The 41,483-nt window shown below is 37.2% G+C and carries 37 protein-coding genes, 1 tRNA gene and 2 pseudogenes; 27 read left to right on the forward strand and 13 right to left on the reverse strand.

Annotated features, from left to right (window positions below; genetic code table 11):
• Together EIY84_RS12005 and metG are read left to right on the forward strand one after the other, a co-directional pair.
• Positions 1 to 119 (forward strand): annotated as a pseudogene (locus EIY84_RS12005) (IS30 family transposase); the annotation flags it as partial.
• A gap of 672 nt (positions 120 to 791) precedes the next feature.
• Positions 792 to 2,825 (forward strand): methionine--tRNA ligase, encoded by a 2,034-nt coding sequence (gene metG / locus EIY84_RS09075; RefSeq protein ID WP_124642412.1) that lies wholly within the window; start codon positions 792 to 794, stop codon positions 2,823 to 2,825.
• A gap of 522 nt (positions 2,826 to 3,347) precedes the next feature.
• On the opposite strand, the gene EIY84_RS09080 is transcribed toward metG, so the two are convergent.
• A complete protein-coding gene (locus EIY84_RS09080) occupies positions 3,348 to 4,523 on the reverse strand; it encodes a pseudouridine synthase (protein ID WP_410369589.1) in 1,176 nt (391 codons plus the stop codon).
• Between the two features lie 148 nt (positions 4,524 to 4,671).
• On the opposite strand from EIY84_RS09080, the gene aroB reads away from it, so the two are divergent.
• The 3 genes from aroB (at position 4,672) to EIY84_RS11860 (ending at position 7,409) form a co-directional block, all read left to right on the forward strand.
• Positions 4,672 to 5,712, forward strand: a complete 1,041-nt coding sequence (gene aroB, locus EIY84_RS09085; RefSeq protein WP_124642416.1) for a 3-dehydroquinate synthase — start codon at positions 4,672 to 4,674, stop codon at positions 5,710 to 5,712.
• Positions 5,713 to 5,900: 188 nt separating this feature from the next.
• Positions 5,901 to 6,809 carry a peroxidase family protein gene (locus EIY84_RS11855; protein ID WP_206428200.1) on the forward strand — a complete coding sequence of 303 codons (909 nt, stop codon included), beginning with the start codon at positions 5,901 to 5,903 and terminating at the stop codon, positions 6,807 to 6,809.
• 27 nt (positions 6,810 to 6,836) lie between these two features.
• Entirely contained in the window at positions 6,837 to 7,409 is a 573-nt protein-coding gene (locus EIY84_RS11860) for a peroxidase family protein (RefSeq protein WP_206428201.1), read from the forward strand.
• A gap of 70 nt (positions 7,410 to 7,479) precedes the next feature.
• Here the strand turns inward: EIY84_RS11860 and carB are convergent, their stop codons facing one another.
• The 3 genes from carB to EIY84_RS09105 all read right to left on the reverse strand — a co-directional run bounded on the left by carB (position 7,480) and on the right by EIY84_RS09105 (position 12,760).
• Positions 7,480 to 10,659 (reverse strand): carbamoyl-phosphate synthase large subunit, encoded by a 3,180-nt coding sequence (carB, locus tag EIY84_RS09095; protein ID WP_124642418.1) that lies wholly within the window; start codon positions 10,657 to 10,659, stop codon positions 7,480 to 7,482.
• Between the two features lie 51 nt (positions 10,660 to 10,710).
• Complete coding sequence (locus tag EIY84_RS09100; protein ID WP_124642420.1) at positions 10,711 to 11,793, reverse strand: glutamine-hydrolyzing carbamoyl-phosphate synthase small subunit; 1,083 nt, start codon at positions 11,791 to 11,793, stop codon at positions 10,711 to 10,713.
• Positions 11,794 to 11,860: 67 nt separating this feature from the next.
• Positions 11,861 to 12,760, reverse strand: a complete 900-nt coding sequence (locus tag EIY84_RS09105; protein WP_124642422.1) for an aspartate carbamoyltransferase catalytic subunit — start codon at positions 12,758 to 12,760, stop codon at positions 11,861 to 11,863.
• 243 nt (positions 12,761 to 13,003) lie between these two features.
• On the opposite strand from EIY84_RS09105, the pseudogene EIY84_RS12010 reads away from it, so the two are divergent.
• The 14 genes and pseudogenes from EIY84_RS12010 to EIY84_RS09170 all read left to right on the forward strand — a co-directional run.
• A pseudogene (locus EIY84_RS12010) lies at positions 13,004 to 13,096 on the forward strand (transposase-like zinc-binding domain-containing protein); the annotation flags it as partial.
• Positions 13,097 to 13,114: 18 nt separating this feature from the next.
• Entirely contained in the window at positions 13,115 to 13,417 is a 303-nt protein-coding gene (locus tag EIY84_RS09110) for a helix-turn-helix domain-containing protein (protein ID WP_164472032.1), read from the forward strand.
• A 103-nt stretch (positions 13,418 to 13,520) separates the two neighbouring features.
• The gene (locus EIY84_RS09115; protein WP_124642425.1) at positions 13,521 to 14,756 is read left to right on the forward strand and encodes a hypothetical protein; all 1,236 of its coding nucleotides are present in this window, start codon (positions 13,521 to 13,523) and stop codon (positions 14,754 to 14,756) included.
• Between the two features lie 113 nt (positions 14,757 to 14,869).
• Entirely contained in the window at positions 14,870 to 16,462 is a 1,593-nt protein-coding gene (locus tag EIY84_RS09120; protein WP_124642427.1) for an MFS transporter, read from the forward strand.
• 65 nt (positions 16,463 to 16,527) lie between these two features.
• Entirely contained in the window at positions 16,528 to 16,755 is a 228-nt protein-coding gene (locus EIY84_RS09125) for a DUF6814 family protein (protein ID WP_124642429.1), read from the forward strand.
• Between the two features lie 199 nt (positions 16,756 to 16,954).
• Positions 16,955 to 17,149 (forward strand): hypothetical protein, encoded by a 195-nt coding sequence (locus EIY84_RS09130; protein ID WP_124642431.1) that lies wholly within the window; start codon positions 16,955 to 16,957, stop codon positions 17,147 to 17,149.
• The gene (locus EIY84_RS09135; protein WP_164472033.1) at positions 17,142 to 19,790 is read left to right on the forward strand and encodes an ATP-binding protein; all 2,649 of its coding nucleotides are present in this window, start codon (positions 17,142 to 17,144) and stop codon (positions 19,788 to 19,790) included. The genes EIY84_RS09130 and EIY84_RS09135 overlap by 8 nt, the downstream gene beginning before the upstream one ends.
• Positions 19,791 to 19,802: 12 nt before the next feature.
• On the forward strand, positions 19,803 to 20,168 hold the full coding sequence (locus EIY84_RS09140) for a response regulator transcription factor (RefSeq protein WP_124642435.1): 366 nt from the start codon (positions 19,803 to 19,805) through the stop codon (positions 20,166 to 20,168).
• 37 nt (positions 20,169 to 20,205) lie between these two features.
• Entirely contained in the window at positions 20,206 to 20,415 is a 210-nt protein-coding gene (locus EIY84_RS09145) for an acetyl-coenzyme A synthetase N-terminal domain-containing protein (RefSeq protein ID WP_124642437.1), read from the forward strand.
• Between the two features lie 20 nt (positions 20,416 to 20,435).
• Complete coding sequence (gene acs / locus EIY84_RS09150; RefSeq protein ID WP_124642439.1) at positions 20,436 to 22,343, forward strand: acetate--CoA ligase; 1,908 nt, start codon at positions 20,436 to 20,438, stop codon at positions 22,341 to 22,343.
• A 123-nt stretch (positions 22,344 to 22,466) separates the two neighbouring features.
• Positions 22,467 to 22,823, forward strand: coding sequence for a hypothetical protein (locus EIY84_RS09155; protein ID WP_124642441.1), 357 nt, complete (start codon positions 22,467 to 22,469; stop codon positions 22,821 to 22,823).
• 111 nt (positions 22,824 to 22,934) lie between these two features.
• A complete protein-coding gene (locus EIY84_RS09160) occupies positions 22,935 to 23,402 on the forward strand; it encodes a pyrophosphohydrolase domain-containing protein (protein WP_124642443.1) in 468 nt (155 codons plus the stop codon).
• A gap of 44 nt (positions 23,403 to 23,446) precedes the next feature.
• Positions 23,447 to 24,022, forward strand: coding sequence for a thioredoxin family protein (locus tag EIY84_RS09165; protein WP_124642445.1), 576 nt, complete (start codon positions 23,447 to 23,449; stop codon positions 24,020 to 24,022).
• Entirely contained in the window at positions 24,009 to 24,623 is a 615-nt protein-coding gene (locus tag EIY84_RS09170) for a DUF4230 domain-containing protein (protein ID WP_316248109.1), read from the forward strand. The genes EIY84_RS09165 and EIY84_RS09170 overlap by 14 nt, the downstream gene beginning before the upstream one ends.
• 59 nt (positions 24,624 to 24,682) lie before the next feature.
• Here the strand turns inward: EIY84_RS09170 and EIY84_RS09175 are convergent.
• Positions 24,683 to 24,756 (reverse strand) — tRNA-Arg (locus EIY84_RS09175).
• Positions 24,757 to 24,803: 47 nt separating this feature from the next.
• On the opposite strand from EIY84_RS09175, the gene EIY84_RS09180 reads away from it, so the two are divergent.
• The gene (locus EIY84_RS09180) at positions 24,804 to 25,850 is read left to right on the forward strand and encodes an ABC transporter substrate-binding protein (RefSeq protein WP_124642447.1); all 1,047 of its coding nucleotides are present in this window, start codon (positions 24,804 to 24,806) and stop codon (positions 25,848 to 25,850) included.
• Positions 25,851 to 25,944: 94 nt separating this feature from the next.
• A complete protein-coding gene (gene mtgA, locus EIY84_RS09185; RefSeq protein WP_124642449.1) occupies positions 25,945 to 26,589 on the forward strand; it encodes a monofunctional biosynthetic peptidoglycan transglycosylase in 645 nt (214 codons plus the stop codon).
• A 5-nt stretch (positions 26,590 to 26,594) separates the two neighbouring features.
• Here mtgA and EIY84_RS09190 read toward each other — a convergent pair whose 3' ends face one another.
• Positions 26,595 to 26,885 (reverse strand): DUF721 domain-containing protein, encoded by a 291-nt coding sequence (locus EIY84_RS09190; RefSeq protein ID WP_124642451.1) that lies wholly within the window; start codon positions 26,883 to 26,885, stop codon positions 26,595 to 26,597.
• A 343-nt stretch (positions 26,886 to 27,228) separates the two neighbouring features.
• Between EIY84_RS09190 and EIY84_RS09195 the strand changes: the two genes are divergently transcribed.
• A complete protein-coding gene (locus tag EIY84_RS09195; protein ID WP_124642452.1) occupies positions 27,229 to 29,361 on the forward strand; it encodes a S9 family peptidase in 2,133 nt (710 codons plus the stop codon).
• A 311-nt stretch (positions 29,362 to 29,672) separates the two neighbouring features.
• On the opposite strand, the gene EIY84_RS09200 is transcribed toward EIY84_RS09195, so the two are convergent.
• On the reverse strand, positions 29,673 to 30,659 hold the full coding sequence (locus tag EIY84_RS09200) for a hypothetical protein (protein ID WP_124642454.1): 987 nt from the start codon (positions 30,657 to 30,659) through the stop codon (positions 29,673 to 29,675).
• A 64-nt stretch (positions 30,660 to 30,723) separates the two neighbouring features.
• Between EIY84_RS09200 and EIY84_RS09205 the strand changes: the two genes are divergently transcribed.
• The gene (locus EIY84_RS09205) at positions 30,724 to 31,989 is read left to right on the forward strand and encodes a glycosyltransferase (RefSeq protein ID WP_241154769.1); all 1,266 of its coding nucleotides are present in this window, start codon (positions 30,724 to 30,726) and stop codon (positions 31,987 to 31,989) included.
• 31 nt (positions 31,990 to 32,020) lie between these two features.
• Here the strand turns inward: EIY84_RS09205 and prmA are convergent, their stop codons facing one another.
• A complete protein-coding gene (gene prmA, locus EIY84_RS09210) occupies positions 32,021 to 32,848 on the reverse strand; it encodes a 50S ribosomal protein L11 methyltransferase (RefSeq protein WP_124642456.1) in 828 nt (275 codons plus the stop codon).
• 119 nt (positions 32,849 to 32,967) lie between these two features.
• Here prmA and hpt point away from each other — a divergent pair, with 119 nt between their 5' ends.
• The 4 genes from hpt (at position 32,968) to EIY84_RS09230 (ending at position 35,814) form a co-directional block, all read left to right on the forward strand.
• Positions 32,968 to 33,522 carry a hypoxanthine phosphoribosyltransferase gene (gene hpt, locus EIY84_RS09215; protein ID WP_124642458.1) on the forward strand — a complete coding sequence of 185 codons (555 nt, stop codon included), beginning with the start codon at positions 32,968 to 32,970 and terminating at the stop codon, positions 33,520 to 33,522.
• Between the two features lie 72 nt (positions 33,523 to 33,594).
• Positions 33,595 to 34,173: an adenylate kinase gene (locus EIY84_RS09220; RefSeq protein WP_124642475.1), complete on the forward strand. Its 579-nt coding sequence runs from the start codon at positions 33,595 to 33,597 to the stop codon at positions 34,171 to 34,173.
• Between the two features lie 62 nt (positions 34,174 to 34,235).
• Entirely contained in the window at positions 34,236 to 35,219 is a 984-nt protein-coding gene (obgE, locus tag EIY84_RS09225; protein ID WP_124642460.1) for a GTPase ObgE, read from the forward strand.
• Between the two features lie 130 nt (positions 35,220 to 35,349).
• Positions 35,350 to 35,814, forward strand: a complete 465-nt coding sequence (locus tag EIY84_RS09230; RefSeq protein WP_124642462.1) for an Mpo1 family 2-hydroxy fatty acid dioxygenase — start codon at positions 35,350 to 35,352, stop codon at positions 35,812 to 35,814.
• An 8-nt stretch (positions 35,815 to 35,822) separates the two neighbouring features.
• Here EIY84_RS09230 and EIY84_RS09235 read toward each other — a convergent pair whose 3' ends face one another.
• The 5 genes from EIY84_RS09235 to EIY84_RS09255 form a co-directional block, all read right to left on the reverse strand.
• A complete protein-coding gene (locus tag EIY84_RS09235; protein WP_124642464.1) occupies positions 35,823 to 37,586 on the reverse strand; it encodes a BatD family protein in 1,764 nt (587 codons plus the stop codon).
• Complete coding sequence (locus tag EIY84_RS09240; RefSeq protein ID WP_241154770.1) at positions 37,586 to 38,368, reverse strand: tetratricopeptide repeat protein; 783 nt, start codon at positions 38,366 to 38,368, stop codon at positions 37,586 to 37,588. The genes EIY84_RS09235 and EIY84_RS09240 overlap by 1 nt, the downstream gene beginning before the upstream one ends.
• A gap of 77 nt (positions 38,369 to 38,445) precedes the next feature.
• Entirely contained in the window at positions 38,446 to 39,456 is a 1,011-nt protein-coding gene (locus EIY84_RS09245) for a vWA domain-containing protein (protein WP_124642465.1), read from the reverse strand.
• Entirely contained in the window at positions 39,456 to 40,457 is a 1,002-nt protein-coding gene (locus EIY84_RS09250; protein ID WP_124642467.1) for a vWA domain-containing protein, read from the reverse strand. The genes EIY84_RS09245 and EIY84_RS09250 overlap by 1 nt, the downstream gene beginning before the upstream one ends.
• Positions 40,450 to 41,349 carry a BatD family protein gene (locus EIY84_RS09255; RefSeq protein ID WP_124642469.1) on the reverse strand — a complete coding sequence of 300 codons (900 nt, stop codon included), beginning with the start codon at positions 41,347 to 41,349 and terminating at the stop codon, positions 40,450 to 40,452. Before EIY84_RS09255 ends, EIY84_RS09250 begins: the two co-directional genes overlap by 8 nt.
• Positions 41,350 to 41,483 lie beyond the last annotated feature (134 nt).

Raw genomic sequence — 41,483 nt, forward strand, 5'->3', positions numbered from 1 at the left:
TTGAAAGGGTAATAAATATTTTAAACAACAGACCACGAAAAAGATTTGGTTTTAAAACGCCCAATGAAATTTTCGCTCAAAAATTGAATGAAAACTGTGATGTTGCATTTATAACTTGAATCCACCAGGTAATAATTTCTCTTTTTTCTCTTTTTTTAACTAAGTATAAAAATTAAGACACACGCTAAGATTAAATAATAGCAAGTATCAAATTAAATTCTGCATCTAAAACAGAGACAGCAGATAACAAGCAGTTTGGCGCAATGCGGGAAGAAGTTCCAATAAAAAAAATTTATACATTTATTTGCCATTGCTTTTTTATTTCACTATTTTTCTTAATTCAGTTGTTTAGTGAGAGAAAATAGAAAAAGTATAATCATTGTTCTTGACAAATAGTCCAACCCGTACCTGAAGATGCTTACAGTTCTGCTTCCGTGTTTTTTAATTTTGATCGGTTTAATGCTGCTATCAATGTAATTCCCAATCTTATAACACCAAACAAATGCTATAATTACCAAAAGAATTAGTCTTTCAAATCTATCTAAATGAGTGACATAAGTATCTTCTAAATTAAAACCGCTTGATTTCAATCCTCGGAAAAGTGTTTCAATTTGTTCATGTTTTTTATTGTTTTTTCAGAGGTATTTACGAATACTTTGCATTTGCCATCTTTTTTGATATGTTTTTAATGAACAGACTCTAAAAAAAGTACCGTTTACAATGGATTTTAATTAGAAATTGGAAAGAATATTCTTTCGTTTTGAAGTATATTTGCAAAAATTATTTAGAAAATGTCGAAGAAAAAACTGATTACAGCGGCACTTCCTTATGCCAATGGGCCGGTACATATTGGGCATCTTGCAGGAGTGTACATTCCGGCAGATGTTTTTGCCCGTTTCCAAAGAAGATTGGGAAATGATGTTGCTTTTATCTGTGGAAGTGACGAGCACGGTATTCCGATTACCATTCGTGCAAAGAAAGAAGGCGTAACCCCACAGGATATTGTTGATAAATACCATGAAATCATCAAAAAATCGTTCTCGGATTTGGGAATTTCTTTTGATGAATACTCCAGAACGACCTCTAAAAACCACCACGAAGTAAGTCAGGATTTCTTCAAAACATTATACGAAAAAGGAAAATTCACCGAAGAAGTTTCTGAACAATATTATGACGAACAAGCCGGAGAATTTTTGGCAGACCGTTACATTGTTGGGACTTGCCCAAGTTGTGGAAACGATGGTGCCTACGGAGACCAATGCGAAAAATGCGGTTCTACCCTATCCCCAACCGAACTCATCAATCCAAAATCTGCTTTGAGCGGAAATATTCCTGTCCTGAAAGAAACCAAAAACTGGTATCTTCCACTGGATCAATATGAAAATTTCTTGAACGAATGGATCATTGAAGGCCATAAAGACGATTGGAAAACCAATGTTTATGGTCAGGTAAAATCCTGGTTAAATGATGGTTTGAAACCAAGAGCCATGACCAGAGACCTAAACTGGGGAGTTCCTGTCCCACTTCCAAATGCCGAGGGCAAGGTAATGTATGTTTGGTTTGATGCTCCCATCGGCTACATTTCTTTCACCAAAGAATGGGCTGAGAAAAACGGTAAAAATTGGAAAGACTATTGGCAAAGCGAAAGCTCGGACTTGGTGCATTTTATTGGAAAAGACAACATCGTATTCCATTGCATCATTTTCCCGGCAATGATGAAGGCTCATGGCGATTATATTATGCCTGCCAATGTCCCTGCATTTGAGTTTTTGAACCTTGAAAACGATAAAATTTCCACTTCCAGAAACTGGGCAGTTTGGGCACACGAATATGTAGAAGATTTCCCTGGGCAGCAAGATGTTCTGAGGTATGCACTTCTTTCATCGGCACCAGAAACCAAAGACAATAATTTTACTTGGAAAGATTTCCAGACCAAGAACAATTCAGAATTGGTGGGTATTTTCGGTAACTTCATCAACAGAGTTGCTGTATTGATGCACAAATACTACAACGGTGTTATTCCGCAAGAAACGGCTACCCATGAAGAGCTTTCGGAAATTACCAAAGCCGCCAAAGAAATTCATGAATATTTGGAAAAATACGAATTCCGAAATGCTCTAAGTGCTTTGATGAATTTGGCGAGACACGGCAACCAATACCTGCAAACGGAAGAGCCTTGGAAAACCATTAAAGATCAGCCTGAAAAAGCGGCGCATGCATTATTTGTATCGGCGCAAATCGCTGTAGCTTTGGGACAACTTTGCGAACCGTTTATGCCGTTCAGTTCCGATAAACTGCTAAAAATGTTCAACATAGATCGTCAAGATTGGAAAAACTTGGAAGAACCCAATATCCTGATCGAACCGGGACATCAAATAAATGAAGCTTCGCTGTTGTTCGGTAAAATTGAAGATGATGTGATTGATGCTCAGATCCAAAAATTAGAAAATACCAAAGCCAATAATAAAAAAACCAACCCTAACGCCAACCCTATGAAAGACGAAATTCAGTTTGATGATTTTACAAAAATAGACCTAAGAACAGCCACCATTTTGGAAGCTGAAAAAGTTGAAAAAGCAGACAAACTATTAAAATTAAAAGTAGATACTGGTGTCGATGTAAGAACTGTGGTTTCTGGCATTGCCGAAAGTTTTACCCCGGAAGAGGTTGTTGGCAAACAAGTGATGATCTTATTGAACTTGGCACCGAGAAAGATCCGAGGTATTGAATCTCAAGGAATGTTGCTATTGACAACAAAATCCGACGGAAAATTATCTTTCGTTACTCCTGATGAAAAAGTAGAAAACGGTATTGAAATAGGGTAAAATTTACTTAAAACTTAACCTTATATTCTTAGAGCCTTTTTAAAATTTTACCGAAATAATAATTCGACTATTTCTAATCTTTCTTATCTGCTTTTTTGTATTCTATTTAGCGTATTTTGCATTTTAAATTTTTGTTTTAGCTCGCTAAAACTTCAATTTTAAAACCCAAAATCCATCTAAATATCGATACAAAAAATCTAGATATAAAATTTAAACAGGCTCTTAACATAAACAAAAAAAGATTTCGAAAAGTGATTCGAAATCTTTTTTTGTTGGATCAAATTTCTGAATATAACGGATCAAGATCAAAAGTTGGGGGACTAAGCAAAAATTTGGGCTAGTCTGAATAGAAAAAAGGCTTTATCAGTCACCACTCTTAAATACACTGAATATCAGTTATATATAATAATCCACCTGTCTTTTTTTACTTAATTTTAGGAATAATTAACATTAAAAAGTTCAAGGTATAAAAAAGGAGCTCCACGAACGAAGCTCCTAAAATTTCATTTTTAAATCCTAAAATTATAACATTCTTAGGTTGTTGACTTCTAGCTCATCTAGAATTCTCCAATGTCCTCTTTTGATGTTCTTTTTGGTTAGTCCAGCAAACATCACTCGGTCTAGAGCTTCTACTTCGTAACCCAATCTTTGGAAGATACGACGAATAACGCGGTTCCATCCGATATGGATTTCTACACCAACCTCATTTTTAGGTTTTCCTTCGATGAAGGAGATTTTATCTACCGTTGCCACACCTTCTTCCAAACGGATGCCGTCGATGATCGCTTGCATATCGTCTGAAGATAATTTTTTATCCAAAGTTACATGGTAAATTTTCTTCATTTCGAATGAAGGATGGGTTAATTTTTTAGTCAAATGCCCATCGTTGGTCAACAAAATTACCCCTGTTGTAGAGCGGTCCAATCGACCCACCGGGAACAAACGATACGGCGATGCATTGGCGACCAAATCCATTACGGTTTTTCTGGCTTTGTCGTCTTTGGTTGTAGAAATGTAGCCTTTCGGTTTGTTAAGAAGGACATAAACCGATTTTTCCGGGCTGATGTTTTGTCCATCGAAAACGACTTTATCGTTCTTTTGAACTTGATGTCCCATTTCGGTAATCACTTCACCGTTTACCAAAACCAAACCTTGTTTGATGAGTTCATCAGCCTCTCTTCTGCTGCAAATACCGGCATTTGCCAAATATTTGTTTAGGCGGATGGTATCTTTATGGATGTCTTTTTCAATTTTTTGGAGTTTTCTTTTTTGGACAAAATTTTTGGTTCTGTCCTCGTCATTTCCAAATTTATTGTACGGTTTTTTATTTCCGTATTTTAGATCTCCTTTTTCGTATTTGTCTCGGCTATCAAAGGATCTTCCACCTCCTCTAGAATTGCCGAAACCACCTGGTTTTTTGTAGGAATTGTTACCATCAAAGGATCTTTCACCTCCTCTGGTATTTCCAAAACTTGGTTTTTTGTAAGAGCTACTATCAGAATTTCTGTCGCTTCTGTCGTAACCCTCACGGCCTTCAAAAGATCTACCGCCACCTCTGGAGTTTCCAAAGTTGCTTGATTTGTTGTACGAACCTCTTTCGGAGTCGCCTCCTCTTTTGTCGTAACTTTTTGGTCCATCAAAGGAACGACCTGTTTTTTTGGAAGGAAACGAGTTTCCAGATCCTGAATTGGACTGTATTCTCGGTCTTTTTGGTCTACCTGATGAATTTCTGTCTTCGCTCATTAGTATGAAAAATTTTTGCAAAGATAGTTATTTTAATTGCCATTTAAAGAATGGAAGTTTCATTGTTTTTTCGAATAAATCCTACATTTGCAAAAAATGTTCTATGATTTCAGTTTTGGATAGCGATTTCACTTCGCTCAACGAATTTATTTCTGCAGTTTCTTTTTCAAAAGTTTTCATTCTTTGTGATGAAAATACACACGAATATTGCTTGCCAACCCTTTTGGGAAATTTAGAAATCGATATTCCTTTTGAGATCATTGAAATAGAACCGGGTGAAGACCTAAAAACCATAGAAACGGCCGTACAACTTTGGGAAATCCTTACCGAATTTCAAGCGGATAAAAAGGCATTGCTCATCAATTTGGGTGGCGGCGTTATTACCGATTTGGGTGGTTTTGTGGCTTCAACCTATAAAAGAGGCATTTCGTTTGTCAATATTCCAACCTCATTGTTGGGAATGTGTGATGCCGCCATTGGCGGGAAAACGGGTATTGATCATGGTTTTCTAAAGAATATTGTAGGTACTTTTTGTCAACCCGAAAAAATATTTCTTTACAGTCCTTTTCTGAAATCCTTACCCATTGATGAACTGAAAAGTGGTTTTGCAGAGATGTTGAAACACGGCTTAATCGCTGATAAAATCCATTGGGAAGCATTGATCCATACGGACATCAACAGTATTGAAAACCTTTATCCATTGGTGTTGGAATCCATGAAAATAAAAGAATCGGTTGTAAACCAAGATTTTAAAGAACAAAATGTTCGAAAAAATCTGAATTTCGGACACACGGTAGGACATGCTGTAGAAAGTTTATTTTTACATCAACAAAATCCCATAAAACACGGTGAAGCTGTTGTTATTGGGATGATTGTGGAAACCAGGCTTTCTTTTCTTGAAGGTTTGATCGATGAGGAATGTTCTGAAAAGATCATCCTGAATTTACAAAAACTGTATCCGTATATTTCAATTAATGATTTTGATAATAAAACGCTCATTTCCTTGATGATGAACGATAAAAAAAATGAAAATTCCAAAATTAATTTTTCTTTGATTGAGGAGATTGGTAAAGGAAAGTACAATGTACAATGCCGCTTGAACTCTATTGAAGAAGCACTCAATTATTATAAAAATCTAGAATAAAAATCTAGAATAAACATCTTTATTAAAAGTTAAAAATAAAGTTCATTTTAATTCTAACCATTAATTTTAATTTCGATTCAATACTGTTTTCATTAAAAAAATAAATTAATAATTGATTTTCATTTTATATTTTTTGTAATTTAGTTTTCGAAAAATAAATTTATTCTTAAACTAAAAAACTAAAAATTATGAGCAGACATGGAATGATGTATCAGGATATAGTTCCTTATACTTCTCGTTATTACGACAAAGGGAAATTTGGTCGAATGTTTTCCTCTTTACCACCTTTTGCACCGGACAACAAAAAAGTGAGAGATGCACTAAAAGACATGGGTAAAAAAGGGGGAATTATGGATGCCAAAGACGATCTGACCCAAGATCCAAAATTTCTAATTACCGATCCAAATTTGCAAATTAAAAATCCCAATTCGCCCATTATGGGAGCTGGGATGACATTCTTGGGACAATTTATCGACCACGACATCACTTTCGACCCTACTTCAAGCTTAGAAAGGCAATCGGATCCTGAATGTGTGGAAAATTTTAGAACACCAAGTTTGGCATTGGACAACATTTACGGTTCTGGACCTGGAGCCTCACCTCATTTGTACGATCAATCCGACGGACAAGGCATAAAAATGTTGCTAGAACCTTTGAATGTACAAGGTAAGGAAGGTATTGATAAATTTGATGTTCCAAGAAATTCACAATTAACAGCGTTGATAGGAGACCCGAGAAATGATGAAAACTTAATTGTCTCTCAATTGCAAGTATTGTTTCTAAGATTTCATAATATTTTGGTTGATGCTTTGCGTGTGAAATTCCCTTCTAAATCGCCCAGTGAAATATTTAATCAAGCTCAAGAATTGGTGAGATGGCATTATCAGTGGATTGTTTTACACGAATTTCTCCCATTGCTTTGCGGTGAAAATATGGTAAAAGATGTATTGGACAACGGTAGAAAATTCTACGGTTGGCACAACGAACCGTTTATCCCGGTTGAGTTTTCGGTGGCGGCATATCGTTTTGGTCATAGCCAAATTCGACCTTCGTATCGAGCCAATTTCGGAATCACCAATCAACCCTCTCCAACGTAATTTTTTGCAGATATTTTTGATTTTACCGTGAGTCCTACCCATCCGGATCCCAACGATCTTAGAGGAGGCAAAAGAGCTGCAAGAAGATTTATCGATTGGCACACCTTTTTCAATTTGGGCGATGGCAGCATGAAAGCCAATAAATTAATCGATTCCAAACTCTCTACACCACTCTTTAATTTACCAGGATTCACAGACATCGATTCCTTGGCAAGTCGAAATCTGGTGAGAGGTCTAGCATTCAGTTTGCCTTCAGGTCAAAGGGTTGCTCATGCCATGCGAATAGAGCCTCTTGGAGCCGAACATTTTGATGAATTGAAACACTATAAACTCAATTTTGAAAACAGTACTCCATTGTGGTATTATATTTTGAAAGAAGCAGAAATACAACAGATGGGTGTACATCTCGGTGAAGTTGGTGGTAGAATTGTTACCGAAGTACTTATAGGTTTGATGGAGGGAGACAATACTTCATTTTTATCCCAAAATCCGTTCTGGAAACCGACTTTACCATGTTGGGAAGCCTATAGAACCGGCAAGCATTTTACCATGGCCGATTTGGTTAGAATTGCAGAACATAAAATTGCTGTTAGTTTTTAACATTCAATCCAAAATAAAAAAAACTTCAAACCGTCTGGTTTGAAGTTTTTTTATGAATTAAAGTCATCAATTACATGCACTCCATTTTGAAGGACATGCTTTCGATTACTTTCAGTGTTGCTTCTACAGTATCCATGGAGGTCAGACACGGCACACCGTTTTCAACCGAAGCTCTACGGATTTGGAAACCGTCTCTCTCAGCTTGTTTTCCTTTCGTAGTCGTGTTTACCACATATTGTACTTTACCTTTTTGGATTAAATCGATGAGGCTTAGGTCTTCTTCATTGATCTTGTATCCAATTTTTGTAGGGATACCTTTTTCGGTGAAATAGTTAGCGGTACCTTCAGTAGCCCAAATTCTGAAACCAATTTCATGGAATCTCTTGGCCAAAACTGAAGCTTCTTCTTTGTGTTTATCGGCTACGGTAAACAAGATGGCACCGTGAAGTGGCATTTTTCTACCTGCACCAATCATCCCTTTGTACAACGCTTTTTCTAGAGTCGAGTCTTTACCCATTACCTCTCCTGTCGATTTCATTTCCGGGCCTAAAGTGATGTCCACTTTTGTAAGTTTGGAGAAAGAGAAAACAGGAACTTTTACAAAAACACCTTCTTTGTTTGGAGCTAAACCATTTTTGTAGCCCAAGTCGGTTAGTTTTGCTCCCAAAATGGCTTTTGTTGCCAAGTTTGCCATTGGGATTTCCGTAATTTTTGAAAGGAAAGGTACCGTTCTAGACGCTCTAGGATTCACTTCGATTACATAAACCTGACCTTCAAAAAGTACATATTGTATGTTCATCAATCCAACGATATTCAATCCTTTTGCTAATTTTTGGGTATAATCGACTAAGGTTTCAATTTCGCTTGGACTGATGTGTTGAGGAGGATAAACCGCGATTGAGTCTCCGGAATGTACTCCTGCTCTTTCTATATGCTCCATGATACCCGGGATAATCACCGTTTCGCCATCACAAATGGCATCCACTTCTACTTCTTTCCCCACCATGTATTTGTCAATCAACACAGGATGCTCTGGACTTGCATCTACAGCATTTTCCATGTAATGTACCAGTTCGGCTTCGCTGTACACGATTTCCATAGCACGACCGCCCAATACATAAGAAGGTCTCACCAAAACAGGATAACCGATTTCTGCAGCGATTGGTGTGGCTTCTTCTTTGGAGAAACATGTTTTTCCAAGCGGCTGAGGAATGTCCAATTCTTGAAGTGCTTTTTCAAATTTCTCACGGTTCTCGGCTCTGTCTAGATCTTCCAAAGAAGTTCCTAAGATTTTCACTCCATGAGCTTCTAATTTATCGGCAAGGTTGATGGCGGTTTGACCTCCAAACTGAACGATAACACCTTTTGGTTTTTCCAGCTCGATGATGTTCATTACATCTTCTTCAGTAAGCGGTTCGAAGTAAAGTTTATCCGAAATCGAGAAGTCTGTAGATACGGTTTCTGGGTTGTTGTTGATGATGATGGCTTCGTACCCCATTTGTTTGATGGCCCAAACCGAGTGTACCGTTGCATAATCAAACTCTACCCCTTGTCCGATACGGATAGGTCCTGAACCTAGAACTACAATTTTTTCTTTTTCAGAAACAATGCTTTCGTTTTCGTCTTCGTAAGTTCCGTAGAAATACGGAGTTTCCGACTCGAATTCGGCTGCGCATGTGTCCACCATTTTATAGACCGGCATTACTTTGTTTTCTTTTCTGAAATCGAAAACTTCTCTGGCAGATATTTCCCAAAGATGAGCAATGTTAACATCTGAGAAACCTAACTTTTTAGCTTGAAGAAGGACTTCAGCATTCAATTTATTGTTCTTGATGGTGGTTTCAAAGTCCACCAATTTTTTCAATTTCCAGATGAAGAATTTATCAATTTGGCTCCATTCTACAATTTGTTCCCAATCATAGCCTCTTCTAAGAGCTTCACCAATGATGAACAATCTTTCGTCGTCACAAACTTTTATTCTTCTTTCGATATCAGCATCGGTTAGTGCTAAAGCTGCTTTAGATTTTAATCCCAAATGCTGTATGCCTACTTCTAAGGAACGAACGGCTTTCATCAAGGATTCTTCAAAGTTTCTACCGATGGCCATTACCTCTCCTGTTGCTTTCATTTGGGTTGAAAGTCGTCGGTCTGCCGTTTCGAATTTATCAAATGGGAATCTTGGAATTTTAGCAACCACATAGTCCAAAGCCGGTTCGAAACAAGCGTAAGTTCTACCGGTAACCGGGTTCATCATTTCGTCTAAGGTAAGACCAACAGCGATTTTTGCGGCTAATTTAGCAATTGGATATCCTGTTGCCTTACTTGCCAAAGCCGATGAACGGGAAACTCTTGGGTTCACCTCGATCACATAATAATTGAACGAGTGCGGATCTAAAGCCAGCTGAACATTACAGCCACCTTCAATTCCTAAAGCACGGATTATTTTTAGAGATGCATTTCTCAGCATTTGATACTCTCTATCCGAAAGCGTTTGCGATGGCGCCACCACGATAGAATCTCCGGTGTGTACCCCAACGGCATCTACATTTTCCATGTTACAAACCACAATGGCGTTGTCGTTGGCATCACGCATTACTTCGTATTCTATTTCTTTGTAACCTGCAATGGATTTCTCAATCAGACATTGAGTTACAGGACTGTATTTCAGTCCATTAGCTGCGATTTCTTTAAGTTCGGCTTCGGTGCTGGCAATACCACCACCAGTACCTCCCATGGTAAAAGCAGGTCTAACGATTACCGGATAACCGATGTTGTTTGCAAATTCTAAGGCACCTTCAACGGTATTTACGATGTCGCTTTCAGGAACAGGTTCTCCCAAATCGTTCATCAAAGTACGGAAAAGATCTCTGTCTTCGGCTTGGTTAATGGCTGAAAGCTTGGTACCCAAAACTTCTACTCCACATTCTTCTAAGATGCCCGAATTCTGCAATTCAACCGCCATGTTCAGGCCGGTTTGTCCTCCCAAAGTAGGCAACAAAGCATCGGGTCTTTCTTTGCGAATGATGTGACTTACGAAAGGAAGTGAGATGGGTTCAATATATACTTTATCCGCAATTTCGACATCCGTCATGATGGTTGCCGGATTGGAGTTGATAAGGATTACTCTGTAACCCTCTTCTTTAAGAGCCAAACAAGCTTGTGTCCCTGCGTAATCGAACTCTGCTGCTTGACCAATAATAATGGGGCCACTACCTATAACTAAAATGGTTTTTATATCGTTTCTTTTCATAATTTTATACAATATTGATGTTTAACAATGGTGAAGATTAGTCCTAAATAATTAGGCGTTTGCACTGTTATTTTGTTCCATTAATTCAATAAATTCATCAAACAAATAGTTGGCATCTTCAGGGCCTGGGCTGGCTTCCGGATGGTATTGTACGGAGAAACAAGGATGGATTTTATGTTTGATACCTTCGTTGGTTCTGTCGTTCAGAGCGATGTGGGTCTCAACAAGATCCGTGTTTTTCAACGAGTCTTGATCTACAGCGTAACTGTGATTTTGAGAAGTTAAAGCCACTTTACCGGTGTTGACATCCAAAACCGGATGGTTGCCTCCTCGGTGTCCGAATTTTAGTTTGTAGGTTTTTGCACCACAAGCCAAAGCAATCAATTGGTGGCCAAGACAGATTCCGAAAATAGGCACTTTCCCTAGAACACCTCGGATCATTTCGTGAGCATGAGGGACATCTTGTGGGTCACCAGGACCGTTGGAAAGCATGATTCCGTCTGGGTTCATCATTAATATTTCTTCGGCTGTTGTATTGTGAGAAACCACCACGATGTCGCAATTTCTTTGAGAAAGTTCTCTGATGATTCCGAGTTTTGATCCAAAATCTACCAAAACGACTTTATGACCTCTTCCCGGACATGCGTATGAAGTTTTTGTAGAAACAGAAGCCACTTGGTCGGTGGCAAAATTTGTTGCTTTCAGATCTTCGATCACTAGTTTGTCATCTTCAGAAGCATCTACAATTCTCCCTTTTACAGAGCCAAAATTTCTAATGATACGGGTAAGTTTTCGGGTATCAATTCCTGAGATTCCAGACATGTTTTTCTTTTGAAAGAATTCGTCCAGAGACATTTGGCTACGGAAATTGGATGGCAAGTCGCAAAGTTCTTTTACGATAAGTCCTTTAATTGCTGGTTCCATACATTCGTAATCGTCTCTATTGATGCCGTAATTTCCGATCAAAGGATAGGTCATGCAAACGATTTGTCCACAATAAGAAGGATCGGAAATGAGTTCCTGATATCCGGTCATCCCGGTATTGAAAACCACTTCACCTTCTGTTTGTACATGGGCACCGAAACCTTCACCGTGGAAAACTTCGCCTGTTTCTAATATGAGTTTCTTTTTCATTTTCTTTTTATATCTTATTCAGTATAACTGTCTTTTAATAATTTAATTGCTTTGTTGGAAGAGGTTCTTAATACTGGTTTTCAAATTCAAAACCTTTTTCTTCTAAAGCTTTTTTTAGAATGGCCATTCTCGCATACACTCCATTTTCCATTTGTTTGAAAATTCTGGATCTTGAGCATTCTACCAATTCTGTATCAATTTCTACTCCTCTGTTGATGGGTGCAGGATGCATGATGATGGCATTGGATTTCATTTTTTGTTCTCGTTCTTTGGTTAAGCCGTATTTTCTGTGATATTCTTCTTTACTGTAAGACATCTGACTGTCGTGTCTTTCGTGTTGTATTCTTAGAAGCATCACCACATCGACTTCTTTGATTAATTCATCCAAAGGTAAAAAAGTACCGTTGATGATTGCGCCTTCGTCAAACCACTGTTCAGGACCGGAAAAATAGACTTTAGCTCCTAATTTTCTCAGTGCTTCAGCATCGGAATTGGCTACTCTGCTGTGTTTTACATCACCGACAATGGCAATTTTCAATCCATCAAATTTACCAAATTCTTGATAAATAGTTAGCAAGTCCAACATGCATTGGCTTGGGTGGTTTCCTGTTCCATCGCCTCCATTTATGATTGCAGCTTTTACCGATTGTAAGTCTTTATAATATTCATTTTGTTTGTGACGGATCACCATAGCATGAACGCCAATGCTTTCTAAAGTTTTTACCGTATCGTATAGGGTTTCGCCTTTATTTACAGAACTGTGTTGCACATCGAAAGGTACCACTTCTAGTCCCAATTTTCTTTCGGCTACATCAAAGCTGGACTTGGTTCGGGTACTGTCTTCAAAAAACAAGTTGGCAGCAAAAACTTGACCTTTAACTTTGGCCGTTTTACCATCAGAAAATGAGATGGCATCGTTAAGGATATTTAGCAATTGTTCTCTGTTGTAGTCTGTTATTGTAATCATAGCTCAAAATAAAAAAAAACGAAGCCGCAATGACTTCGTTAAATAAAATAAATATCGTTATGGTCGGAAAATCCGCCTATTAAATGCTCAAGTGGAAAAGTGTTTTTCAATGTATTCATTGGGTGCAAAGATACAAATTATTTTTAAAATTGAAAGCAGTGCGCTTTATTTTATCATTTATGATTTCTTTCATATTGAATTAACGCTAAATTAATATATATTTGCTAAATAAATATACTTAATATGATAAAATGCCCTAAATGCTCACAGTCAAATGTTGTTAAAAGTGGTATAATAAAGGACAAACAAAGGTTTCTGTGCAAAGACTGTACCTATTACTTTACCGTAGATAAAATGGGAAAACAGATAGATGATTACTATGTTATCAAGGCTTTGCAACTGTATTTGGAAGGATTAAGCTATAGAGAAATTGAGAGGATTATCGGTGTCTCCCATGTTTCCATTTCATCTTGGGTGAAGAAATACAATCTTAAAAGACCTGAAATAACGAACAGCAAATCCAATTATAAAATACTGAAAAAAAGTGAATTAATAGAATATTTGCAGCAAGAAAACCAAATGAAAGGCGCAGGTTTCATCATCACAGAATTTGCGGATAAATTCATGATGATCAAATGGGAACGATTCAAAAAATAAAATTATATATAATATTAACAAAAATATACATCATTTTTTGTTGGTTAAATTTTTAGTTACAATTTTGATTTGTTAAAAAATTCATAACAAAACGATTTCATTTATGAAAAAACTAAAAATTACTTTAGCTGCTTTTTCATTATTGTTTTCCCTAAACCAATTAAAAGCTCAGGAAAAACAAAGTGATTATAAAGTAAGCGTTTACGGTTTTGCAAGAGCAGATTATATCTTTGACAGCAGACAAACACTTTTCGCAAGAGAACAACAAGTGGATCTTTATCCTTTGGATGTTAACTTGGATGCCAACGGCTCCGACATCAATGCAACGGGATCAAGCAACTTTCTTACCGTTGTTTCCAGAGTGGGCGTAAAGGCTACAGGGCCCAATGTTTGGGGGGCAAAAACTTCTGCCGTAATCGAAGGGGATTTCTACGGAAACACCAATACCAACACCGGATTGTTCAATATCCGCCAAGCCTATGCCAATTTAGAATGGGAAAAAACCTCCTTATTGTTGGGGCAAACTTGGTATCCGGCATATGTTACCGATGTTGCACCTGGAGTCGCCAATTTCAATACAGGAAGTTTATTCAATCCGTTTGGTCGAGCTCCACAGATTCGTTTAACTCAGAAATTATCCGATAATTTTTCCTTGGATGTTGCCGCTTATAAAATGAGTACACACTCTGCTCCATCGGTTACAGCAAATGCCAACGAAGCTTCTTACAATTCATTAACACCGAGTTTTCACGGTAAAATCCAGTACAAAGACGCTCATGTTACCGCCGGTGTAGGAGCAGAATATCAATCGCTAAAACCACAAATTGTATCTGCCGGATTGGTATCCGATCACAAAGTAGATTCCAACATGTTTATGGCGTATTTTAAATATTCAGATTCCAAATTAATTGCTAAAGCCTACGGTGTTACGGGGAGTAATCTTTATCAATTTGTTATGTTGGGCGGATTTGCGGGTTATACAGAGCCTAACGGACAAGAATCTTATAAAGCAACAAAGACATCCGCTTTCTGGGCAGATTTCGCAAGCAATAACGCCAAAATTGCACCCGGACTTTTCTTTGGTTATACCAAAAACAATGGTGTAGATGCTGGATATAACAAACTATACACGCGTGGTCTAGGTACTGCAAGATCTTTAGACGATGTTTGGAGAATCTCCGGAAGGGTTGAATTCAAACAAAATAAATTTAAAATTGCCCCAGAATTAGAATACACTTCTGCAACATGGGGAGACAGCGATACAAATGCCGTAGCTGGCAACAATAAGGCTACCGTAGCCAACTTCCGTGCACTGGTTTCTGCAGTGTATTCTTTCTAATCATCATTTTGTAAATAGTAGTTTGAGTTCAGGCTTATTTTTAATAAGCCTACTCATTCTATGCCTTACACCACCATACACACAAATCAAACAAACATTAACACTATATTATTATGAATGAAAACCAAAATGCTCAATCCTTGCACGATGCCAAGGTAGAGCAAAGAAAGAAAAACTCCACGCTTTGGAGTGTTATTACGGCCTCGTCATTGGGTACGATGATCGAGTGGTACGACTTTTACATTTTTGGAAGTTTGGCCATAGTATTGGCGGGAAAATTTTTCCCAGCCGATAATCCAACTGCTGCATTTTTATCAACATTGGCCACCTTTGCCGCTGGTTTTGTTGTTCGTCCTTTTGGAGCGTTATTTTTCGGCCGATTGGGAGATCTTATCGGTAGAAAATATACTTTCTTAGTCACACTCCTCATCATGGGATTCTCTACTTTTTTGATCGGATGTGTCCCATCCTACGAGACCATCGGCTTTATGGCTCCGGTTTTGGTATTGGTTCTTAGATTGTTGCAAGGGCTTGCTCTTGGTGGCGAATACGGAGGCGCTGCAACCTATGTTGCTGAATATGCCGAAGAAAACCGTCGTGGCTATTGGACTTCTTGGATTCAGACGACTGCTACCATCGGGCTTTTTGTCTCTCTAATTGTGATTTTATTGACCAAAACCTCACTTACGGCAGAAGAATTTGATGCTTGGGGTTGGAGAGTTCCGTTCTGGGTTTCTATTTTGATGGTTGGCGTTTCTTACATCATCAGAAAAAACATGAAGGAATCTCCTCTTTTCGCTAAAGCGAAGAAAGAAGGAAAAACTTCTACCAATCCTCTTAAAGAATCTTTTGGTAACAAATACAATTTCAAATATGTTCTTTTGGCATTGTTTGGAGCCGTTATGGGACAAGGGGTAATTTGGTACACCGGACAATTTTACGCCATGAGCTTTATGAAAACCGTTATGAATTTGGACTCCGCTCAGGTCGATTCTTTAATGGCAATTGCCTTGTTTGTGGCAACACCTTTGTTTATCTTTTTTGGATGGCTGTCCGATAAAGTGGGCAGAAAAGCCGTTATGATGCTTGGGATGTTCCTTGCAATACTGGCATATCGACCTATTTATGATGCCATGTACACTTCGGTAAACATCAAAGAAAAATCGTTGGCTACCAACGGATTAATCCAAAAAAGAACGGCAACAGAACATAAGAAAGTCGCTGGAGACAGCTTGATCACCTTTCATACCGAGAAAACTTTTACAGACGGTACTTTGCTGAAGAAAGATTCCGTAGTGCATTGGTCTCCAAAGGGTGAAGTTCTGAAAGCCGATGGCACACCTGAAGCTGCAAAAGTAACTACTGCCATAACGGTGGAAAGTAATACCCGTTGGTATTTGGCCTTCCTGGTTTTTGTACAGGTTCTTTTTGTAACCATGGTTTATGGACCTATCGCTGCATTTTTGGTTGAGATGTTCCCGATACGCATTCGTTATACCTCTATGTCGTTGCCGTATCATATTGGTAATGGTATTTTTGGAGGATTGTTGCCTGCAGTTTCCACTTATTTTGTGACGACGGCCAAGGAAGCCGGAAATCCTAAATTTTATTTGGAAGGATTGTGGTATCCTATTGTTGTAGCAGCGGTTTGTCTGGTTATCGGGATGATCTATCTGGACGGTAAAGACCGAAATGTGAAGGATTAATATTTTGAATATAAAAAGTGATCTTAATCATTAAAAAATTATATAAATTTAAACGATAAAAAATTATGGACTCTATAAAAAAAATATTAGGGATTGTATGGTTAGCTATGGCTTTGGCAGTACTTTACTACGGACTTACCGTTTTCGGATTTCCAAAATTAGCATCCGACCATCAGGAGGATTTGGTTTTCGGGATCATCATTGTATTCATCTTATTGCCTATTGTAGTGGGCGGATTGGGTGTTTTCGGGTGGTATTCTCTGAAAGGTGAATATTCTAAGGAAAATAAATAAGTGAAAATTTATCTTGGAGGCCGATTCTTTCGGATGAAGCCTCCTTGATTTTTGATAAAATAGGAATGTATCTCTACCCTGCAGCCAGACTTGAGTGGAGCTCTTTTTATTTTTTTGTATCCTGAGCGTAGTCGAAGGATACAAAAAAATAAAAAAGCGGGAACGGAAGGCTGAAATGCTGCCCAAATAAAAAAAAAACATGAAAATAAAGCATCAACAAAAATTGGCCATCCTGAGCGTTGTACTCTTTCTACTGTTCAATGCTCCTTTTCTACTCTTGTTCAATGATCATGAATTGAATTTGGGTATCCCTATTTTTTATATTTATATTTTCCTTATTTGGATGATTTCTATTGTTGTTTCGTATTCTATTTTTAAATTGTTTGATGAGTAGTCCAATTTTATTTTTATTGGTTGTCGTTTACCTGGCCGTATTGTTTGTCATTGCCCACAGTGCTGAGAAAAGAAGAACTGCATTTTGGGTGGACAATCCGTATGTCTATGCGCTGTCGTTGGCGGTGTATTGTACAGCCTGGACCTACTACGGCAGTATTGGCGTGGCAGCCACTTCGGGATTGGAATATCTGACCATCTATCTTGGACCTGTCATGGTAATACCGCTATGGATTTTCATCAATACAAAAATCATTAGAATTTCGAGGGTCAATAGGATCAGTTCCATCTCGGACTTTATTTCTTTAAGGTACGGAAACAGTAGATTTCTAGGAGCTTTGGTGACATTGGTTTGTATTTTTGCGATCATTCCGTACATTGGTTTGCAGATCAAAGCCATATCCGAAACTTTCCACTTACTGTCGGAAAGTCCACAATCCGACAATATTATTCAAGATTCTGCCACTTATGTTGTGGTGATTATCGCTTTGTTTTCTTCGTATTATGGCACTCGATATGTAGATGCTTCGGAGAAAAGATTGGGGATTGTATCTGCCGTTGCTGTGGAAAGTTTTTTGAAATTAATCTTTTTCATCATCCTTGGATTTTATGTGGTGTACGGCATTTTCAACGGCTTTGGCGATCTGTTTTCTCAAGCATCTAAATTGGAAGATTTTGCTAAGAAAAATACCATTAACGGGTTAGAAGGCGCCTTCAATTGGTTGTTTTTGCTCTTACTTTCGGCTTCGTCTATATTTTTACTACCCCGACAGTTTCATACCTCTATCATCGAAAACAGAAAAGAAAAACACATTAAAACCGCCATTTGGTTGTTCCCGTTGTACTTGTTGCTCATCAATGTATTTGTAGCGCCCATCGCTTGGGGCGGAAGGGTTTTGTTTGAAGGAATGCCCATCAATACAGAGTTTTTGTCGATTCTTATTCCTCAAAAAATGGGGAATACCATCGTTGCTACCATGGTGTTTTTTGGAGGGTTAAGTGCCAGCATCTCAATGATCATTATCTCCAGTATCGCCCTCTCGGTCATGCTTTCCAACAACATCATCATCCCCTACGGATGGTTGGATCGATTTGCAATAAAATCCGATTCGGCAAACAGCAAAAGCATTGTAAACATTCGTAAATTCAGTATTTTTTTATTGATTATTGCTGGATTTATGTTTTACAAATATTGGATTTCCAGTTCTACTCTTTTTTCTGTAGGCTTGGTATCTTTTGTATTAATTTCGCAATTGGCACCTGCATTTTTTGGAGCATTGTTTTGGAAAAGAGGCAATTATTACGGAGCCGTAGCGGGGATTGTTGCAGGAAGTATTTTTTGTTATGTCAATTTAATTTTACCCGAATACAACCCCAATATCCTGAACAGTTTTGGGGTTACCACTTTCAAAATCCCCTATCTATCGACCATTGCCAATACTTTTTTTTGGAGCATGATGATTAATTTTGGATTGTATGCCTCCATTTCCAGCAGCAGCAACGGAAATTATAGAGAGAGAAACTATGCCGAATTGTACACCGACATCAACGATTATATCCACAATCACGAAAATGCCTACATCTGGAGAGGTACCGCCAATAAGTCGGACATCATCAAAATTTTAACGAAATTTTTGGGTACTAAAAAGACAGAACAAGCCCTGAAAATTTTTAATTTGAAATACAACCTAACCGACGAAAACGATACTGCAGACAGCAGATTTATTAAGTTTTCAGAGAATTTACTCAGTGGTAGGATTGGTACGGCATCGGCAAAAATAATTATTGAAGGAGTAGCCAAAGAAGACAAAATCTCGCTCCCCGAAGTGTTGAAAATTTTAGAAGAAAGTAAGGAAAACATCAGCATTAACAAGCAACTTACCGAGCAGTCACAAGAACTTAGGACACTTTCTACAGAATTGCAAAATGCAAACGAAAATTTATTGATAAAAGACCAGCAAAAAGACGAATTTTTGGATACCATTGCCCACGAACTTCGTACGCCGGTAACTGCCATCCGAGCGACAAGCGAAGTCCTTTTGGACGATGACGAAATGCCTGCTGAGATACGAAAAGAATTTCTAAACAACATCATTTCCGAGAGTGATCGTTTGGCAGAAATCATCAACGACATTCTTTATCTGGACAAGTTGGAAGCCGGAATGATTGTCCTGAATAGGGAAGAAAAAAACATTGTGGACACCTATCACAAGGCACTGAAACCGCTTTCGCATTTATTTGAACAAAAGTTATTGCACCATTCCGAAGTCAACCTGACTAAAAATGCAGTGTTTTTGCATGATGAAGGAAAAATGATCCAAGTATTTCAAAATATTTTGGGCAATGCATTGAAGTTTGCTAACCATCAGGGTATGATACAAACCAAATTTCAGGAAACGGAAGAGTGCCTAAAAATTTCGATTTTCAATACCGGAAAAACCATTCCAGAGGAAGATTTGAACTATATTTTTGATAAATTTTATCAAAGTAAAAACCAGAACATTCTAAAACCTGTTGGCAGCGGATTGGGATTGGCCATTTGTAAAAAAATAATACAAGCCCATGAAGGCGAAATCTCAGTAAAAAATAAAGAAATAGGAGTGGTTTTTGAACTGCTTCTGCATAAAAAAAGTAAAAAGTAAAAAGTGATTGACATGAAAAAGATATTGATAGCAGATGACGAACACAAAATCATCATGACCCTAGAGTATGCCTTTCGTAAGGCAGGATACGAAATTTTTATTGCCAGAGACGGATCCGAAGTATTGGAAATTTTGGAAAAAGAAATCCCCGACCTGATGCTACTGGATATCATGATGCCCAAAGTAGACGGTTTTACCACGCTCTCCATCATCAAAGAACAAGAAAAATACAGCCAAATAAAAAGCATCTTTTTATCCGCAAAATCCAGCCAAGAAGATATCGAAAAAGGACTTTCTCTAGGAGCAGATGCCTATGTTACAAAACCATATTCCATCAAAAAATTATTGGAAATTGTAGACGATCTTTTATCAAAATAAACAACCATCAACACAACACCTAAGCATAATTATTAAAATGAAAAATGAAAAAGCAGATGCACTGTTCCATGAAAGCATCAAAAATAAAGAGCAATTTTGGCGACAGCAATCCGATGCCATTGCGTGGTATAAAAAACCAGAAACCATGCTGGACGGAAAAGAATTTCAAATCCCATCTACCATCGATGATGAAAAAATTATTACCAAAATCCAAGAATCTATAAATCAATACAATATAACCTATTAATACGAAAAATATTTATCAAAATGAGAAATTATCACATTCAAGATTTACCGGACTATTTCAAACAGTATAAGAAATCCATAAAAAATCCTAAGAAATTTTGGGATAAGGTGGCCGACGAAAACTTTGTCTGGTACCAAAGATGGTCTAAAGTTTTTGAATTTGACATGGAAGAAGCCAACATCAAATGGTTTAAAAATGCCAAACTAAACATTACCAAAAACTGTTTGGACAGACACCTGAACGAAAGAGGAGATAAAACAGCCATCATTTGGGAGCCCAACAGTCCGGATGAAGAAGCCCAACACATCACCTATCGCGATCTTTATGAAAGGGTGAATAAAATGGCCAATGTACTCACGGATTTGGGCATCAAAAAAGGAGACCGAGTGTGCATCTACCTACCCATGATTCCAGAGTTGGCCGTTACCATGCTTGCCTGTGCAAAAATGGGAGCCGTACATTCCGTAATTTTTGCCGGATTTTCAGCCTCGGCTGTAGAATCCAGAGTGAACGATTGTGAAGCAAAAATGATCATCACCTCCGATGGAAGTTACAGAGGAAACAAAGCCATAGATCTGAAAGGAATTATTGATGAAGCGGTAGTGAAATGTCCTACGGTAGAAAAAGTTCTTGTAGTTAAAAGAACAGGTGGTGAAGTGAAAATGAAAGAAGGAAGAGACATTTGGGTGGAGGATTTGTATGAAAAAGCATCTACCGATTTCGTAACAAAAATTATGGATGCCGAAGATCCTCTTTTCATCCTATACACTTCCGGATCAACAGGAAAACCCAAAGGAATGCTGCACACCACTGCAGGGTATATGGTCTATACAGCATACACCTTCAAAAATGTTTTTAGCTATAAAGAAAACGACATCTATTGGTGTACCGCAGATATTGGTTGGATTACGGGACATTCCTACATCCTTTACGGACCTTTGGCAAACGGTGCAACTACGGTCATTTTCGAAGGTGTACCTACCTATCCAGAACCCGATCGTTTCTGGGAGGTTATCGAGAAACATAAAGTAACACAATTCTACACGGCACCAACCGCCATTCGATCTTTGGCAAAAGAATCTGCCGAGTGGGTAGAAAAACACGATCTTTCCAGCCTAAGGGTAATTGGCTCGGTGGGCGAACCCATCAACGACGAAGCTTGGCATTGGTACAACGACCATGTTGGCAAGAAAAAATGTCCAATTGTCGATACTTGGTGGCAAACCGAAACCGGAGGAATTATGATATCGCCTCTTCCTTTTGTAACACCAACCAAACCCACTTATGCGACACTTCCGTTACCGGGCATTCAACCGGTTTTGATGGACGAAAAACGAAACGAAATTACGGGTAACCAAGTCGATGGCAATTTGTGCATCCGTTTTCCTTGGCCAGGAATTGCCAGAACCATTTGGGGCGATCATCAACGATACAAAGAAACCTATTTCACGGCTTTTCCGGGTAAATATTTTACAGGAGATGGAGCATTGAGAGACGAAACGGGATATTACAGAATAACGGGTCGTGTGGATGATGTGATCATTGTTTCTGGACACAATTTAGGTACAGCGCCTATAGAAGACAGTGTAAACCTGCACCCAGCAGTTGCCGAATCGGCCATTGTTGGATATCCTCACGATATCAAAGGAAATGCACTGTACGGCTATGTAATCCTAAAAGAAAGTGGTGAGACCCGAGACAAGGACAACCTTAGAAAAGAAATTAACATGCTGATTTCCGACTCCATTGGTCCTATAGCAAAGTTGGACAAAATACAATTTGTGACCGGATTACCAAAAACCAGATCTGGAAAAATCATGCGTAGGATTCTGAGAAAAATTGCCGAAGGCGATTTTAGTAATTTCGGAGACACCTCTACCCTGCTAAATCCAGAAATTGTTGATGAAATAAAAAACGAAAAAATATAGAAATTTTAAATAGTCTTACCTCCAGTAAGGCTATTTTTTTGTTAAATTTCATTAAATAGTGTTTTTTACTATTGAAAATAAAAAGGTTTATTCCTAAATTTGTTTACACTAAAAATCAAAAGCATGAAAAATCTAGTAGCAGGATGTTTTAATATAAGTCACGATTACAAACACCTTGAAAGTTCTTTGTTGGACTCAGGAATCTCTAACGAAGATTTTACCATTTATTTGAATAATGAAAACGAACATTATTTAGCAAGTGTCAAAGTTAATAACGAAGCCGAAAAATTAGCCATTCACGAAATATTTAACAGCCACAAAGTGGTCAACACTTATTATTTCGAAGATCTTCCGGAAGATTATTCTTATGAAAATTTAAAAGAACTTATTGGGCGAATTGCACATTCTAAAATTTCAGAAGCCCAAGAATTGATCATTAAAAAATCAACCGAAGGAATGAATGATGAAGTTGCTTTTTAAAAAATTGAAGAACTTATCACAAACTTTAAAAATTCATGAGAGAGATTAGCAATCGTACACCATTTTCTTTCTCATGAATTTATTATATTTGTCCGTATAATAATTATTAAAATGGACAAATTAGATAGCCTTAATCAAGTAGCAGAATTTCACAAAACCTTTAACGCACCTATACTACAACATCCACAAATCCCGTCAAAAGATCGATGCGATTTGAGAGTATCTCTCCTTCAAGAAGAACTGAATGAACTGAAACAAGCCATTGCCGATAACAATTTAGTGGAAATTGCCGATGCTCTATGCGATTTGCAATATGTATTGAGTGGTGCGGTTTTAGAATTTGGTTTGGGCGAAAAGTTTGCGACACTTTTCAACGAAGTACAAAGATCCAACATGTCCAAAGCTTGTGCTACAGAACAAGAAGCTCAAGATACTGTGGAACATTATTTGCACCTGGGACAAGAAGCTCATTATGAAAAATCTGGAGACAAATACAATGTACACCGCATCTCTGATAATAAAGTGCTGAAAAACAAATACTATTCTCCAGCAGATTTAGAAACCATTATCAATCAATAAAATATTTGTTTGAAATATTCGTTTCAACACAAAAAAATCATTATATGAAAAATAAATTTATCAAACTTTTATTTGCTACTGCGTTTTTAGGAACTTCCTATTTTGTAAATGCCCAAAAGGTAGTGGTAAACCGTGAGTTAGAAACCACACAAGATGGAAAAATGCTTGTCGGCATTCAGCTAAGAGAACAATTGCAAAAAGCTCCTTATTCCGACTGGTACACAACAGAATATCAAGAATATCAGACCGATAAAAAATCCATTTCCGAGCTCAAAAAACAAAAAATTGGAACTTATCACATCATCGCAGTACTGGGCACATGGTGCGACGATAGCCACAGAGAATTGCCTAGATTATTAAAAATATTGGATGAAGCCGGATATCCTGAAAACAAATTGCAACTTCTAGCCGTTAACAGAAAAAGAGAATCTCCTACGGGTGAAGAAGGATTGTACAACATCCAAAAAGTACCCACTTTTATTGTATTCAAATACGGAAAAGAGATCGGTAGGATTTTGGAAGCTCCAAAATCCGGTTGGATTGAAAGGGATTTATTAGAAATTTTAAAAAAAGACGACAAATCTTTTAAAGAGTTATTTAAAAAAGATGATCAGAAATAAAAAATATCTCATCGCATTTTGTATAGGAGCCATAACCATGTTGCTCCTATTTTTTGCGCTGAAAAAAGCATTCAACTTTAGCAGCAAAGACGAAAAAAACGACCATTACATCATTGCCAACCAAATTTCTAAAATGAATAAAATGGTGGTGATGGAACAGGATTTTTCAGCCATGCGAAAAAATAAAGTCACTTACTCCGTTTTTGGAAAATCGATTTCCGAAAACTCAATTGTCACCTTCACCAAAACCAATGTCCAGGTATCCTACGACCTCAATAAAATGAAAATGGAAGTAGATTCTGTGGATAGAAAATTAATCATTCGCAAACTTCCTGAACCGGATATTAAAATTAATCCGAATGTCGAAATACAAAGCATGGACGACTCTTTCTTTAATCGGATAAATGAAGCCCAGGTTAAAAAAGTCACTCAAGAAGCTAAAGATCATGCGATAAAATCGGTAAACGAAGATCAATTAAAAGAAGAAGGAAAAAAACAATTGATGGAAAATCTCAATCAGATTTTTGTGCTGGCAAAAGCCTTAAATTATGAAATTGTGGACGAAACCCATTCCCTAAACTTAAAACAGTTTTTGGATTAGAGATTCCATTCAATATAAAAAAATAAAACCGCAAATTTTTCAATTTGCGGTTTTCCTTGTGAACGCGGAAGGAGTCGAACCCTCAACCTCCAGAGCCGTAATCTGGCACTCTATCCAATTGAGCTACGCGTCCGTTCTTAAAGGTTTGCAAATATACATTTTTTTTATTTACTTTGAAATATGAAATCAAAAATTATCGCATTATTTCTGTTTTTAGCCCTTGTTTCCTGCAAAAACACTGAAAATCAGGAACAAAAAAAATGGAATAAAATATCAGAAAGAATACAATATCGAATTTCCGAAGGAGATTTTGAATTGAAATCGGGAAAATACAACTACAAAATCCCAAAAACAAAGCTGCCGTACAAAAAAATCGTACTTCTAAATGCCAGTTTGGTCGGCTATTTTACCGAATTGGGAAAAGAAAATACCATAATTGGATTGTCCAGTCCAGAATATATTTTCTCTGAAAAAGTTTTAAAAAACATCAAAAACAATAAAACCACCGTGGTGGGCGACGAAGCCAAATACGATTTGGAAAAAATACTTTCTCTAAAACCCGATGCCGTTTTTACCAATTACATAGAAAGTTTCCAAAACACCTACGATTTACTGAAAAAAAATGGAATTGAAGTTATTTTTATTGATGAATATTTGGAACAAAAACCATTGGAAAAATCAAGAATTATAGAACTTTTTGGCGAAGTTTTAGGAGCAAGAAATGAAGCTGAAAAAGCATATATAAATATTGAAAAAACATACCATACCCTTTCGGACAAAGCACAAAAAACCAAACACAAACCCATTGTTATTGCCAACGAAATGTACGGAACACAATGGTACATGCCCGGCGGAAATACCAATGTTGCTCAGTTGCTAAAAGATGCCGGCGCACAATACATACTCTCAGAAAATAAAGAGTCCAGAGCAGTTCCCCTGAGTTTTGAAGAAGTCTATGCCAAATCCAAAAATGCCGAATATTGGGTGAATATTGGTGTCTATAACGATAAAAAGGCTTTGCTTTCCATGAATCCCAATTATTCCAAATTGTCTGTCTTCAACCAAGGAAAACTCTATGCTGTAACCGGAAAACAAAAAAACAGAGCCAACGATTATTTTGAAAGTGGCGTGGTAAGAGCCGACAAAGTTCTAGCAGATTACATCCGAATATTCCACCCAGAAATCCTAGGAAAAGACAGTCTTCAGTATCAAAAACAATTGCAATAAAATACGAAAAAATCAGTGAAAATTGACTTTTGCATGTCCTAAAGATTGGCCTATATTTGCAGAAATTATCCAAAAAAATAAAGATCTAATACCCATGTGGAAGTTCATCAAGAAGCTGATTTATTTTATCATCATCGCCAATGTTTTATTTATCATTTGGGGCCGATTTTTCAATCCGCCCATTACCCTAACACAAATTGGGGGCATAATGACTTATGGAAAACTGGAAAGAGATTACATTTCTTATGACAACATGGGATCTAATGTAAAAAAAGCCGTAATCGCCTCTGAAGATCAAAAGTTTTATAACCACAACGGATTCGATTTTCAGGCCATAGAAAAAGCATTAGAGCACAACGAAAAAGGCAAAAAAATCCGTGGTGGAAGCACCATTTCCCAACAAACTGCAAAAAATATTTTCCTGTGGCAAGGCAGAAGCTGGATCCGAAAAGGCCTGGAAGCTTTCTACACTTTCATCATAGAAAAAGTTTGGTCCAAAGACATCATCTTGGAAAGATACCTGAATTCTATCGAAATGGGGCAAGGCGTTTTTGGTGTAGAAGCGGCATCACAGTATTATTTTGGCAAATCTTCCAAAGACCTTACCAAGAGCGAAGCCGCTTGGATAGCTGTTGTACTGCCCAATCCACAAAAATACGACCCGAAAAATCCCTCTGCCTACCTTTCTAAAAAGCACCGATGGGTGATGCGCCAGATGAACAATGTGGTCCTACAATAACAGCGTCACACAACAATCAAATCTTCAAAAGACTGATTGGTAAATTTTTCATTAAATTTTTTCAAGAAAAATGATTTCCTCAACCGGAAGTCATTTTTTAGTAAAGGCGAGTTTATTTTTATCGTCAGCACATTATTTTTCAAATCCACCGAAACGATCTCGGCAAAAAGCTCTTCCGACAGATATTCTTCCAAAAAATCTCGAACTTCTAAAGCCACCAATTTTTGTTCAAAACCGTAAATTCTGGCAAACGATTTCACCAAATCCGAACTCTGAAACTCCCTCCTTTTCTTCATTATTTATTTCGATTTTTTATTTGGGCAGCTGTTCCCGCTTCCGTTCCCACTCTTTTATTCGTCGTACCTCCTCATAAAAGGAGTTCCACTCAAGCGGGGCTGCAAGTTTAGAACCCCCAACAAAATTACAAAAAAAATGGACTAAACCCATCCATCCACCATTTATCATTTGCTTTAGATGCTCCGTTTTTTATTTCAGGACAACGATTTTCAAGGTTCATTTTAATAATTTTAGTACAGAAAAAGAACAATTCTTGTCCAATGTCATCATAATAAATTCAAAATAATTATCTTCGTCACTTGCTTTTCAACATTACAATAACCGACAAAATTTTTATCAAAAATGAAAAAATTAGGATTGCCACTATTTTTGGCTTTAGCCTTTACACAAATGGGATTTTCTCAAGAAATTACCTTAGACAAAATATATTCTGGATACTATCGTGGAAAAGGAATTAACGGAATTTCGTCCATGAAAAATGGTGAAAATTATGCCGTTATCGAAAGCGATGGCATTGCCAAATACGCCTACAAAAACACCCAAAAAATAGGCTTAATCGTTCCTGGGCAATTCGAAAATTATATCTTCTCCAACGACGAGTCCAAAATTTTATTACAAAAAGAAAGTCAGCCCATCTACAGACATTCTTTTCTCGGAAAATTTGATGTTAAGGATCTAAATACCGGTAAAATCATAGCCCTAAACAACGGAGATTTTGTACAAGAACCTCGATTTTCTCCAGATGCCACCAAGGTCGCATTCATCGCCAACAACAATTTGTATTACCAAGACCTGAAAACGGGAGACATCGTACAATTCACAAAAGATGGCGAGAAAAATAAAGTCATAAATGGATTGGCCGATTGGGTGTATGAAGAAGAATTTGGCCATGCCAGACAATACGAATGGACCAAAAACTCCAACGCCATTGTTTTTGTTAAATCCAATGAGACGGAAGTCCCGGTGATGCACATCCCCATTTATGAAAACAACCTGTACCCGATAGATTGGCAGTACAAATACCCAAAAGCAGGTGAGAAAAACTCGGTGGTATCTGCACATCTTTATCAGTTGGACAAAAGAAAAGTCATTAACCTGGATCTTAGCAACTTTAAAAAATATTACATCCCGAATGTTATTCAGACTTCCAATTCAGATGAGATTATCCTCATCACTTCCGAGAGAACTCAGAATGCATCAGACATCCTGAAGGTTGATACCCAAACGGGAGCCATAAAAAAACTCTTTACCGAAACCGACGAAAAATGGATAGAAACGGACAATGTAACTTTAGAATTTTTAGAAGATAATTCCTTTATTTGGGGTTCCGAAAGAGACGGAAACCGACATCTGTATTGGTACAATGCCGATGGCAGCCTGAAAAAACAAATCACCAAAGGCTCTTGGGAAGTAACGGACTATTACGGTTATAACCCAAAAACCATGGATGTTTTCTTGCAAACGACACAAAATGGGAGCATCAACAAAGTGGTTTCTAAGGTGAATATAAAATCCGGAAAATCGACCATCATCTCTAATCCACAAGGCAACAACACCGCGAATTTTAGCAAAAATTATCAATATTTTATAGAAACTTCGTCCTCTGCAAAAAAACCAAATACCTTTGTATTAAAAGACAATTCTGGGAAGACTTTGCAAGAGTTGCAAAACAATAACGACCAACTAAAACGATTGGAAAACGATAATTTTGTATCCAAAGAATATTTCACCATTCCCAACGAAGCAGGAGACCAAATGAATGCTTGGATCATAAAACCAAAAAACTTTGATCCCAATAAAAAGTATCCACTATTTATGTTCCAATATTCTGGACCCGGCTCTCAGCAAGTGTCCAATTCTTGGGATATGGGCAACGGATTGTGGTTCAACCATCTTGTACAAAAAGGATATGTTGTAGCCTGTGTTGACGGTCGCGGAACGGGATACAGAGGAACGAAATATAAAAAAGTAACCTACAAAAACCTAGGGAAATACGAAATCGAAGATCAGATTGCAGCGGCAAAATGGCTGGGAAAACAAAGCTACATCGACAAGGAAAGAATCGGAATTTTCGGTTGGAGTTTCGGTGGATATATGGCGAGCCTTGCAATGACCAAAGGAGCAGATGTCTTTAAAATGGGAATTGCTGTGGCTCCTGTTACCAACTGGAGGTATTACGACTCGGTATATACGGAAAGATTTATGCTGACTCCTCAGGAAAACCCAGCAGGATATGACGACAACTCTCCTACTTCTTATGCCAAGTTATTGAAAGGGAAATTCTTACTGATCCACGGTACTGCCGATGACAATGTGCATTTCCAAAACGCTTTAATCTTTTCTGAAGCCTTAATTCAGAATAAAAAACAATTCGATTTTATGGCGTATCCGGACAAAAACCACGGCATCTATGGTGGACAAACCCGCCCGCAGTTGTACCAAAAAATGACTGATTTTATTTTGGAAAATTTATAGATGCATCGCCGTTTTTTTGTAAAGTTTTTTTTGTGAAATATTTATTACAGGCTATTTAAAATTAGCAGTATCTTTGCAGAGCCAGGCATACATCTGTCTGACGACCTATCAGGGATTCATATTTATAATATAAGTCCCTGATGTATTTTTTAAGCTTAATGTGGACAAAGAAATAAGATAAAAGAAATTGGTTATGCGGAGTTTTGTCCATAGAAAATAGTTGCATTTTTGCAATGCGAAGCGAGAAGTTTAGACTGTCAATTCGCTACCAAAAAGAAAGCCGTCTCATCACTGAAACGGCTTATTTTATTCTAAAAAGGTAAATTTATCTTTTCGGGTGCAATAAAATCTTTGGTATAAGGATCTTCCAAATAACTCAGGATAGGATTGGGAAACTTGAGGATGTTCTTTTTTTCAATTCCATATACGGTCCAATATCCTGCCAATACACTGGCAAATGTATCTTCATCCCAAAAACCAAACAACGGACGGTTGGCATTTTCAGTGACAGGTAGGGATTCTATTTTTAATCTATCCTCATTTTTTTCAATGAGGTATTCCGGTTCGTATTGCAAAAGATAATTGGAATAATGAAACCTTGCATACAACTCTTCAAACTGAACGGGATGCAAAACATGATCTCCAATTTTTTCTAAAATGGCTTTTTGATGATCGGCAACCACCTCATTGTCGTGCAAACTGGCAATAATCCCAAAATCCTTCAACCCAAGTTGAAACATCAGATTCACCGTATCGTCACGGTAATTCATAATATCTGCAGAAAATTTGTGCCTCACTACGGTGATGCTCCACGGATTTTTTCCGGTGAACTCCATAGGGATAATGATGGATTGCAGCATCAGATGAAAAAGTCCGAATCGTTCTTTCAAAAAAGGAGATACCGACAATTCTTTGTCGAATTTTGCCAATCGTACTTTTTCTTTGGACATTTCGTGGAACAAGGTTCCGTACACCATCCTTCCCAACCACAAAAACAAGTCGTGACTGTCCAATGCTTTTACAGCATCATAACCTTTGTCAAAAGCCTCAGAAATTTTTTGATCCAAGTCATCAAAAGCTTGTTTAACTTTGGTGGTGCAAGGTACTTTCAGCTCGTTGTAAGTCACGGATTTCAGCTTGTCCATCATCTCGAAAACTTCATCTCCCAACTTATATTTATCCATAAACCATTCGGGGAAAATGGTCATTTGTTCTGAGGTTTCTTTTCCGGTTAGGAAACAAATATGATCATCGAAAGTTAAAGTCTGAAAAGGATGATATAGCGATTCTGTAAGCATAAAATTCAATTTTAAAGTCTAAAAATAAAACGGTGCAAAATTAAGGATAAAAGCGCTAATTGTCTTGCTAAAATACGATAAATTCATCCCATTGTCTTACTTTTACAGCATGAAGCATTTGGTCATTATAGGCATGGTAATTCCGGAGCCTAATTCTACAGCCGCCGGAAAAAGAATGTTGCAATTAATCGATTTTTTTTCTCAAGCAAATTATAGAATTTCATTTCTAACAGCTGCCGGAAATGTAGAGTTCAGTTTTAATCTTAAAGAACTGAATATCAACCTTTTTCCAATTGAAATTAATTCTCCAATTTTTGAGACCATACTACAAGGTCTGCAACCCGATGTCGTATTGTACGATCGTTTTGTTACCGAAGAACAGTTTGGTTGGAAGGTTGCGGAAATCTGTCCCAATGCTATAAAAATATTGGACACCGAAGATCTTCATTTCTTGAGAAAAGCCAGAGAAAATGCTTACAAAAAAGGTCTAAACCTAAACGAAATCGATTTTCAAAATGAAGTTTTTATTCGGGAAATGGCTTCCATTTACAGATCCGATCTTTCTCTTATTATTTCCGAATTCGAATACGATTTACTGATCCATACATTGAAGGTTTCGCCGGATATTTTACTTTATATTCCTTTATTTGCCGAAGTTACGCCGGACTCGGTATCGTTTATCAATAGAAAAAACTTTGTGAGTATTGGCAATTTCTTGCACGAACCCAATTGGCAAACAGTCTTAATACTGAAACACATTTGGCCCAAAATAAAAAAACAAATTCCAGAGGCCGAAATACACATCTACGGTGCTTATATTACCGAAAAAGCCAAGCAATTACACAATGAAAAACAAGGTTTTTGGGTTAAAGGAAGGGCAAATTCTGTTGAAGAAGTTTTCAACAATGCCAGAGTCTTGCTTGCGCCCATCCCTTTTGGTGCGGGTATTAAAGGAAAACTTTTGGACAGCATGAGATTGGGTCTGCCCAACATAACTACAAAAATTGGAGCCGAAGCCATGCACGGCAACTTACCTTGGAACGGCTTTGTTGTAGAAGACGATGACCGTTTTGTTGAAAAAGCCATCAATTTGTACAACAACCAAGATCTTTGGTATCAATGCCAAAAGCAAGGTTATAATTTGGTAGAAAATAGATACAAAAAAGAACAGTTCTACCCTATTTTTGAAGAGAAAATACAAAGTATTTCCACAAAAATAAAGGCACACAGGATGCGCAATTATTTTGGTAAAATCCTCTTGCACCATACCCTACAAAGTAGCAAATACCTTGGAAAATGGATAGAAGAAAAACAAAAAAATCGGGAATAAGCCCGATTTAATGTTAGTATAAAAGTCCTGCTTATTTCTTCAACAAAAGGCTCATCCACTCTTCTTTTTGTTGTTGACGGATCAGTTCCAAATTTTGTTCTTTACACACTTCCAAGATATCATCAACATCGAAAAAACAAAGACCGGAAAGCAGTAAATACCCTTCTTTTTTTAGTACTTTAACATAAGTTGGGATGTCAGAAATCAAAATATTCCTGTTGATGTTTGCCAATATAACATTAAAATTTTCTGTGCCAAGGTTTTCTGCTGTACCCAGCTCTATATTCAACTCAACATTATTTCGTTCAGCATTTTCCTTAGAATTTTCCACAGACCATTCGTCAATATCAATGGCTTTTACATACTGTGCCCCTTTTTGTTTGGCATAGATCGCCAATACCGAAGTACCGCAGCCCATATCCAACACATCTTTTCCATGGAAATCCATGTCCATCATCTGTTGTACCATCAAATGTGTCGTTGGATGGTGTCCCGTACCGAAAGACATTTTGGGTTGTATCACAATTTCGTGCATGTCGGGATTGGCTTCATGAAATTCTGCACGGATAAGGACTTTGTCCTCCACATAGATTGGTGAGAAATTCTTTTCCCATTCTTCATTCCAATTGATATTGGGCATGGCTTGGTAAGTATACGAGATGTTTACTTCTTCAGAATTTAGCAACCAAAGACTGTTAAGCTCTTGTTCCTGATACAGCTCTTCTTGGATGTACCCTAAAATTCCATCATGCTCTTCGGTAAAACTGTCGAAACCAATTTCGATCAGTTCCGCCATGAGGATTTCGTTCCAAGGTTGAAGAGGTGATATTTTAAAATTAAATTCTAAATACTGTTGCATGATAAAAATTTTGAGCAAAGATAAGGAAGTATCACAGAAAGTTAAAGTCCAAACGCTTATTTTTAGTGTTATAATTAAAGTATTAACCAAAAAAAGCTTAATTTTGTGCTTTTGAAATTATGGCAAGTATAAAAATACACGACAAGTACTTTGTGCCTTATCTAAAGCACGATGAAATCCAGCAAATGATTAAGGAATTGGCTGAAAAAGTATATGAAGATTACAAGGACGAAACACCTGTTTTCATTGGAGTTTTGAACGGTGTAATCATGTTTTTTTCCGATTTCTTAAAGTACTATCCTGGAAAATGCGAAATTGCCTTTATCCAAATGAGTTCGTATTCAGGAACTCAATCCACAGGGATTGTTTACAAAAAAATGGAACTGACCAAAGAAGTAGAAGGACGACACATCATCCTTATGGAAGACATCGTAGATACTGGAAACACCTTGGAAAGTTTGTATCATTATTTTGAAAATACACAAAGACCAAAATCTCTGAAGGTCGCCTCTCTACTTCTAAAACCTGAAGTGTACGATAAAGATTTCAAAATAGACTATGTAGCCAAAGAAATCCCGAACAAATTTGTATTGGGATACGGTTTGGATTACGATGAATTGGGCAGAAACCTTCCGGATCTGTATCAATTAGAAGAAGGGAGAATCAACCATTAATTCTTCAGAAAATAATATCAATCTAATAAAAATCGACAAAACATTTTATTTTTGTCAAACCAGAAAAACATCATGATCAACATCGTATTATTCGGTCCTCCGGGAAGTGGTAAAGGAACACAAGCTCAGTTTTTGATTGAGAAATTTAATTTGAAACAAATTTCCACTGGAGATTTATTTCGTTATAACATGAAAAACGATACCGAATTGGGCAAATTAGCCAAATCGTATATCGACAAAGGCGAATTGGTTCCGGACCAAGTAACCATAGACATGTTGATTGACGAACTTAAAAAACCTACCACTGCTGAAGGATTTATTTTCGACGGATTCCCAAGAACTGCAACTCAAACCGAAGCTTTAGAAAACATCGTACAAGAGGTTCTTAATCAACCTATTAGCGTTTGTTTATCTTTGATCGTTGAAGACAAAGTATTGGTAGAACGATTGCTAAAAAGAGGCGAAACCAGCGGCAGAACGGACGACAGTAATGAAGAGATCATCACCAATAGAATTAAAGAATATTATAGCAAAACGGCAGAAGTTGCCGAATTGTACAAACAACAAGGCAAGTATGTGGAAATAAACGGGATCGGCGAGATCGAGGAAATTTCTAAAAAACTTTTTGCCGAGGTTGAAAAAATTAAATAACAAAACCTTCTGCTCTCTCTTTTCATTTTTGTGAAAGGATATTGTAGAAATAAAGAAAATTTATGTCAAATTTTGTAGATTATGTAAAAATCCATTGCCAATCGGGTCATGGTGGAGCTGGATCGGCACACTTGCGCCGTGAAAAATACATCCCTAAAGGTGGTCCTGACGGTGGAGATGGCGGAAGAGGTGGACACATCATCATGAAAGGAAACTCTCATGAATGGACTTTGTTGCCCCTGCGCTATACCCGACATGTGAAGGCCGAAAGAGGTGTGAATGGTGCAAAAAGCCAATTGACCGGTGCCGATGGAGCAGATATCTATATCCAAGTTCCTATCGGGACTATTGCTAAAAATGAAGAAGGCGAAATCATTGGCGAAATCCTTGAAGATGGTCAGGAAATTATCCTGATGCGTGGCGGAAAAGGAGGTTTGGGCAACGAACATTTTAAATCGGCGACCAACCAAACTCCAAGATATGCGCAACCCGGACTTCCTGGTGAAGAAGGATACATCGTTTTCGAACTAAAAGTCTTGGCAGATGTTGGTTTGGTAGGATTTCCAAATGCCGGAAAATCAACACTTTTGGCTTCCGTCTCTGCAGCGAAACCCAAGATTGCCAATTACGCATTCACCACTTTAACACCCAATTTGGGAATTGTAAATTATAGAAATTACAAATCTTTTGTCATGGCAGACATCCCCGGAATTATCGAAGGAGCTGCCGAAGGTAAAGGTTTGGGACACCGTTTCTTAAGACATATCGAAAGAAATTCCATCCTTTTGTTTTTAATTCCTGCCGATTCTGAAGATCATTTCCAAGAATTTAAAGTTTTAGAAAATGAACTGAAAGAATACAACCCTGAATTGTTGGACAAAGACTTCATCATCTCCGTATCCAAATCCGATTTGTTGGACGATGAATTGAAAGCCGAGATCGCTGCCGAATTTCCGGAAAACAGACAACCCATCTTCTTTTCTGGCGTGAGCCAAGAAGGCTTGATGGAGCTAAAAGATGTTATTTGGAAAAAACTTCACGGATAACATTCTACAAATTTTAGAAATAATATTCACAAGAAGAATATCAAATAAATCATAAACCATAAAATTCTCAAAAGATTTCGGATTATTTTCCGAAATCTTTTTTATTTTTGAAAAGAAAATTCAAAAATAAATGAGAAAAATAGATATATTGTTTTCAGAGTACGGAAAAAGTCATAAAAACAAGATCAACAAAGCCATTCATTGGGTCTGTGTACCGCTGATTTTTTGGTCCATTCTAGGATTTATTTCACTCATACCGACACCACATATTTTTATACAATTTATGGGGTATATCAGTGTTGCCAGCTTGGTTTCGGTACTTTTGGTAAGCATTTATTATTTACTGTTGAACTGGAAAATGGCCATCATTATGTTTTTTGTGATGATGGTATTTGAAAAATTTGTTTACGAAACCAATATTTTTTTCGAAAGAAAATCGTGGTTGATATTCGTGTCTGTTTTTGTTATCACATGGATTTTTCAGTTTGTTGGTCACAAAATAGAAGGTAAAAAACCGAGTTTTCTAAAAGACATACAATTTCTACTGATTGGTCCCATTTGGCTAATAAAAAAAATACTCCCTTTTAGAATCTAAGAGTCCTTTTAATTCAGCTGTTTTATTTTTTGATAAACGGATGTGATTTTCACAGACAGTTCCATCAAGGTTTCTTTTGATTTGAACGGGTTGAATTTTTCAATTTCAATTTGATGTTTCAATTGTGTTAATTCTTGTAAAACATCGTGTTGACCTTTTTGTTCCAGCCATTTTTCTACCGATAATTGATGTCCGGCTTGAATTGCATTTTCCAATTCGGCATGAAAATCATCAAAAGATTTAAAGAACAAGTCCGACTTCTCTTCGTTTGCCAAAATGCTGAAATAATTGAAATTACTTTCAAAATCGATTCCTTTATTTTTCCGAATTTCAGCTTCAGTTTCGGCTACAGAGCCCATAGACTTGTGGTGTCTTGAGCTGTGAAGAGCTCTTTTTTTCTTGGATTTTCTGTAACGGCTGTACAACAACGAACCATAAATCACACCAAAAACCAATACCAAATTTCCCAAAACAATTTTCCAATCAATTTTTGATTTTTCTTTAACCTTAAATTCTGAAGTTTTTAGAATGGGAGTTTCCACTTTTTCCAAAACCGTATTGGTATAGTTGTTTACCTTTTCGATAGTCGTCTGGGTTTTCGCAAATTGTTCGGCACTTAGAATGTTTAGTGGCAATACCGTTTCGCCTTTGTCGATGTATTCATTTTTTTGATCGTTAAAAAATGAAAAATGATCCGCTTTTATTGTAATTTCACCTGCTCTGTTGGGCACAACAACATAGTTCACCACTATTTCACCTTGGAAATTTTGACCTTTTGGCTGAATGTTTTTACTTACTTTGGGCTTGTAGAAAGTATAATCTTTGGAAGGATACAACCTTGGCAGTTCTACCGTATTCAGATTTCCGATACCCGAAAGTTTTAGAGTTATATCAATGGGTTTGCCTATTTCGTAAAAATTTTGTTTGGAAGTATTTTGTAGGGTCAGCTCATAATTTCCAACGGCATTTTTAAAGTTTTTTGTGGAATTTTCCGGAAGTGATTTCACATTCAGATTCACTTTATTGCCTACAATTTTGGTTAGATTTCCATTCGATTTTATGTGAGCAATTGCTGACGGCAATTCAACTTTTCCACTTTCATTTGGGGTTATGCTGTAGATCGCAACAATCTGGGTGAGCCAGTTGGCGTGACTTTCAGAAGGTTCTATTTCTTGTGGAGTCAGATTGATTGGTTCTATTTCAACATCACTTTGTTTAGAAAAATGTATGTTATTTACTTTTCTAAATTGGTCATAATCTTTGCTATAAATCCTAAGTACGGCTACTGTAGGCTGATATTGATAGACCTCTTTATCCTTTATTTCTAAATTAAGATAGACATCGTTCTGGTTATTTGCAACAGAATTTGTTTCACTTTTTCGTACCTCTTCTTTCACAAAAATGTCAAACGATTCGGATTTGTACATTTTGCCGTTTACCTGGACCAACGCCGATCCAATCTTCAATTTCCCACTTTGTTTGGGCTGCAAAACATATTGATATACAATTTGGTTAACTCTATACCCGGTTCTTTGATCAACAATGGTATTTTGTTCTGAAGCCGATCCCAATTCTTCAAATTTTGAGAAATCAGGCAGTTTTATCGGACTTTCTTGAATATAATCGTCTCCATTGATTTGGATGATGAAAGTAAGAACAAATTTTTTGTTTTGTCTAAACTCTTTTTCGTCCGTCATTCCCACAATATTGACCTGACCATAAGATTTTATGGCGAAAAGAATCAATAGTATTTGTAGAAATTTTAGTTTCATTACCAGTCTTTCTCGTTGCTTTCCGGTATGGAATAGGCATTTTTGTTCAGGATGCGTTTTGTGGTTCTTTTCTCACGATTTCCCACTTCATTCATGATCGCATCTCTTAATTCTTTGGGCATTCCGGATTGTTTACCCTCCTGTTTTTCATCACTCCCTTTACCCTGACCTTGTTGCTCTTTTTGGTTTCCTCCGCTGCTATTTTTAGGACTATCACCATTTTCGTCCCCTTCTTTAGGATCTTTTCCGTCTTTACCTTTTTGGTTATTGGGATTGTTTTTTTCTTTTTGATCTTGTTTTTCTTGAGATTTTAGCTTTGCTATTTCAAAATTTTTCCTGGCGGCTTCGTTGTAAGGATCTAGTTTCAGAGCTTTCTTGTAAATTTCAGCAGCTTGTTCCGGTTGCTGTTGTTGCATGGCTACATTGCCTTGGTTGTACAAACTTGCCATTTTATCGGTATTGTTTTTAGCAAGAGCTTCGGCTTTTTTGTACTCGGCATTAGCTTCATCGTACTGTTTTTTTTTGTACAATGAATTTCCTAAATTGTAATGGGCTGCGAAGTCTTTAGAATTTTGTTGGATGGCATCCATGTATTTGGATGAAGCCTGGTCGTACTTTTCGCTTTTAAAATCTTCATTACCCTCGAAGATTAAAGCATTATAATTTTTCTGAGCCGAAGCATTTTCGACAAAGAAAAAAAGCATAAAAAAAGAATAGAAAAGTAGATTTTTCTTCATAGGCATTCCATCAATCAAATTGATATTGGAAAACTTTGTTTTCATCGATGCAAATGTATTCTTTTTATATGTTAAACTTAAGTTTGAATATGTTAAAATTGGGTTAAAACAAGGCATCTAGCTTAAAGATTAAGATCGTTTTTGGGGTTAAAAACATAAATCACCAAAAAACACAACAAAGAAACCGCTAAAAAATATTGATAATACCTTTCGGCATTGTCGGATTTCACCCAATGATTGGTTGCAGATGCTGCATTTTTCAATGCTTTTTCCAACCCATTTATAGTCGTTTTCAAATCATTTCCATCCAAATATTCACCTCCGGTTTGTTGGGCAATATTTTGTAAATCCATTTCTTTTCTTGATGAAATTACCGTATCTCCCGTATTCATATCCGCTTTGTATCCCATCAATTGTCCCATGATGTATTCCGGAATTGGAGCGCCTTCCGCAGTACCAACTCCAATGGAAATCACGGTTATCCCTTCTTCTTTTGCCAGTTGTATGGCTTTTTCAGTATTGTTTTCATTGTCTTCGCCATCGCTTATCAAGATCACCTGTCTGGATCCTTTTGGGATGTTTTTAAATTTTTTTACCACTTCTTGCATCGCCAAAAGCAAATCCGTCCCTTGTCTTTTGACAATCCCTGTATTGATGGCTTCTATGTACTGATCAGCTGAAGAAAAATCCGTTGTTAAGGGCATAATGGAAGCTGCTTCGCCTGCAAAAACCACAATGCCTACCCTATCGTTGTTCATGTTTTGCAAAGAATTGAGCATGATGTTTTTTGCTTCTTGCAAACGGTTGGGCTCTACATCTTCGGCATTCATCGAATTGGAAACATCAAACAAAAAAATCACATTATTCATTTTCTGTTTTGTTTTTATTTCTTCACTTCCTTTCATCAAATCGACCAAAGACAGAGCTAAAAAAACAAAGCCTATGCAATACAAAATGGGGATAATCCGCACATATTGAGTTGTTTTCTGAAACAAATCTATTTGAAATCTTCCTTCAGCAAAAAGTTCTTTTTTACGGTTTCTCCACTTCAAAAAATTTGACATCAACAAGCCCATCCCCAACACCAAAAGGATCAGTAATAAATTCCAATAATTTCCTATAGTCCAATCCATTACAGTATCGATTTAAATAAAACCCATCTTAACAATCCGTCCAAAACCAAAACCAGCAGAGCTGTCCATAGAAAATATTGGAAAAACTCTTTGTAGTTGTACATCTTACTGGACTTAACATCGGTTTTTTCCATTTGGTTAATCTGATCGTATATTTGTTCCAAACTTTCGTTGGATGTGGCACGAAAGTACTTTCCACCCGTTGTTTGTGCAATATCTCGTAGCGAAGGCTCGTTGATTCTTACCTCCTGTTCTGTAAAAATAATATCTCCAAAAACATCCTGACTGGTTGGGAACAGTGCATATCCGTTGGTCCCAATCCCAATGGTGTACACTTTTATGCCGTAGCTTTTCGCCAATTCGGCAGCCGTTTGTGGTGGAATGGCATTTTCAATATTGTTTTCGCCATCGGTCATTAAAATGATGACTTTACTCTTGGATTTTGCATTTTTCAGATGATTGACCGCCACCGCCAATCCTTCACCAATAGCAGTTCCGGGTTGCAACTCGAAAGGATCCAGGTTGCTCAATTCATCTATGATTACTTGATGATCTGTCGTCAGTGGAACTTTTGGAAATGCCTCTCCCGAATAGGTGACCAAACCAATTTTGTCCATGGGTCTTTTATCGACAAAGCGTTTGGCAATATTTTTAAGAGCCGTCAAACGGTCTGGTTCTAAGTCTTTCGCAAGCATGGACAATGATACATCTACGGACATAATGATATCGATGCCTTTATTTTCGTCGTTATCGGTAGAAATGGTAAAAGATCTTGGCCTTGCCATGGCGAGGATAAGCGAGGAAAGTATGATGTATTTTGTAAATTTCAACAAAAACAAAATACCGTTGTACTGCCCATCTACAGACATATTGGAAGTTGATGGTACAACAATTCCTACTTGTTTTTTCTTTTTGAATTCCTTAATTAGCAAAGGAATTAGCAATAAAAAAAGAAGTAAAAACCAAGGGCTATGCCATTCGAAATTCCAAAAACTAAACATCTTTTCTTAATTTTTCAAATTCGATATCCTTTAACGAAGCCTTTACCAAAGCAGAGCAAGAGTTCCAATCTTCATTCATCATCTCTACAGATGGAAAAATTTTAGCAAATTTCACCAAATCGCCACGGAGAAAAACTTTTTCGACAACCGCTTCATTTTCTTGTGAAATGCTGTGATTTTGTTTCATGTAAGCAATAAGATCGTCCGTAAGCAAAACATCAGCCGGAATGCGATACTGCACCGACAAAAATCTTCTCATAATGTCGATCAGTTCAACATAAAAATCTCTAAAATTTCCTTGTTCAATGTGTTTTTTATCTTTTAAAGCATTCAACTCCTTCAGGGCTTGATTGGTTAATTCTTTTGGACTGTCTTTTGGTTTTTTACCGTATCTGACAAGACCAAAAATTAAAATTGAGAGTGCAACAATCGCAATAGCAGCCAAAACCCAAAATTTGTAGATTTGCCAATAATCTTTCAGCTCCAAACCAACTTCTTTATTCTTCATAATGTCATTGATTTTGTCGTCTTTACTGGCAGTGTTCACCACTTCGATTTCGTAGGGAGTTGTTTTTTCAATTTTTCCATTGATGTTAAATTCTAAGGCGGGAATGGAAAATTTACCTTCCTGAAAAATGGCAAACTCTATCGTTCTTTCGTAGGTATCCATTTTCTTGAAAAGGGTATCTTTGATGATTTCAAAATGAAAAGGCAACAATTCGTTTTTCGGAGCCGAACGAACATCCTTGCCACCAAGATGATCCACTTTTATGGTGAGTACATTGGGCTCGCCCAATCCCACGGTTTTCTTATCCAATCGGGACGAAAGGGTTTGGGAAAACATGAAAATTCCCAATAGAAATGAAATAAGAAAATATATTTTTTTTAACATTTTTGAAATTGAACTTGTTTAATGTTTCCTAATCAAAATACAACAGAATGCGAGCAGATGAAAATCCCTCCAATGTTTTTCTTTAGTTTCATATCGTATTAATAGCGCTTTAAAGCTATCTATCCAAGCGTTCA

Source organism: Amniculibacterium aquaticum (assembly GCF_003852705.1).
In the GTDB taxonomy this organism is placed as follows: domain Bacteria; phylum Bacteroidota; class Bacteroidia; order Flavobacteriales; family Weeksellaceae; genus Amniculibacterium; species Amniculibacterium aquaticum.

Excerpts from the sequence above, each read along its gene's own strand:
- metG (WP_124642412.1), top strand. The coding sequence starts at position 792 with ATGTCGAAGAAAAAACTGATTACAGCGGCACTTCCTTATGCCAATGGG.
- aroB (WP_124642416.1), top strand. The coding sequence starts at position 4,672 with ATGATTTCAGTTTTGGATAGCGATTTCACTTCGCTCAACGAATTTATT.
- EIY84_RS11855 (WP_206428200.1), top strand. The coding sequence starts at position 5,901 with ATGAGCAGACATGGAATGATGTATCAGGATATAGTTCCTTATACTTCT.
- carB (WP_124642418.1), bottom strand. The coding sequence starts at position 10,659 with ATGAAAAGAAACGATATAAAAACCATTTTAGTTATAGGTAGTGGCCCC.
- EIY84_RS09100 (WP_124642420.1), bottom strand. The coding sequence starts at position 11,793 with ATGAAAAAGAAACTCATATTAGAAACAGGCGAAGTTTTCCACGGTGAA.
- EIY84_RS09105 (WP_124642422.1), bottom strand. The coding sequence starts at position 12,760 with ATGATTACAATAACAGACTACAACAGAGAACAATTGCTAAATATCCTT.
- EIY84_RS09110 (WP_164472032.1), top strand. The coding sequence starts at position 13,115 with ATGGGAAAACAGATAGATGATTACTATGTTATCAAGGCTTTGCAACTG.
- EIY84_RS09115 (WP_124642425.1), top strand. The coding sequence starts at position 13,521 with ATGAAAAAACTAAAAATTACTTTAGCTGCTTTTTCATTATTGTTTTCC.
- EIY84_RS09120 (WP_124642427.1), top strand. The coding sequence starts at position 14,870 with ATGAATGAAAACCAAAATGCTCAATCCTTGCACGATGCCAAGGTAGAG.
- EIY84_RS09125 (WP_124642429.1), top strand. The coding sequence starts at position 16,528 with ATGGACTCTATAAAAAAAATATTAGGGATTGTATGGTTAGCTATGGCT.
- EIY84_RS09130 (WP_124642431.1), top strand. The coding sequence starts at position 16,955 with ATGAAAATAAAGCATCAACAAAAATTGGCCATCCTGAGCGTTGTACTC.
- EIY84_RS09135 (WP_164472033.1), top strand. The coding sequence starts at position 17,142 with ATGAGTAGTCCAATTTTATTTTTATTGGTTGTCGTTTACCTGGCCGTA.
- EIY84_RS09140 (WP_124642435.1), top strand. The coding sequence starts at position 19,803 with ATGAAAAAGATATTGATAGCAGATGACGAACACAAAATCATCATGACC.
- EIY84_RS09145 (WP_124642437.1), top strand. The coding sequence starts at position 20,206 with ATGAAAAATGAAAAAGCAGATGCACTGTTCCATGAAAGCATCAAAAAT.
- acs (WP_124642439.1), top strand. The coding sequence starts at position 20,436 with ATGAGAAATTATCACATTCAAGATTTACCGGACTATTTCAAACAGTAT.
- EIY84_RS09155 (WP_124642441.1), top strand. The coding sequence starts at position 22,467 with ATGAAAAATCTAGTAGCAGGATGTTTTAATATAAGTCACGATTACAAA.
- EIY84_RS09160 (WP_124642443.1), top strand. The coding sequence starts at position 22,935 with ATGGACAAATTAGATAGCCTTAATCAAGTAGCAGAATTTCACAAAACC.
- EIY84_RS09165 (WP_124642445.1), top strand. The coding sequence starts at position 23,447 with ATGAAAAATAAATTTATCAAACTTTTATTTGCTACTGCGTTTTTAGGA.
- EIY84_RS09170 (WP_316248109.1), top strand. The coding sequence starts at position 24,009 with ATGATCAGAAATAAAAAATATCTCATCGCATTTTGTATAGGAGCCATA.
- EIY84_RS09180 (WP_124642447.1), top strand. The coding sequence starts at position 24,804 with ATGAAATCAAAAATTATCGCATTATTTCTGTTTTTAGCCCTTGTTTCC.
- mtgA (WP_124642449.1), top strand. The coding sequence starts at position 25,945 with ATGTGGAAGTTCATCAAGAAGCTGATTTATTTTATCATCATCGCCAAT.
- EIY84_RS09190 (WP_124642451.1), bottom strand. The coding sequence starts at position 26,885 with ATGAAGAAAAGGAGGGAGTTTCAGAGTTCGGATTTGGTGAAATCGTTT.
- EIY84_RS09195 (WP_124642452.1), top strand. The coding sequence starts at position 27,229 with ATGAAAAAATTAGGATTGCCACTATTTTTGGCTTTAGCCTTTACACAA.
- EIY84_RS09200 (WP_124642454.1), bottom strand. The coding sequence starts at position 30,659 with ATGCTTACAGAATCGCTATATCATCCTTTTCAGACTTTAACTTTCGAT.
- prmA (WP_124642456.1), bottom strand. The coding sequence starts at position 32,848 with ATGCAACAGTATTTAGAATTTAATTTTAAAATATCACCTCTTCAACCT.
- hpt (WP_124642458.1), top strand. The coding sequence starts at position 32,968 with ATGGCAAGTATAAAAATACACGACAAGTACTTTGTGCCTTATCTAAAG.
- EIY84_RS09220 (WP_124642475.1), top strand. The coding sequence starts at position 33,595 with ATGATCAACATCGTATTATTCGGTCCTCCGGGAAGTGGTAAAGGAACA.
- obgE (WP_124642460.1), top strand. The coding sequence starts at position 34,236 with ATGTCAAATTTTGTAGATTATGTAAAAATCCATTGCCAATCGGGTCAT.
- EIY84_RS09230 (WP_124642462.1), top strand. The coding sequence starts at position 35,350 with ATGAGAAAAATAGATATATTGTTTTCAGAGTACGGAAAAAGTCATAAA.
- EIY84_RS09235 (WP_124642464.1), bottom strand. The coding sequence starts at position 37,586 with ATGAAACTAAAATTTCTACAAATACTATTGATTCTTTTCGCCATAAAA.
- EIY84_RS09240 (WP_241154770.1), bottom strand. The coding sequence starts at position 38,368 with ATGAAAACAAAGTTTTCCAATATCAATTTGATTGATGGAATGCCTATG.
- EIY84_RS09245 (WP_124642465.1), bottom strand. The coding sequence starts at position 39,456 with ATGGATTGGACTATAGGAAATTATTGGAATTTATTACTGATCCTTTTG.
- EIY84_RS09250 (WP_124642467.1), bottom strand. The coding sequence starts at position 40,457 with ATGTTTAGTTTTTGGAATTTCGAATGGCATAGCCCTTGGTTTTTACTT.
- EIY84_RS09255 (WP_124642469.1), bottom strand. The coding sequence starts at position 41,349 with ATGTTAAAAAAAATATATTTTCTTATTTCATTTCTATTGGGAATTTTC.